Source organism: Actinocrispum sp. NPDC049592 (genome assembly GCF_040675465.1).
GTDB lineage: Bacteria > Actinomycetota > Actinomycetes > Mycobacteriales > Pseudonocardiaceae > Kibdelosporangium.
In genome coordinates, this window is sequence record NZ_JBFAPA010000026.1 from 113558 (window position 1) to 167838 (window position 54281).

Annotated in this window: 61 protein-coding genes and 2 pseudogenes (2 of these 63 running past the window's edge); 32 read left to right on the forward strand and 31 right to left on the reverse strand. The window is 68.2% G+C overall.

All coding sequences use genetic code 11. The annotated features are described in order from the left end of the window. Positions 1-755, reverse strand: the 5' portion of a protein-coding gene (locus tag AB0J95_RS46430) for a peptidylprolyl isomerase (RefSeq protein WP_364772614.1). The gene continues 88 nt to the left of window position 1, outside the view; 755 of the gene's 843 nt are visible here — the first part of the coding sequence; its start codon is at positions 753-755; its stop codon lies beyond the left edge, outside the window. 39 nt (positions 756-794) lie between these two features. Between AB0J95_RS46430 and AB0J95_RS46435 the strand changes: the two genes are divergently transcribed. From AB0J95_RS46435 to AB0J95_RS46445, 3 genes are all read left to right on the forward strand, one after another. Continuing rightward, positions 795-1394 carry an alcohol dehydrogenase catalytic domain-containing protein gene (locus AB0J95_RS46435; RefSeq protein ID WP_364772615.1) on the forward strand — a complete coding sequence of 200 codons (600 nt, stop codon included), beginning with the start codon at positions 795-797 and terminating at the stop codon, positions 1392-1394. After that, a complete protein-coding gene (locus AB0J95_RS46440) occupies positions 1289-1621 on the forward strand; it encodes a zinc-binding dehydrogenase (protein ID WP_364772617.1) in 333 nt (110 codons plus the stop codon). The genes AB0J95_RS46435 and AB0J95_RS46440 overlap by 106 nt, the downstream gene beginning before the upstream one ends. Positions 1622-1718: 97 nt before the next feature. Beyond that, on the forward strand, positions 1719-3098 hold the full coding sequence (locus AB0J95_RS46445) for an alpha/beta hydrolase (protein ID WP_364772618.1): 1380 nt from the start codon (positions 1719-1721) through the stop codon (positions 3096-3098). 16 nt (positions 3099-3114) lie between these two features. On the opposite strand, the gene AB0J95_RS46450 is transcribed toward AB0J95_RS46445, so the two are convergent. Then, positions 3115-3588 (reverse strand): Lrp/AsnC family transcriptional regulator, encoded by a 474-nt coding sequence (locus AB0J95_RS46450; RefSeq protein WP_364772619.1) that lies wholly within the window; start codon positions 3586-3588, stop codon positions 3115-3117. A gap of 85 nt (positions 3589-3673) precedes the next feature. Here AB0J95_RS46450 and AB0J95_RS46455 point away from each other — a divergent pair, with 85 nt between their 5' ends. Together AB0J95_RS46455 and AB0J95_RS46460 are read left to right on the forward strand one after the other, a co-directional pair. Next, entirely contained in the window at positions 3674-4336 is a 663-nt protein-coding gene (locus tag AB0J95_RS46455; protein WP_364772621.1) for a hypothetical protein, read from the forward strand. Positions 4337-4360: 24 nt separating this feature from the next. Continuing rightward, complete coding sequence (locus AB0J95_RS46460) at positions 4361-4942, forward strand: hypothetical protein (protein ID WP_364772623.1); 582 nt, start codon at positions 4361-4363, stop codon at positions 4940-4942. Here the strand turns inward: AB0J95_RS46460 and AB0J95_RS46465 are convergent. Further along, entirely contained in the window at positions 4931-7639 is a 2709-nt protein-coding gene (locus AB0J95_RS46465) for an AAA family ATPase (RefSeq protein ID WP_364772625.1), read from the reverse strand. The two genes, AB0J95_RS46460 and AB0J95_RS46465, sit on opposite strands and share 12 nt — an antisense overlap. A 152-nt stretch (positions 7640-7791) precedes the next feature. On the opposite strand from AB0J95_RS46465, the gene AB0J95_RS46470 reads away from it, so the two are divergent. The 3 genes from AB0J95_RS46470 to AB0J95_RS46480 all read left to right on the forward strand — a co-directional run bounded on the left by AB0J95_RS46470 (position 7792) and on the right by AB0J95_RS46480 (position 8758). Beyond that, positions 7792-8235, forward strand: a complete 444-nt coding sequence (locus tag AB0J95_RS46470) for a VOC family protein (RefSeq protein ID WP_364772626.1) — start codon at positions 7792-7794, stop codon at positions 8233-8235. Positions 8236-8255: 20 nt separating this feature from the next. After that, positions 8256-8543 carry a hypothetical protein gene (locus AB0J95_RS46475; protein ID WP_364772628.1) on the forward strand — a complete coding sequence of 96 codons (288 nt, stop codon included), beginning with the start codon at positions 8256-8258 and terminating at the stop codon, positions 8541-8543. Between the two features lie 62 nt (positions 8544-8605). Continuing rightward, positions 8606-8758 (forward strand): hypothetical protein, encoded by a 153-nt coding sequence (locus tag AB0J95_RS46480; RefSeq protein ID WP_364772630.1) that lies wholly within the window; start codon positions 8606-8608, stop codon positions 8756-8758. Here AB0J95_RS46480 and AB0J95_RS46485 read toward each other — a convergent pair. Beyond that, complete coding sequence (locus tag AB0J95_RS46485) at positions 8755-9180, reverse strand: Rid family hydrolase (protein ID WP_364772631.1); 426 nt, start codon at positions 9178-9180, stop codon at positions 8755-8757. The two genes, AB0J95_RS46480 and AB0J95_RS46485, sit on opposite strands and share 4 nt — an antisense overlap. Positions 9181-9286: 106 nt before the next feature. Between AB0J95_RS46485 and AB0J95_RS46490 the strand changes: the two genes are divergently transcribed. Further along, the gene (locus AB0J95_RS46490) at positions 9287-10147 is read left to right on the forward strand and encodes a helix-turn-helix domain-containing protein (RefSeq protein ID WP_364772632.1); all 861 of its coding nucleotides are present in this window, start codon (positions 9287-9289) and stop codon (positions 10145-10147) included. A 210-nt stretch (positions 10148-10357) separates the two neighbouring features. After that, complete coding sequence (locus AB0J95_RS46495) at positions 10358-11089, forward strand: maleylpyruvate isomerase family mycothiol-dependent enzyme (protein WP_364772633.1); 732 nt, start codon at positions 10358-10360, stop codon at positions 11087-11089. Here the strand turns inward: AB0J95_RS46495 and AB0J95_RS46500 are convergent. Continuing rightward, positions 11086-11766, reverse strand: a complete 681-nt coding sequence (locus AB0J95_RS46500; RefSeq protein WP_364772635.1) for a LysR family substrate-binding domain-containing protein — start codon at positions 11764-11766, stop codon at positions 11086-11088. The genes AB0J95_RS46495 and AB0J95_RS46500 overlap by 4 nt on opposite strands. A gap of 42 nt (positions 11767-11808) precedes the next feature. On the opposite strand from AB0J95_RS46500, the gene AB0J95_RS46505 reads away from it, so the two are divergent. Next, entirely contained in the window at positions 11809-12186 is a 378-nt protein-coding gene (locus tag AB0J95_RS46505; RefSeq protein ID WP_364772637.1) for a DUF5997 family protein, read from the forward strand. A gap of 17 nt (positions 12187-12203) precedes the next feature. Here the strand turns inward: AB0J95_RS46505 and AB0J95_RS46510 are convergent, their stop codons facing one another. Next, positions 12204-13055, reverse strand: a complete 852-nt coding sequence (locus AB0J95_RS46510) for a haloalkane dehalogenase (RefSeq protein ID WP_364772638.1) — start codon at positions 13053-13055, stop codon at positions 12204-12206. A gap of 74 nt (positions 13056-13129) precedes the next feature. On the opposite strand from AB0J95_RS46510, the gene AB0J95_RS46515 reads away from it, so the two are divergent. Continuing rightward, positions 13130-13570, forward strand: a complete 441-nt coding sequence (locus AB0J95_RS46515; RefSeq protein WP_364772639.1) for a MarR family transcriptional regulator — start codon at positions 13130-13132, stop codon at positions 13568-13570. On the opposite strand, the gene AB0J95_RS46520 is transcribed toward AB0J95_RS46515, so the two are convergent. Together AB0J95_RS46520 and AB0J95_RS46525 are read right to left on the reverse strand one after the other, a co-directional pair. Continuing rightward, complete coding sequence (locus AB0J95_RS46520; protein ID WP_364772640.1) at positions 13567-14466, reverse strand: trypsin-like serine protease; 900 nt, start codon at positions 14464-14466, stop codon at positions 13567-13569. The genes AB0J95_RS46515 and AB0J95_RS46520 overlap by 4 nt on opposite strands. A 94-nt stretch (positions 14467-14560) precedes the next feature. Then, positions 14561-15001: a GtrA family protein gene (locus tag AB0J95_RS46525; protein ID WP_364772642.1), complete on the reverse strand. Its 441-nt coding sequence runs from the start codon at positions 14999-15001 to the stop codon at positions 14561-14563. Positions 15002-15163: 162 nt separating this feature from the next. On the opposite strand from AB0J95_RS46525, the gene AB0J95_RS46530 reads away from it, so the two are divergent. After that, on the forward strand, positions 15164-16870 hold the full coding sequence (locus tag AB0J95_RS46530; protein WP_364772643.1) for a hypothetical protein: 1707 nt from the start codon (positions 15164-15166) through the stop codon (positions 16868-16870). Here the strand turns inward: AB0J95_RS46530 and AB0J95_RS46535 are convergent. After that, positions 16867-17712 (reverse strand): hypothetical protein, encoded by an 846-nt coding sequence (locus tag AB0J95_RS46535; protein WP_364772645.1) that lies wholly within the window; start codon positions 17710-17712, stop codon positions 16867-16869. The two genes, AB0J95_RS46530 and AB0J95_RS46535, sit on opposite strands and share 4 nt — an antisense overlap. Positions 17713-17893: 181 nt before the next feature. On the opposite strand from AB0J95_RS46535, the gene AB0J95_RS46540 reads away from it, so the two are divergent. Continuing rightward, positions 17894-18235, forward strand: a complete 342-nt coding sequence (locus AB0J95_RS46540) for a YciI family protein (RefSeq protein ID WP_364772647.1) — start codon at positions 17894-17896, stop codon at positions 18233-18235. A 54-nt stretch (positions 18236-18289) separates the two neighbouring features. Here the strand turns inward: AB0J95_RS46540 and AB0J95_RS46545 are convergent, their stop codons facing one another. Both AB0J95_RS46545 and AB0J95_RS46550 read right to left on the reverse strand, forming a co-directional pair. Further along, on the reverse strand, positions 18290-19087 hold the full coding sequence (locus AB0J95_RS46545) for a polysaccharide deacetylase family protein (protein ID WP_364772648.1): 798 nt from the start codon (positions 19085-19087) through the stop codon (positions 18290-18292). A 125-nt stretch (positions 19088-19212) separates the two neighbouring features. Then, positions 19213-19884 (reverse strand): nitroreductase family protein, encoded by a 672-nt coding sequence (locus AB0J95_RS46550; protein ID WP_364772649.1) that lies wholly within the window; start codon positions 19882-19884, stop codon positions 19213-19215. 71 nt (positions 19885-19955) lie between these two features. Here AB0J95_RS46550 and AB0J95_RS46555 point away from each other — a divergent pair, with 71 nt between their 5' ends. Further along, a complete protein-coding gene (locus tag AB0J95_RS46555) occupies positions 19956-20864 on the forward strand; it encodes a LysR family transcriptional regulator (RefSeq protein ID WP_364772650.1) in 909 nt (302 codons plus the stop codon). A 57-nt stretch (positions 20865-20921) separates the two neighbouring features. On the opposite strand, the gene AB0J95_RS46560 is transcribed toward AB0J95_RS46555, so the two are convergent. The 3 genes from AB0J95_RS46560 to AB0J95_RS46570 form a co-directional block, all read right to left on the reverse strand. Beyond that, the gene (locus AB0J95_RS46560) at positions 20922-21974 is read right to left on the reverse strand and encodes a right-handed parallel beta-helix repeat-containing protein (protein WP_364772651.1); all 1053 of its coding nucleotides are present in this window, start codon (positions 21972-21974) and stop codon (positions 20922-20924) included. Next, positions 21974-23911, reverse strand: a complete 1938-nt coding sequence (locus AB0J95_RS46565; RefSeq protein ID WP_364772653.1) for a hypothetical protein — start codon at positions 23909-23911, stop codon at positions 21974-21976. Before AB0J95_RS46565 ends, AB0J95_RS46560 begins: the two co-directional genes overlap by 1 nt. An 86-nt stretch (positions 23912-23997) precedes the next feature. Next, positions 23998-25218 (reverse strand): glycosyl hydrolase family 8, encoded by a 1221-nt coding sequence (locus AB0J95_RS46570; protein ID WP_364772654.1) that lies wholly within the window; start codon positions 25216-25218, stop codon positions 23998-24000. A 365-nt stretch (positions 25219-25583) separates the two neighbouring features. On the opposite strand from AB0J95_RS46570, the gene AB0J95_RS46575 reads away from it, so the two are divergent. Both AB0J95_RS46575 and AB0J95_RS46580 read left to right on the forward strand, forming a co-directional pair. Beyond that, entirely contained in the window at positions 25584-25967 is a 384-nt protein-coding gene (locus AB0J95_RS46575; protein WP_364772779.1) for a MarR family transcriptional regulator, read from the forward strand. 57 nt (positions 25968-26024) lie between these two features. Then, positions 26025-26930: an LLM class flavin-dependent oxidoreductase gene (locus AB0J95_RS46580; protein WP_364772656.1), complete on the forward strand. Its 906-nt coding sequence runs from the start codon at positions 26025-26027 to the stop codon at positions 26928-26930. 34 nt (positions 26931-26964) lie between these two features. Here AB0J95_RS46580 and AB0J95_RS46585 read toward each other — a convergent pair whose 3' ends face one another. Continuing rightward, positions 26965-27183, reverse strand: a complete 219-nt coding sequence (locus tag AB0J95_RS46585; protein WP_364772657.1) for a hypothetical protein — start codon at positions 27181-27183, stop codon at positions 26965-26967. A gap of 308 nt (positions 27184-27491) precedes the next feature. Continuing rightward, positions 27492-27686, reverse strand: coding sequence for a hypothetical protein (locus AB0J95_RS46590; protein WP_364772787.1), 195 nt, complete (start codon positions 27684-27686; stop codon positions 27492-27494). Between AB0J95_RS46590 and AB0J95_RS46595 the strand changes: the two genes are divergently transcribed. Continuing rightward, a complete protein-coding gene (locus tag AB0J95_RS46595) occupies positions 27613-28254 on the forward strand; it encodes a hypothetical protein (protein ID WP_364772781.1) in 642 nt (213 codons plus the stop codon). The two genes, AB0J95_RS46590 and AB0J95_RS46595, sit on opposite strands and share 74 nt — an antisense overlap. A gap of 73 nt (positions 28255-28327) precedes the next feature. On the opposite strand, the gene AB0J95_RS46600 is transcribed toward AB0J95_RS46595, so the two are convergent. After that, entirely contained in the window at positions 28328-29467 is a 1140-nt protein-coding gene (locus AB0J95_RS46600; RefSeq protein ID WP_364772658.1) for a nucleotide disphospho-sugar-binding domain-containing protein, read from the reverse strand. Positions 29468-29595: 128 nt separating this feature from the next. On the opposite strand from AB0J95_RS46600, the gene AB0J95_RS46605 reads away from it, so the two are divergent. The 4 genes and pseudogenes from AB0J95_RS46605 to AB0J95_RS46620 all read left to right on the forward strand — a co-directional run bounded on the left by AB0J95_RS46605 (position 29596) and on the right by AB0J95_RS46620 (position 31803). Then, positions 29596-30039, forward strand: a complete 444-nt coding sequence (locus tag AB0J95_RS46605) for a hypothetical protein (protein WP_364772660.1) — start codon at positions 29596-29598, stop codon at positions 30037-30039. Positions 30040-30458: 419 nt separating this feature from the next. Further along, positions 30459-30524: pseudogene (locus tag AB0J95_RS46610) on the forward strand (hypothetical protein); the annotation flags it as partial. Positions 30525-30646: 122 nt separating this feature from the next. Beyond that, positions 30647-30991, forward strand: a complete 345-nt coding sequence (locus tag AB0J95_RS46615) for an ATP-binding protein (RefSeq protein ID WP_364772661.1) — start codon at positions 30647-30649, stop codon at positions 30989-30991. Further along, a complete protein-coding gene (locus tag AB0J95_RS46620) occupies positions 30979-31803 on the forward strand; it encodes an NAD(P)H-binding protein (RefSeq protein WP_364772663.1) in 825 nt (274 codons plus the stop codon). Before AB0J95_RS46615 ends, AB0J95_RS46620 begins: the two co-directional genes overlap by 13 nt. Here AB0J95_RS46620 and AB0J95_RS46625 read toward each other — a convergent pair. The 5 genes from AB0J95_RS46625 to AB0J95_RS46645 all read right to left on the reverse strand — a co-directional run bounded on the left by AB0J95_RS46625 (position 31790) and on the right by AB0J95_RS46645 (position 36250). Next, a complete protein-coding gene (locus AB0J95_RS46625; protein WP_364772665.1) occupies positions 31790-33019 on the reverse strand; it encodes an FAD-binding oxidoreductase in 1230 nt (409 codons plus the stop codon). The genes AB0J95_RS46620 and AB0J95_RS46625 overlap by 14 nt on opposite strands. 85 nt (positions 33020-33104) lie before the next feature. Continuing rightward, positions 33105-34712: an AMP-binding protein gene (locus AB0J95_RS46630; RefSeq protein ID WP_364772666.1), complete on the reverse strand. Its 1608-nt coding sequence runs from the start codon at positions 34710-34712 to the stop codon at positions 33105-33107. Between the two features lie 2 nt (positions 34713-34714). After that, complete coding sequence (locus AB0J95_RS46635; RefSeq protein ID WP_364772668.1) at positions 34715-35572, reverse strand: crotonase/enoyl-CoA hydratase family protein; 858 nt, start codon at positions 35570-35572, stop codon at positions 34715-34717. 130 nt (positions 35573-35702) lie between these two features. Then, complete coding sequence (locus tag AB0J95_RS46640; RefSeq protein WP_364772783.1) at positions 35703-35903, reverse strand: helix-turn-helix domain-containing protein; 201 nt, start codon at positions 35901-35903, stop codon at positions 35703-35705. Beyond that, positions 35879-36250, reverse strand: coding sequence for a hypothetical protein (locus tag AB0J95_RS46645; protein ID WP_364772789.1), 372 nt, complete (start codon positions 36248-36250; stop codon positions 35879-35881). The genes AB0J95_RS46640 and AB0J95_RS46645 overlap by 25 nt, the downstream gene beginning before the upstream one ends. On the opposite strand from AB0J95_RS46645, the gene AB0J95_RS46650 reads away from it, so the two are divergent. Beyond that, the gene (locus AB0J95_RS46650; protein WP_364772670.1) at positions 36162-36437 is read left to right on the forward strand and encodes a hypothetical protein; all 276 of its coding nucleotides are present in this window, start codon (positions 36162-36164) and stop codon (positions 36435-36437) included. The two genes, AB0J95_RS46645 and AB0J95_RS46650, sit on opposite strands and share 89 nt — an antisense overlap. Before the next feature lie 1210 nt (positions 36438-37647). Here AB0J95_RS46650 and AB0J95_RS46655 read toward each other — a convergent pair. From AB0J95_RS46655 to AB0J95_RS46675, 5 genes are all read right to left on the reverse strand, one after another. After that, on the reverse strand, positions 37648-38079 hold the full coding sequence (locus tag AB0J95_RS46655; RefSeq protein ID WP_364772672.1) for a VOC family protein: 432 nt from the start codon (positions 38077-38079) through the stop codon (positions 37648-37650). A gap of 159 nt (positions 38080-38238) precedes the next feature. Next, positions 38239-38493, reverse strand: a complete 255-nt coding sequence (locus tag AB0J95_RS46660; protein WP_364772674.1) for an SDR family oxidoreductase — start codon at positions 38491-38493, stop codon at positions 38239-38241. Further along, entirely contained in the window at positions 38490-38954 is a 465-nt protein-coding gene (locus tag AB0J95_RS46665) for an SDR family NAD(P)-dependent oxidoreductase (RefSeq protein ID WP_364772675.1), read from the reverse strand. Before AB0J95_RS46665 ends, AB0J95_RS46660 begins: the two co-directional genes overlap by 4 nt. 4 nt (positions 38955-38958) lie before the next feature. Then, a complete protein-coding gene (locus tag AB0J95_RS46670; RefSeq protein ID WP_364772677.1) occupies positions 38959-39831 on the reverse strand; it encodes a DUF427 domain-containing protein in 873 nt (290 codons plus the stop codon). Between the two features lie 18 nt (positions 39832-39849). Continuing rightward, on the reverse strand, positions 39850-40719 hold the full coding sequence (locus tag AB0J95_RS46675; protein WP_364772678.1) for an alpha/beta fold hydrolase: 870 nt from the start codon (positions 40717-40719) through the stop codon (positions 39850-39852). Between the two features lie 86 nt (positions 40720-40805). Between AB0J95_RS46675 and AB0J95_RS46680 the strand changes: the two genes are divergently transcribed. The 3 genes and pseudogenes from AB0J95_RS46680 to AB0J95_RS46690 form a co-directional block, all read left to right on the forward strand. Continuing rightward, positions 40806-41327 (forward strand): CGNR zinc finger domain-containing protein, encoded by a 522-nt coding sequence (locus tag AB0J95_RS46680; protein WP_364772679.1) that lies wholly within the window; start codon positions 40806-40808, stop codon positions 41325-41327. Continuing rightward, entirely contained in the window at positions 41327-43003 is a 1677-nt protein-coding gene (locus tag AB0J95_RS46685) for an MOSC and FAD-binding oxidoreductase domain-containing protein (protein ID WP_364772681.1), read from the forward strand. The genes AB0J95_RS46680 and AB0J95_RS46685 overlap by 1 nt, the downstream gene beginning before the upstream one ends. 214 nt (positions 43004-43217) lie before the next feature. Continuing rightward, a pseudogene (locus tag AB0J95_RS46690) lies at positions 43218-43846 on the forward strand (IS5 family transposase); the annotation flags it as partial. 105 nt (positions 43847-43951) lie between these two features. On the opposite strand, the gene AB0J95_RS46695 reads toward AB0J95_RS46690, so the two are convergent. Then, positions 43952-44875, reverse strand: a complete 924-nt coding sequence (locus AB0J95_RS46695; protein ID WP_364772682.1) for an AraC family transcriptional regulator — start codon at positions 44873-44875, stop codon at positions 43952-43954. 70 nt (positions 44876-44945) lie between these two features. Here AB0J95_RS46695 and AB0J95_RS46700 point away from each other — a divergent pair, with 70 nt between their 5' ends. Both AB0J95_RS46700 and AB0J95_RS46705 read left to right on the forward strand, forming a co-directional pair. Further along, positions 44946-45593: a class I SAM-dependent methyltransferase gene (locus AB0J95_RS46700; protein ID WP_364772684.1), complete on the forward strand. Its 648-nt coding sequence runs from the start codon at positions 44946-44948 to the stop codon at positions 45591-45593. A 66-nt stretch (positions 45594-45659) separates the two neighbouring features. Further along, positions 45660-46616 carry a hypothetical protein gene (locus AB0J95_RS46705; RefSeq protein ID WP_364772686.1) on the forward strand — a complete coding sequence of 319 codons (957 nt, stop codon included), beginning with the start codon at positions 45660-45662 and terminating at the stop codon, positions 46614-46616. Positions 46617-46841: 225 nt separating this feature from the next. Here AB0J95_RS46705 and trxA read toward each other — a convergent pair whose 3' ends face one another. Together trxA and AB0J95_RS46715 are read right to left on the reverse strand one after the other, a co-directional pair. Then, positions 46842-47207 (reverse strand): thioredoxin, encoded by a 366-nt coding sequence (gene trxA / locus AB0J95_RS46710; protein WP_364772688.1) that lies wholly within the window; start codon positions 47205-47207, stop codon positions 46842-46844. Between the two features lie 63 nt (positions 47208-47270). After that, positions 47271-47861 (reverse strand): DUF6000 family protein, encoded by a 591-nt coding sequence (locus AB0J95_RS46715; RefSeq protein ID WP_364772690.1) that lies wholly within the window; start codon positions 47859-47861, stop codon positions 47271-47273. 115 nt (positions 47862-47976) lie between these two features. Between AB0J95_RS46715 and AB0J95_RS46720 the strand changes: the two genes are divergently transcribed. Together AB0J95_RS46720 and AB0J95_RS46725 are read left to right on the forward strand one after the other, a co-directional pair. Continuing rightward, entirely contained in the window at positions 47977-48468 is a 492-nt protein-coding gene (locus tag AB0J95_RS46720) for a YbaB/EbfC family nucleoid-associated protein (protein WP_364772691.1), read from the forward strand. Positions 48469-48520: 52 nt separating this feature from the next. Beyond that, entirely contained in the window at positions 48521-49381 is an 861-nt protein-coding gene (locus tag AB0J95_RS46725) for a hypothetical protein (protein WP_364772693.1), read from the forward strand. A 40-nt stretch (positions 49382-49421) separates the two neighbouring features. Here AB0J95_RS46725 and AB0J95_RS46730 read toward each other — a convergent pair whose 3' ends face one another. After that, positions 49422-49787 carry a hypothetical protein gene (locus AB0J95_RS46730; protein WP_364772694.1) on the reverse strand — a complete coding sequence of 122 codons (366 nt, stop codon included), beginning with the start codon at positions 49785-49787 and terminating at the stop codon, positions 49422-49424. A gap of 1333 nt (positions 49788-51120) precedes the next feature. Between AB0J95_RS46730 and AB0J95_RS46735 the strand changes: the two genes are divergently transcribed. Together AB0J95_RS46735 and AB0J95_RS46740 are read left to right on the forward strand one after the other, a co-directional pair. After that, complete coding sequence (locus AB0J95_RS46735) at positions 51121-53664, forward strand: hypothetical protein (RefSeq protein WP_364772696.1); 2544 nt, start codon at positions 51121-51123, stop codon at positions 53662-53664. Then, positions 53661-54281 carry the 5' portion of a hypothetical protein gene (locus AB0J95_RS46740; RefSeq protein ID WP_364772697.1) on the forward strand. The gene runs 525 nt beyond the window's last position, so the window shows 621 of its 1146 coding nt (coding positions 1-621); its start codon is at positions 53661-53663; its stop codon lies beyond the right edge, outside the window. Before AB0J95_RS46735 ends, AB0J95_RS46740 begins: the two co-directional genes overlap by 4 nt.

Below are 54281 nucleotides of genomic sequence, written 5' to 3' on the forward strand. Positions count from 1 at the left end.
CCCGCGGCGATCTTGTCGAGGGTGGCCTGGCCCGGGTCGGTGTAGGTGCCGAAGACGGTGTAGTTCGGCGGGATGAACGTGTCGCCGTAGACCAGGAAGAACTGGCTGCCGTTGGTGTTCGGGCCGGAGTTGGCCATCGCGATGACGCCCTTGGGGTAGACGGACGCCTGCTCGGGGCCGCCGGTTCCCTGGGCGGGCTTGAGGTCCGTCGGCAGCTCGTCGTCGAACTTGTACCCGGGCCCGCCACGGCCGGTGCCGCCCGGGTCGCCGCACTGCAGCACCTTGAAGTTGGGGATGACCGTCAACCGGTGGCAGGGTGTGCCGTCGTAGTACTTCTTGCCCGCCAGGAACACCATGCTCTGCACGGTGCACGGCGCTTTCGCGCGGTCCAGCTTCAGCGGGATGTCGCCCTGGTCGGTCTTCAGCGTGATCTGCACGAACCCGGTCGCCGGTACTTCCTCGGCGTTGTCCGGCATCCCGACGTTCTTGGCGACCTCCGCGTCCGACGAACGCGTGTACTCACACGGGGTCCTTGCGCCCGATGGCTTCGCCGACGAGGGCACCTGGGCGCCGGACGCCAGCGGCCCGGCCGACGGCTCCTGGTTCTTCGACGCGGGCCACAACACCCACACCAAGACGGCCACGGCGACGACCACGACGCCGAGAATAACCCAGACGATCGGTCCGGTCCTGGGCCGTTGCTGCTGCTGCGGTGGGTTGTACACGCTCGCCCCCTCGTAGTACGTCCCAGGCATCGTACGGGTGGCACAGAACGGTCTGGCTACCGTGGGGGTATGCGTCGAGTCGTGTTGCGTGAACACGGTGGTCCGGGAGCACTGCAGGTCGAGGAGGCGCCACGGCCCGAACCAGGTGCCGGGCAAGTACTCCTTGAGGTCGCCGCGATCGGGGTCACACTGCCGGTGGTCCGGTTGGTTCACGGCGAGCCGGAGGTGCCGCATCTACCCGGCGGTGAGGTGGCCGGCCGGGTGGTGGCGATCGGGTCCGGGGTGACTGGCTGGCAAGTGGGTCAACGTGCGGTGGGGATCGCCTTCACCGGCGGCTATGCCGAGTTCGCCGTCGTCCCGGCTCCTTTCCTGACACCGATCCCGGACGCGGCCGACGACGCGGCGGCCGTCGCGCTGGTGCGCAGCGGGCAAGTGGCGCTGGGTGCGTTGCGGGCCGCGAACCCGCAGCCGGGCGAGAGCGTGCTCGTCACCGGGGCCGCGGGCGGTGTCGGGCATCTGGCTGTTCAGCTGGCGAGGGAGCTGGGCCCGGCCCGGTCGACATCGTGCTCGACGGGATCGGCGGCGATGTCCAGACCACCGCGCTGGAGGTGCTGGCGCCGTTCGGACGGCTCGTGTCCTACAACGCCAACGGTGCCATGGTCGACGTGAACCAGTTGCGGCTGCACGCGAAGACGGTCATCGGGTTCGCCATGGCCCCGTTCGCGAGGCTCCGGCCGGACGTCTACGCCCGCCACCACCGCGAACTGTGGGACATGCACCTCGCGGGCACGTTGCGTCCCGCGATTCACGCCACGCTGCCGTTGGACCAGGCCGGGCGGGCGCACGAGATCATTCTCGGCCGCGCGAGCCTGGGCAAGGTCGTTCTCGTTCCCTGAGGCGAGGTTCAGGGTCGATCCGAGGGGCATCCCGGAGGCGGGCGCACCCCGATCGGTGGTCAGATTCGGGTCTGTTCGCCGACACTGGGGAGTAGGGATGGGCCGGATCGCGGTCGCGTTGGTGTCCACTGTGGTCTGTTCGGTGCTGGTCGCGCCGGCGGCGCAGGCTTCTTCGTTGGCGTGGAAGGAGAACTGCGCGCCGGATGTGGACTGTGCGAAGCTGAGTGTGCCGGTGGACTGGGCGCATGGCGGCGCCACGATGGAGGTCTCGCTGGCCCGGCGGAAGGCGAGCGGGAACCGGATCGGCACGATCGTGTACATCCCGGGCGGCCCGGGAGATCCCGGCGCCGGTCAGGTCATGACCGAGCCGCGGGTCTCACCGGTGGCCGCGGCCCGGTTCGACGTGATCGGCATCAATCTGCGCGGCACCAACGACAGCAACCCGGTCAAGTGCGACGCGAACCTGATGAACGCGATGCCGGACCTCAACCCGGATACCGGGGCCCGGTACGCGGATGTCCTGGCATACGACCGGAAACTCGGCGAGAGTTGCCGGACGGAAAGCGGCGAGATCGTCGATCACCTGGACAGCCGGAACGTCGCACGGGATGTTGAGGCGTTGCGGATCGCGCTCGGCGAACCGCAGATCACCATCTACAGCCGCTCCTACGGCACTCTGGCCGCGCAGATGTACGCCGAGATGTACCCGGGGCGGGTCCGGGCGTTGGTCCTGGACAGCGTTTTCGACCATACCCAGGACACATGGGAGCTGCTGTCGAGTTCGGTGCGGACCGTCGAGGACTCGTTCGACCAGTTCGCACGGTGGTGCGACGCCAATGCCGACTGCGTTCTGCACGGACAGGACGTGAAAGCGTTGTTCGACAAGCTGTATGGGCGCGCGGAACGCGGCGAGCTTGCCGATCCGGCCGATCCGGCCAAGAAGATCAGCCCGACCGCGCTGTCGTGGGGCATCATGCGCGGCTACATGTACACCCCGGACTGGCCTGGGCTCGCCAAGCGACTCGCCGTGCTCGACGGCCGGCCGTCGTTGACGTTCGCGGTGGAAACCGTGCAGGTGAAGAACTTCCCGTTCGCGGTGGCCTGCGCCGACCATCGGCTGGGCTTCCGGTCCGAACAGGACTGGGCAACGACATGGCAGCGGCTCAAGCGGATCGCGCCGACCATGCGCACACACATGGCCTGGCAGCTGGTTTCCTTCTGCGCCGGCTGGCCGTTGCCGATCACCAACCCGCAAAGCCGCCCGGCGATCCACATTCCGGTGCTGCTGCTGAACTCCCGGCACGACCCGGCCAGCAGCTTCGAGTGGGCCCAGCACCTGAACCGGATGTTCCCGCGCAGTGCCCTGGTGGCGCGGCGCGCGGCGGGTCACGGCGTCTACAACCGGCCGGAATGCCAGGCCGTGACCGACCGGTACCTCGTGGACAAGATCCTCCCGGCGCCCGGAACGGAGTGCTAGTGCCCCGCGCGGGGCACTAGGAGAGGATGCGGGCGGCGGGCATCGGGATGTCGTGCAGGATCAGCCGGCTGCGGACCTCGCGGACCCCGTGCTGTCCTTTGAGGATGGACAGGATCTGTTCGAACTCGGCGGTTCCCGTGCAGGCCAGGCGGATCTGGTAGTCGTACTCGCCGGTGACCCGGAACGCCTCGATGATCTGCGGGATGCCGGCCAGGTTGCGGTGGAACTCGGCGTTGTCGTAGCCCTCGCGCAACCGCAGGTCGCTGACCAGCAGCAGCGGCCGGCCGATCGCGTTGTGGTCCAAAGTGGCGTGATAGCCGCTGATCACCCCGGACGACCGCAGCCGCCGCACCCGGTCGGCGGTGGTGTTCGCGGACAGCCGGACCGCTCGCCCGAGCTCCTGGTAGGTCATCCGGGCGTCCTCGACCAGCAGCGCCACCAGCTGCCGGTCGATGGCGTCCATCGAGATTTTCTCGGCCGAGACGTTCATGATCCGACAATACCTCGGCCTCAATGGCACTTGCAGCGGGTTTTCCTAACCAAAGTCGGCGCGGTCCCGACGAGGATCAGAACATGTGAAACCGCTGCTCACGACCCTGCTCCTGACTCCCAGCCTGGTCCTGATCGTCTCCCTCGCCGGCCGTCGCTGGGGACCGGCGATCGGCGGGAAACTCGCTGCCCTCCCGCTCACCAGCGGCCCGTTGGTCCTGGTCACCGCGTTCAGCGGGAACGTCGGCGTGGCGCGGTCGATGGCCCACGGAGTCCTCGCGGGCATGCCAGCGGTGGTCGTTTTTTGCGCGGGCTACCGCTATGTCGCGAAAAGATGCTCCTGGCAGGCGTCCCTCACCATCGCGGGATCCGCGACTGCCTTCGTGGCAGCCCTGCTCAGCCTCATGCCGCCACCACTGTGGCTGACCGCCGCCGTGATCTGCACCGCCGCAACCACCGCCATGGCCCACCCAACACCCCTCACCGACGGCCCACCAGCCACGCCCACCTGGGAACTGTTGCTGCGCATGGCCTTCGCCACCACCCTCGTCCTGGCCTTGTCCACGTTGTCGCACCTCGCCGACCCCCGCCTGGCCGGCGTGCTGGCCACGTTTCCCGCGCTGATGTTCGTCCTCGCGCCCATGGCCCACCGCCGGGACGGCGCGACCGCCGCGATCCAGATGATGCACGGCCTGATCGCCGGACTCCTGCCGACACTGTTGTTCTACGTCGTTGTCGCCGCGTTCTGATGGACATCCGCCTAGCCTGGACGAGTGACGGACGCGAACGAACGCTATGGGCCGCGGTGGGGTGAGCGGATTTACTCGGCGCGGTGGGAGGCTTGGCTTTACGAGTTGCACTCGGCCGAGGAGCTGCGGCGGTGGGCGCGGAGGTTGGGGTGGTTCCGGTATTGCCGGGCGGTGGGTGGGCATGCGAATGATGGGGATGCGTTGCGGGTGGCGGTTCGGGTGGGGGAGCGTGCGGATCTTCTTGCGGTGATGGGGAGTCTGAGGATCAGGCCGAGGTTCGTGCCGCCGGATGTGCCGCAGCCGGTGGCGGGGGTGGCGTACGCGCCCGCGGAGTTCGAGGCGTTTCCCAGCCTGATCCCGGGCTTTCCTGGGTTGGCTCAACCCGGGCACGTCGAGATCAACGGCGAGAAAGCCTTAGTGTGGGTCCGTTCTGACCGGCTGGAACTGTCCATTGCGGACCCCGGGCAGATGTTCGACGTGACCGAGCGGGCGGTGCAGGCGGCGGTGGCGATCGAGCCGTTGCTCGACGGACACGCGATCATCGATCCGCCCGTGGACGACCCGCATTGTGTCTGCCCGAAGTACTACCCGGGGCTATGGCGTTAGGGCAGCGTCGCGGAGCTGGCGGCGGGAGGTGATGTTGAGCTTGGCGAAGATCTTGCGGAGGTGCCATTCGACCGTGCGGGGGCTGAGGTACAGGCGGGTGCCGATCTCGGGGTTGGACAGGCCCTCGCGGGCCAGGCGTGCGATCTGGAACTCCTGGGCGGTCAGCTCGTCGGTCTCGGGCGCGGTCCGTTTGCGCACGGTCTCACCGGTGGCGAGCAGTTCCCGGCGGGCCCGGTCGGCGAACGCCTCCAGGCCCATCGAGGCCAGCATGTCGTTGGCGGTACGCAGCTGTTCGCGCGCGTCGACTCGATGTCCCGCACGCCGCAACCATTCCCCGAACAACAGGTGGCTACGGGCCACATCCACGCGCAGCCCGGCCGCCGCCAGCCGCGCGATCGACTCGCGATACAAAGCGGCGACATCCCCGGAACCGCTCAACGCCCGCACCCGGGCGTCGATGCCCAACGCCCAGTCGGTACGCATCGCCAACGCCCGCTCCGCGGAACGGGCGACGGCGGCCGAAAGGTCAGCGCCCGTGCGGGAAGCGGCCTCGGCGAACTCGGCGGTGATCAGTCCCTGGAACCCGACATCGTCCCGCGCGAAAACCTCCTGCGCGGCGGCCAAAGCCGCGTCGTGCCGTCCGAGTCCATTGTGGAACACCGCGCTCGCGTAGTCCGCCAACGCGATCAGCCGCCACTGACCCCGCGCAGTCGCCTCGCGCACGGTCGAGGCGATCAACTCCGCCGCCCCCGAACCCCGATGCGCCGCGACGAGCACAGCGGCGTACCCGACCGGCGGGTTCCCGGTGACGTCGCCGATCAGCCGGTCCTCCTCGGCCAGCGCCGCCGCCTCGGTCACCTCCCCGGCCAGCAGCTCGGTGATCGCCTGGAAGTTCAGCCCGAACTGCAGCTGCACCAACGCCCCGCTCGACCGCGCGAGCCGGACCTGGCGCCGGGCAAGGGAACGCGTGGCCTCGAAGTCCCAGGCCTCGGTGGCGACGGTGCCGGCGGCCCGGTTGCCCATCAGCCACAACATCCGCCCCACATCGAAAGCGCCGTCCTCCAACGCGAGAACCGCCGACAGTGCAGCGGGAAGCAATGACGAAGCCGCCGTATAGCCTTGCGTGAACCGGATCGCGAGCGCGTCCAGCACCAGATCGACCGCGCGAGGCGGTGAGGGAGCGGGCGGCGCCTCGACGGCAGCGGAAGCCGCCTCCGAAACGCTGCCCGCCCACAGCCCGGCCCCCACCGCCTCCAAGTACGTCTCCCTGGCACGCAAGGCATCCAGCGGCGCGAGCCGCCGGGCCGCACGCAGCAACAACCCAGCTGCGTCCCCGCTCCGCCGTTGGTCGAACGCGATCTGCCCGCGCAGGTGCTCAGCCTCGGCGCCCCGCAACGCGTCCGCTGGTCCGGCCTCGACCGCGGTCAGCAGCTCCAACGCCGAACCCAACGCCCCCGCATCCCGCTTCGCCCGAGCCGCGGCGAGTTCGCGCTGGGCTCGCCGTGCGGGCTCGGGTGTGAGCAAGGCCGCCTGTTCGAGGAAAGCGGCCGCCGCGACCAACCCGCCCCGTGCCTGAGCGCGGCCGGCGGACCGTTCGAGGTCGGCCGCCACGTCCTCGACAGGCGCGACGGTGGCTTGGGCGAGGTGCCAGGCGCGGCGGTCCGGATCGATTGCGGGGTCGGTGACCTCGGCGAGCGCCCGGTGCGCCTCCTGGCGGTCGCGCGCCGACGCGGATCGGTAGACCGCCGAACGAACCAGGGGATGCCGGAACCGCACCCGCCGGCCGAACTCGATCAGCCCGGTCGCTTCGGCCGCGGCGGCCGGGTCGGCACCGAGCCCGAGCACCCCGGCAGCCCGCCAGAGCAGGGTGGCGTCACCCAGTGGCTCGGCGGCCGCGGTGAGCAGCAACCGCCGGGTGTCGTCCGGCAGCCCGGCCAGCTGGCGGACGAAGCACTCCTCGATCCGCCCGGTCAACGCCTCGCCGTCGGGCCGGCCGAACCCATCGGCCAGTTCGGCCGCAGTCAACGAGCGGGGGAGCTCCAACAGAGCGAGGGGGTTGCCGTGGGTCTCGGCGACGATCCGGTCGCGGACCCGGCCGTCGACCGGCCCCCTGACCACCGAGTCCAGCAGCGTGTGCGCCTCCGCGTCGCTCAGCCCGCGCACCACCAGCTCCGGCAGGCCGGACAGGTCGGGGTCGGCCTCGCGCACGGCGAACACCAGGACGATCCGCTCCGCCAGCAGCCGCCGGGCCACAAACGCGAGCGTCTGCGCGGAGACCCGGTCCAGCCATTGGGCGTCGTCGATTAGGCACACCAACGGTTGCTGCTCGGCCGTGTCGGCCAGCAGGTTCAGCACCGCCAGGCCCACCATGAACCGGTCCGGTGGGTCGCCCGCACTCAGGCCGAATGCCGTGCCGAGGGCATCCCGCTGCGGAACGGGCAGACGGTCGAGCCGGTCCAGGCAGTGCCCGCAGAGCTGGTGCAACCCGGCGTAGGCCAGCTCACGCTCGGACTCCACGCCCGACGCCCGCAGGATCCGGCAGCTCGTGGCGCGCGCCTGCAGGTACTCCAGCAGCGCGGTCTTGCCGATCCCGGCCTCGCCGCGCAGGACCAGCACCTGGCTCTGCCCGGTGCCCGCGGCCGTGAGCAGCCGGTCCAGGGTCTCGCTCTCCGTGCGCCGACCTAGCAACCCCGCCATGAGCACCGCCTTCGCGCCAGCCCCGGCACCCTATCGCGCACACGGGTCCCGTGCCGGGGTGTCGGCCAGGGTGTTCCACGGGCGCGAACGAGCACCCCCTGGAGCCACTCTTACGTCGTGGCAAAAGCCACCAGGAACAAGGAGTTCGGATCATGGACATGAAACTTGAGGTCGTCGTCCTGCCGGTGTCGGATGTGGACCGGGCCCTGCACTTCTACACGACGCTCGGGTGGCGGCTGGATGCCGAGTTCACCGGCGAGAACGGCTTCCGGCTGGCCCAGCTGACCCCGCCCGGGTCGCAGGCGTCGATCATCTTCGGCCACGGCGTCACCACCGCCGAACCGGGCTCGTCCCAAGGCCTGCTACTGGCCGTCGAGGATGTTGAGAAGGCTCGCGCCGACCTGGTCGAGCGCGGCGTGAACGTCAGCGAGGTCTACCACGACGCGGGCGGCGTGTTCTACCACTCCGGCACCGACTACCGGGTCCCCGGACCGGATCCCGAGCGGCGCAGCTACTCGTCGTTCGCCTCGTTCACCGACCCGGACGGCAACGGATGGGTCCTCCAGGAACTCACCACGCGGCTCCCGGGCCGCTGAGCCAGAAAGAAGCAGAAGCCATGAGGGTGACTTACGAGTCCGCGCAGGAGCTGGCCCAGGCCATGCGGCGGGCCGCCGAAGCCCACGGACGGTACGAAGCGGAGATCGGGCGCGAGGACGCCGACTGGCCGGACTGGTACTCCCGGTTCATGGAGCGGGAACAGCGGTTCCTGCACCTTCCCGGCCGCGTCGACCCGGACGGCACCACGGCGACCCACCCGGCCGCGCCGGCCGGCGGCGACCCGGAGCAGGACTTCTTCCTGCGCTACGGCGCCGCGGGCGCGGAGTGGGATTTGTCGGACGACTGACGAGGCGAGCGCGCGGGCCAGCAGCCGCGGCCCGCGCTCACCATCCCGGAGAGGACAAGAAGATGATCTTCTACCCAGACCAGATCCCGGCCGCCCCGATCCCATGGCACGAGCTGCGCACGACGGTCGTGCACCTCGCGTCCCGCCTGGAAGACCGGCATCCGCACCGGCACCGCAGACATGCTCCGGTCCCGGCCGGCAGGACAGGCCACTAGAGTTTCGCGACGAACTTGATCTCGATCAGCTGCTCCGGGAGGGCCAGCCGGGGTGTGGTCAGGATCGTGCTCGCGACCTGGGGTTGTTCCTGGCCGTAGGCCGCCTTGCGGACTGGTCCGGCGGCCGCGAAGGCCGAGTCCATGTCCAGCACGTACAGCACCTCCTCGACCACGTTGGCCAGTGAGGCGCCGAACCGGCCCAGCAGCTCCTGGGCGTTGGTGTAGGTCTGCCGCATCTGCTCGCCCATGTTCGAGAAGTCGGTGACTTTGCCGTTCTCGTCGACTGGGGCCGGCGCCACGAGATCGCTGCCCTGGTGCGACAGCTGGCCGGACAGGTAGATCGTGTCCCCGTGCCGGACGGCCTGCACGTAGCCGTACGCGTTCTCCCAGGGGACATCTAAGTTCTCGACCTTGACCGTCATGGCAGCTCACTCCGCATCGAAAGTTGAAAGTTGAACTGGAATGATGCGACGCAGGCCGAGGTGCCGCCAGTAGCGGCCGTGCCACGTTGGACAAGGATGGTGCCAGATGGGCGAGCGGATCACAGTGGCGATCCTCGTTGTGCCGCGGGTGATCGCCCTCGACTACAGCATCCCGGCGCACATCCTCGGCGGGTGCGAGGGATATCGCCTGTCCGACGACCCCACACAAGCGGACATCGTGGTCGTTCCCGGCTTCGAGGAACCGGAAAAGCCGCTGCCGGCCACCGATCTGGACGTGATCCGGCAGAGCGCGGACCGGGGCGCCCGGATCGTGGGCATCTGCACCGGGACGTTCGGGCTCGCCGCCAGCGGTGTCCTGAATGGACGGTCCGCGACCACGCATTGGCAGTATGTGGCCCAGTTGCGGGAGCTGTACCCGAAGGTGCTCGTCCTGGAGAACCGGCTTTTCGTGGAGGACGGCAAGATTCTCACCTCGGCCGGGGCCGGTGCGGGGATCGACGCGTGCCTGCACATGATCAGGTCGGATTTCGGCGAAGCGGCCGCGCACGACGCGGGCAAGGGTGTCGTTGCCGCGCCGGCCCGTACGGGTGATCAACTGCAGTACGTTGACGTGCTAACGCCGCCCCGCGCAACCCTTGCGGCCACGAGGGCGTGGGTGATGGAGAACATCGGCGAGCCGATCACCGTGCAGCGCATGGCCATGCACAGCAACCTGCCGCGCCGCACGTTCATCCGGCACTTCGAGAACGAGACCGGCATGCCGCCGATGCGCTGGGTCGTGCTGCAGCGCATCCTCAGCGCCCGCCGCCTGCTGGAACGCTCCGACTGGTCGATCGAGCGGATCGCCGCGGCCACTGGTTTCGGTACGGCTACGAACTTTCGCACGGTGTTCCGCCGTGAGGTCGGCAGCACGCCCAGCGCCTACCGCAAGGCGATTCAGGATTAGGCAAACGGGTGCGCGACCCGCGTTGACCGCGATCGCGGCCGACGCCTTGGGGTTGATCCCGAACGGTTCCGGATCTCGGACAGCGATCTGGGGCGCGGGGTGGTTCGCGGGGAACGACTTCGTGGACGTGGGCGATCACCGCCACCGGCCGTCGGCACCGGAGTTTGCCGCTGCGGCTGGACCGTGTGGTGGAAGCGGTAACGTGCACGGGTGGAGATCTTCGACGATCTTGAGGCCGAGTACGACCGGCTGGACGACATCTTCTCGGGCCTGTCCGCCGCCGAATGGGCGACGCCGTCGCTGGCGGCGGGGTGGACGGCGGTCGACGTGCTGTTGCACCTGGCGCAGACCGAGGAGATGGTCGTCACCACGCTGACCGGCGCGCCCAGCACGTTCAGCCTGGACCGCGGCCCGGTCAGCGTGGACGAGGCGATGGACCAGTGGGTCGCCGCCGAACGCAGCGGACCCGAGGTCGTCTATCCCCGTTGGCAGGCCGCGCGCAAGCAGTCGGTCGCCGCCCTGCGCGCCGCCGACCCGAACCGGACGTCGGCGTGGGCTTCCGCACCGTTGCGCCCGGCGACGCATGCGACCACGCGCCTCGCCGAACATTGGGCGCACGCCTTGGACATCACCGAACCGCTGGCCATCCCGTACCCGGATACCGCGCGGCTGCGCCACATCGCCCGCCTCGCGCACCGGACCCTGCCGTACGCCTTCGGCCTGGTGGGCGAACCACCGGCGCCGATCCGCGCCGAACTCACCGGTCCCGCCGACGAGACTTGGACGTTCGGCCCGGACGACACCGACTCGGTGATCCGGGGTTCGCTCGGCGCTTTCTGCCGCGTCGGCGCCCAACGCCTCAGCCCTGAGGCCTCGGGTCTCACCACCACCGACAGCCACGCCGAGACGGCTCTGCGCGTCCTGCGGAACTACGCCGCCTAACGACGACCGCGGCGTGGCTTGCTTCGCGGCGGGGCGCTGCGGCGTTTCGGTTGCGGGGCTTGCTTTGGCTGCTGTTGCTGTTGACGGCCGCGGGTGCTGTTCACGGTCCGGCCGCGGACGATGCCGATGAACTGTTCCATCAGGTCGGTCGTCTCGTGGTCCAGCCAGGACAGCGCGACCCGGGACTCCGGCGCGTCCGTGACCGGCCGGTAGATCAGGTCGCGGCGGTGGTGCAGCCGCGCGAGGGACTGGGGGACGACGAGAACGCCGATCCCGGCCGCCACCAGTTCGATCGCGTCGGCAGTGGTGGCCGGGCGTTCGAGGGCGGGCTTGCCGGGCAGCGTCTCCCAGTCGAGGGTGTCGTCCTGGGGATGCAGGACGATCTCGTCGGCGAGGTCCTCCGTGGACACTTCGTCGGCAGCCGCGATGACGTGGTCCTTGGGGATTACGACCACCGACGTCTCGGTGTAGAGCGGGATGGCGTGCAGGCCGGTGCGGTCGATCGGCAGCCGCAGCAGCGCCGCGTCGACCCCACCCTCGCGCACCAGGTCCGCAGCCTCGGCGGCGGACACGGTGACCAGGTCCAACGGCACGTCCGGCTCTCGTTCGCCCCAGATCCGCGCCCATTTGCCGGGCGTCGCGCCCGGGACGTAGCCGAGCCGGAACGAGCCTGTCACCAGGCCAGACTACCGGGCGTACCGGCTCGCTACCCTTGGCCCATGACGTCGCACAAGACCTCGCAGACCATGAAGCCCGCCACCGCGGCCAAGAAACTGGGCGTCTACCTGCAAGCCACCCCCGCGGAGTTCCAGGAGGGGGTCGTGTCCCGCGACGAGCTGAACGCCCTGCAGGCCAACCCGCCGGAGTGGCTGCGCGAGCTGCGCCGCAACGGCCCGCACCCGCGCCAGGTGGTCGCCGCCCGCCTCGGCATCTCGATCGGCGGCCTGACCCGCGCCGGCCTCACCGAAGCGCTGACCACCGACGAGATCCAGGCGATCAAGGCGGAGCACCCGGACTGGCTGCAGCGCGAACGCGACATCCAGGCCGAGGTCCGCCGCGAGGCCGAACGCCAGCGCGAGAAGAAGGCAAAGCGCTGAACCCCTCGTAAGTGGTTCTAACGACCGAAACCATTCCCGAGCGGAGCGGCCCAGGTGGTGAGGGCTTTGGCGATGGCTTCGGGCTGGTCTTCAGGGGCGTGGTGACCGGCGGGGCCGCAGTGCTGGGTCTCCAGGGCGGCGATGTTCTGCTGGCACCACGCGGCCATGTCCGGGCCGATCAACAGGGTCGGTGAGGAGTCGAAGGTCAGCAGGAGTTTGGGCACGTCGACGCTGGTAGCCAGCCACTTCCCGTACTCCTCGACGCGCGTGGCGACATCGGCCGGTGAACCGTCGAGCGGCAGCGACCGCGCCCACTCCAGCACAGGTCGGCGGCTCTCCGGCGTCGGGTAGGGCGCCAGGTAGGCGGCCATGTCCTCGGCGGTCACCGGGTTCAGCACGCCGCCGGTGAACGCCGACTCGACGAAGTTCTGCACGAGTCGTTCGCCCTCGGGCCCTCGCATGGCCTCGGCGCGGGCGCGGGGCGCGTCGCCCAGTTCGGCCCAGGACATCGGCCGCACGATGGTCTCGAGGAACGCCACTCCGCGGACCCGGTCCGGGTGCCGGGCCGCCCAGTCGAACGCGAGCGCCCCGCCCCAGTCGTGCCCGACGAGCACCACCGGACCGAGGTCGTCGAGCCACGCGTCGAGGTAGCGGGCGTGGTCGGCGAACCGGTAGGGGATATCGGGCTTGCCGGACCGGCCCATGCCGATCAAGTCGGGCGCGAGCAGCCGGGCGGGCATATTCATGGCGGCGAGAACCTTCCGCCACAGGTGCGACGAACCGGGGTTTCCGTGCAGGAACACCACGGGCGTGCCATCGCCGATCTCCTCGTAGTACATCGTCGAGTCCAGAACCGGAACCGAAGGCATGGCCAACTCCAATCGTTAGTGTCACTAACAACGTAGGTCGTTAGTGTGACTAACGCAAGAGGTAGGATCCCAGCGTGAGCGAGAGCACGTCAGAGGCAAGGCGGCTGCGTACCCTGCCCACCCGGTTGCTGTCCCTGGCCGCGACCTACGCCGACCGGCGGGTGAACGAGGCGCTCGGCGGGGTGGGCGCGCGCAAGTGGCACTACGCCGTGCTCGCCACGCTGGACGAGTTCGGCTCGGCCAGTCAGGCAGAGCTGAGCGACCGGACCCGGATCTACCGCAGCGACCTGGTCGCGGTGATCAACGAGCTGACCGAACGGCGGTTCGTCGAACGCTCACCCGACCCGGCCGACCGCCGGCGCAATGTCGTCAGCATGACCGCCGCGGGCCGCCATCACCTGGGCCAGCTCGACAGGCTGCTCACCGAGGTCCAGGACGACGTGCTCGCGCCGTTGACCAGCCAGGACCGCGAGCAGCTGACCCGCCTGCTAGCGGCGCTGGTGCGCGAACACTAGGACTTGATGCCGGTCTGCTGCGCGATCCAGGATGCGACGACGTCGACGCGGGCGATGGTCTCGCGCCCGGGCTGCGGGCAGGACGGGCCGTCGTTCACGATGGCCACCAGGGTGCCGGTGCGGTCGTCGTCGGTGGTGAAGAAGGGGCCGCCGGAGTCGTCGGGGCACGGGCTGTTCTCCACCGTGCGCGGCACGAGCGACTCGGCCTCGAGCACCGTCGAGGTGACCTTGGCGACCCTGAACTGGCCCCGCTTGAGGTGGTCGGACTGGACGATGACCTTCGCGGACAACGAGCCCCACCCGGCGAACTGCAGCTTCTGGCCGACGGCCGGTTTGCGGGCCGAGACCTTCAGCGGGGTGATGTCGGTGATCGCGGTGTCCAGCCTGACCAGGGCTAAGTCGTTGATCGGGGACTGCTTGACGTCCACGACGTTGGCCACGTAGCCGCCGGCGTCGCTGTCCTTGAGCTTCCCGATCGCCACGGTCACGTGGTACGGGGGAGCGCCCTCGACCCGGTTGTTGTTCAGGTCGTGGAAGCAGTGCCCGGCGCTGACGACCCAGTCGGGCGCCACGAGTGAACCGCTGCACCCGCCGGTGCGCACCCCGCCGCCCGCGACCGGGATGTCCTTGGACGAGAGCTTCGCGTTGAACGGCAGGACCGAGCTGGGCGCCGCCTTGGTGCTGGGCGAGGCGGGCGCCGCAGGGGTGGTGACAACGCCGTGGTTGGCGCTGTTGGCGAGCGCGCTCTCCCTGGGCGCGGGGGCCTCGCTGGCCTGCGCGGCGGCCTTCTGGTCGCGGGTCACGACGTACGCACACGCGCCGCCTGCTCCCACGACGACAGCGGCTGTCAACGCCCAGAACCGCAGGCGCGAGCGTTTCCCCGTTTTGGCACTCACGTTCTTCTGTACGTACGAGACGCCCAAATGGTTGACTCCCCCGCCCGACGTACGCTTTCGCCCACGAATTCGTTCCCGGAACGCCCCCGGGGCATCACCGGGACTGATGGGCCTCGGCGAAAACCCAGTACCGCAACAGAACAAACCGTACTGCCCCCGCCACCATACTTGCCAGGACCAGCACAGTGAGCTCACTCAGCTCACCCTGTCCCACAGCGATTGTGGTAATAGCGCCAGAGGTGATGGCGATTCCGAGTCCGGTGACCGCGAAACTCTTGACATGGTGGCTGAGTCTGATATGGCCGCTGATGCCGAACGTCATCTTACCGTTGAGCCGAGTTCCGGCCACCGTTGTCAGGATTGTCGACAGCGCATTGGCGATTGTGGCTGAGGCCACAATCCGGAATGTCAGATAAATGCCAAGGAACAAAACCGTGTTCAGCACGCCGACGGCGAGGAACCGGGCGAACTGCCGCGTGAGCGCGCCGCTGGGGGCGGCGGCGGGAGCCGGGGCCGGCGGCGCGATCACGGTCATGACATCAGCGTGATCCGCCAAGCTGGGGCGTTGCTGTGCCGCTGCTGTCGAGTTCCTATGTGACCGCTGTTACCCGTGACCCGATCGAGACCGGCGATCAAGAGGGCCGGTGCTCTACTGGGATGGCCGGGCCCGACTTGGCTCCTGGGGAGGATCAACGCCATGCGACTGCGCGCGCTGCTCGCTGCTGCCGGTGCTCTGCTCATGGTCCTGCCAACGACTTCCGCGGTCGCGGACGACCGTGGCCGGGACTGTGACTGGACCCAATGGGGTCAGAGTGCCGCTCACAACGGTGTGGCTTGTGTCCGTGCCCAGCGGGACCTGCGGCTGCTGGCCCGCATCGTGGTGGATCCGTTCGCGGAACAGGAGGACACCGAGGGCGGCGGCATTCCCGTGCACTACCCGGTGCCGCTGGTCGACAACGACGGGAACGTGTTCGCGCTCAAGAAAGGCGGCTCGTTCGTCAGCTGTGACCCGCCCGGCTCCGGCGAACCCGCGCCGTGCGGGCTGGACCCGGCGAACCTCAACCGGATGACGTGGTCGGTCCAGGCGCTGCGCTGGCGGCACGGCCAGCTCGCTCCACAGTGGACGTTCACCACCGACTGGAAGCCCACCCAGCGGTTCTTCGAAGCCATGGTCCAGTCCGCGATGACCGGCGACTCGATCTACGTGCCCGGCGCGGGTGGCACGGTGTTCCAGCTGTCCAAACGCGACGGACGGGTGCTGCGCCGGATCAACCCGCTGGGCACGACTGTCGACCCCGACGCGTTCGTCGCGGGCAGCCTCACTCTGGACTCACACGGAACCTTGTTCTACAACGTCATCAAGGGCGAGGACAGCTGGCTGGTCCGCGTCGACCGCAACCGGATCAGCAAAGTCGCCTACGGCTCCCTGATTCCCGGCGCGCCCAGCCCCAATGACCTGTGCTACACCAACTTCCAGGTCTCCGGCGCCGAACGGCCGTACCCACCACCGCCGCAACCCGACGGCTCGCCGACCCTGCCGCGGCAGACGAGGTGCGGGCCCCAGCGCGCCGCGATGAACGCCGCCCCGGCGGTCGGCCCGGACGGCACGATCGTCACCCTGTCGCGCCCCACCGGGCCGAGTACGGAGAACTACAGCTACCTCGTCGCGTTCAACCCCGACTTGACCCTGAAGTGGGCCAGCTCGTTGCGTCTCCCGTTGAACGACGGCTGCGGAGTCCTTGTGCCGTACGGCACCGGGTTCTACGACTGTCGGCCGGGAGCTGCTTTGGGCGTCGACCCGAACACGAACCTGGCGCCGGTCGCCTCGGTGCTCGAACAGGGCTCGGCGGCGCCAGTGATCCTGCCCGACGGCAACATCGTCTACGGCGCCCGCACCTCGTACAACGGCTTCCGCGGGCACCTGCTGAAGTTCGACAACCGGGGCCGCTACCTGGCCAGCTACGACTTCGGCTGGGACATCACGCCCGGCGTGCTCCGGCACGACGGCACGTATTCGTTGCTCATCAAGGACAACCACTACCTGACTGGCGGCCCGTTCGGCCTGACGCTGCTGAACGCCGACCTCAAGAAGGAATGGTCGTTCACCAACACCGAGACCAAGACCTGCCAACGCGACCCGGACGGCTCGATCACGTGCACCGACGACGGCCAGCACCCCAACGGGTTCGAGTGGTGCGTCGCCGCCCCGGTGATCGACCGTGACGGCACCATCTTCGGCCTGTCCGAGGACGGGAACCTTTACGTCATCGACAAACAGGGCAAGTTGCGGCAGCGCGTGTTCCTGTCCAAGACCGTGGCATCGGCGTACACCCCGCTGTCACTCGACTCCCGTGGCCGGGTCTATGCGCAGAACAACGGCGAGATGTACGTCCTGGGTCACTAGCGGGCTTTCGCGTAGTCGTTGATGAGCCCGGCGGCCTGCTCGGGGTCGTCGACGGTCACGATGAAGCGTTTGTCGTTGCGCAGCAGCAGTTCCAGGGCCGGGCCGCGGCGGATCACCACCGCCGTGCGGCCCGGCCGGCGCCGCCAGCCCCAGCCGCCGTACGCCAATGGGGCCACGGTGATGACGTGGGCCTCCTCGATCTCGGCGAGCGGGATGATCCGGCGCGGCCACTTCAACAGTCCGATCTGGACGACAACGGCCGCCGGGCCCACGACCACTTCGACGGTGGCGAACGCGATCACCACCCCGACCGTCAGAATCACGACCGTCGCCAGCGGGCTTCCGGTGACGAACAACGCGACCAGCACGGCGATCGGCGGGATGACCAGCATCCACCGGTTGTGCGCCCGCCCTGTCCAGACCGACGGGCCGGGGTTCGGCGCGGGTCCGGGACCTGCCAGCCAGGCGCCGATGAGGGCGGCGATCAGGCCGATGACGAGCACGGCCGGGATGGTGATCCAGGCGGTGGGCAGGTTCGCCTCCTGCCAGCCGCGCTTTCCGGCGTTCACGATCAGCCCGGCCGTGTTCCCGGCCACGAGCAGGCCACCGAGCGCGTAGATCGAGGCGGTGCTGTCGCGCCCGTGGCTCGCCGTGAGCGCCGCCCACGCCACGATCCAGCCGACTGCCAGCGCCGTCGTGACCAGCCCCCACGGCGCGTGCGAGTTCGGGTGGCCGTCGAGTCCCCAGTGGATCGCGATGTCGGCGGGCAGGTTCAGCAGCAGCGGCGGGATCACCAGCCCGGCCAGGATCAGGGCCGGGATCACGGTCCGGTGCACGCTCATGACAGCTCCTCGACCATCGCCATCTGCCTCGTCACCCCAAGCCTGCGCGCCTCGCCGCCGATCCGCCGTACGAGTCACCCCGATTTTCTTTGGCGGAAATGTCGAGTGGTGTGGGTGGCCGATCGACGTGGGGGTGTCGGCCGGTCAGAGTGGCTGGTCCGGGACGGAAGTGGAGACGGTCATGCGGTTCTTGATGATGCACCGGTTGCCCGAGAGCGCCGCCGAGGCGTGGAACCCCAGCCCCGAGTTCGTGGAGCGGATGGGCGGGATGATCCAGGACTGGGTCGGCAGGGGGATCCTGATCACCGCGGAGGGCGTGCACACCTCAGAGCGCGGGGCGCGGGTGCGCAAGACGGAGGACGGCGTCACGTCGGCCGACGGGCCGTTCGGCGGCGAGGTGATCGGCGGGTTCGCGCTGATCAACGCCAAGGACCGGGCCGAGGCCGTGGCTCTCGCGGAGCAGTACGCGGCGATGTTCGACCGCGTCGAGGTGGAGATCCGCGAGATCCACGAGTTCGAGTGACACCTGGCTCGTCCCGAGAGGTCGCTGGAAGAGCGGCGAACCGGGACAAGCCACTTACGCCGGGAGGTCGAACTGGTAGCCCTGGGCCGCCAGCCACGGCAGCGCCGACCTCAGGGCGGCGACGGTTTGCGAACGGTCGCCGCCCGCGTCGTGCAACAGCACCACGTCGTGGTCGCCCGCCCGCTTGATCGCGGTGAGGATGGCGTCGGTGCCGGGCTTGGTCCAGTCCAGCGTGTCGATGGACCAGGCCAGGCACTGCATGCCGAGGCTCGCGGCGATCCGCTGCACCGAGTCGGGCTCGGCGGCCTTGCCGAACGCGCCCGCTGGGGCGCGGAAGTACGGCACGCTGGCGTCCGGTGCCGCGGCCAGGATCGCCTGCAGGCCACCCTCGATCTCCTTGTGCCGCACCGAAGCGTCCCGGTTCGGCAGGTGCTCGTCGTGCGTCATCGAGTGGTCGCACAGGGCGTGCCCACCGGCGACGATCTTGCGGACCAGTGCCGGGTAGGCCTTGGCGTTCCTGCCGACGAGACAGAACGTGGCCTTGACGTGGTACTGCGCCAGCAGATCGAGCACCTGGGGAGTCCAGGTGGGGTCCGGGCCGTCGTCGAAGCTCAGGGCGATGTGCTTGCCCGGCGCGGGAGTCGTGTGCCCAATCACCTCGGCGTGGGTGGCAGGCGCGGTCTTCGGCGTGGTCGTCGGCGAGGAACGCACCGGGGTCGCGTCGTCCTGCGGTGGCGGCGGAACGGTCACCGTCACGGTGGCGGGACCGACGGGCACCCCCGTGGTCTGGACCGCGCCACACGCGGAGAGCAGACCGACCGACACGAGCAGAGCAGCGATCTTCGTACGCATTCCCCGAACCTCCCCTGTGAACTCCTGCACCCTGGGAGACGCCTTGCGTGGCAAGGGGTTCGCCGGTTCGGGGAAATCTTGTTACAAAGCAACCCGCCAGGCGGTCATGCGTCCATAGGACAGTTTCAGACCACGATCAGGGCCTCGGACAAGGGCTTGCGATCGAGGAGGGGAACCTCGCAGTCGTCCGCCGGATAGCCGACGGGGAACAGAATGTACGGCCGTTCGCTCGACGGGCGGCCGAACAGCTTGGCCAGGAACGACATCGGGTTGGGGGTGTGGGTGAGCGTGGCCAGGCCCATGGTGTGCAGGGCGGCGATGAAGAACCCGCAGGCGATCCCGATGCTCTCGGACACGTAGTAGTTCTTGCGCAGCGACCCATCCGGCTGCGGGGTGCTCTTCTGCGCGAAGGCCACCACGAGCCAGGGCGCGGTCTCCAGGAACTCCTTGTGCTCATCGGTTTCCAGCCGCGCGAGGGCCGCATGCCAGTCGGGTGCGCTGCGGTCGCGGTAGAACCGGCGCTCCTCGGCCTCGGCGGCCTCGCGGATCCGGCGCTTGAGCGTGGGATCCTGGGTGGCGACGAACGTCCACGGCTGATGGTGGGCCCCGCTGGGCGCGGTGTTGGCGACCCGCACGGCGGTCTCGATCGCCGCCAGCGGCACGGGATCCGGCGAGAACCAGCGCACCGACCGGCGCGCGGACATGTGCCGGTAAATGTCATTGCCCCGGCTCAAGCCATCGGGCAACCGCGGCGGTGTGTACGGGACGAACGGGTGCGTGTGAGTGCGTAGCGGCATGTCCCGACCCTGACACGGGTCGCGCTCATCGGTCCAGCTCGGAAAACTCGGCAATCCCATAAACTGACCTCATGAGTCTCCCGCCCGTCTCACTGCGGCAGCTCGAGTACCTGGTGGCCGTCGCGGACACCGGCGGGATGACCGCGGCCGCAGCTCAGTGCCATGTTTCGCAGTCGGCGATCTCGCTGGCGGTGGCGGATCTGGAGCGTCTGCTGGACGTCCGGCTGGTGATCCGGGGACCCCGCCGCGGCACCTCGCTGACCGACGCGGGACGACAGGTGGTGGCCGAAGCTCGCCACGTCCTCGGCGCGGTGGCCGACCTGAGCACCGGCGCCCAACGGCTCGGCCGCGACCTCGCGGGCAGGCTCCGGATCGGCTGCTACAGCCCGATCGCCCCGCTGCACCTGCCGCCCGCGATGGCCGGGTTCCGCGCCGGGCACCCCGAGGTGGAGATCGAGTTCATCGAGGGCACCCTGCCCGACCTGCAGGCGCGGCTGCTGGACGGCACCTGCGAGCTTGCCTTCCTGTACCAGCAGGACATCGTGCCGGGTATCGACACGACCATCCTGTACGACCAGCAACCGAGCGTCCTGCTCTCCGCGAAGCACCGCCTGGCCAAGCGAAAAGCCGTCTCCCTCAAGGACCTCGCCGGGGAACCGTTGATCCTGCTGGATGTCCCACCCAGCGCCCACTACTTCCAGGCGGTGTTCGACGCCGTAGGCCAGCCCATGCACGTTGCCCACCGCGCCAGCAGTTTCGACCTGGCTCGCGCGATGGTCGCCCGCGGTCTCGGCTATTCCCTTGCTGTGCAACGACCTCAAGCGAACGTCTCGCTGGAAGGCCTGCCGCTCAAGTCAATCCCACTCCGCGACACCGTACCCACCACGCCGGTCGTCCTCGGCTGGGCCGCGGGTGGTCGCCTGACCAGAAGGGCCGAGGTCTTCCTGCGCTTCTGCGGCACGCTCTTTCCGTTACCGTGAAGCGCGGACGGCGCCTGGATCCCCGCCGGATCCAGGCGCCGTCCGGTGATCGGCGGTCTAGGGCGTGACTGGGACGTTCGTCAGGCCCTTCTTCGCCTTGGTGACGGTGTTCGATGCGTACACCACGTTGGGCTTGTTCTTGCACTGCGACACGGTGGTGATGTTGATGGCGTATTGGCCGACCCCGCCGAGGTCGGACTTGTTGTTACGCCACTTGGTGCCACAACCGCTGGGGAACGAGGGGCTGGTGCTGATGTTGTGCGTCTCGTACCCGTTGGCCAGGGTGCCCGGTTTGCTGAACGTGCCGGTGTTGTCCTCGATGGTGTAGTCGGTTCCCTTGACGTCCACCCAGGAGTCGGCCGAGTGCTCGCCGGTGATCCCCTTGCCGTTGAACGTGTTGCCGCGGACGACCCCGTTGAGGGTGCCCTCCTTGATGTCCAGGGACTCGGCGGTCACGTTCGGGCCGATGGTGTTGCCCAGCACCTGGACCCGGTCGGACTTGTCCACCCCGCCGGAGTTGCCGTGGCAGCCCCAGTTGGAGACCGCGGATCCGATGTAGACACCTTCGCCGTAGCCCTTCTGCACCAGGCCGGTGTCGGTGACCTTCGAGTCGCGGATGATGCTGTCCGCCGAGGACTTCCGGAAGTGCACGCCCTCCTCGTCGACGTGGTGCACGTACACCCCGTCGATCACCGTGTGCTGCGAGTTGTCCGCGACAATGCCCTTTTTGGACTCCGCGACGGTGAACCCGGTGAGGTTCCAGTAGGGCGCGTTGTACAGCCAGAGACCGTAACCGGAGTCGAAGCCGGACGTGGGCGCTGGGCAGTCCGGAGGGTCACCGGCCGGTCCGTCGTTGATCAGGACCGCGTTCGCGGGCCCGGTCAACGTGATCGGTTTGGCCGACGTGCCGGCCTTCTGCGCCACGAAGGAACCGTGGTACGTACCGGCCGCCAGCTTGATCGTCTGGCCGGGGGCCGCCTTGGCCAGCGCGGCCCGCAGCTGGGCGGCGGTGCTGACGTTGACGGTGTCCGCCGGAGCCGCGGCCGTGGCCGGCAGCGCAGCGAGCATCAGCGTCAGCACACCGGAAACGATGAGCGCTTGGCGTTTCATCACTTGCTCGCCACGGACTTCAGGAACAGCGACTTCCCGTTGTCGGTCCGGGTGTCCAGGACACCGTGCCCGCCGGAGTAGTTCTGCTGCTCGTTGTGCGCCCAGTCGGCGATCGGCGTGCCGCCGACGTCGAGGTGGTGGAACGCGCCGGTGGCGTCGACGCCGAACTGGTAGATCTTCTTGTGGTCGGCGTAGTAGTCGGCGTACGGGCCACCCTGCACCAGCTGCTTGGACATGGTGTTGTTGAAGAACACGTTGTCCGGGCCGGACGAACCGGACCACTTCACGGCCTTCTTGCCCGCGGCCCACCAGATCGGGAACCAGTTCGAGTCGTCGGGGCCGCCGCCGCCCTCCTCACCGCAGTTGGACGTGCAGTTGGCCGAGCGGTGCTCCCACGGAACCTTGGAGGTGTTGAGCTCGAAGAGGTTGTTGCGCTCCCAGCCGCCGTGCAGGTTCATGTCCGAGTCGAAGTCGTTGCCGATGGCCACGTTGCCCGAAGCCGACCACTGGAACGTGAAGTGCCGCAGGTTGCGGGTGGTGTTGCCGGCGTACAGCGAGTCCCACACGCGCGAGCCACGGAAGTACCCGTTGCCGCCCTTGCCCTTGTTCCAGGAACCGTCCAGGTAGTTGTTGACGATCTGCAGGTTCTTGGCCTCCTCGGTGACGATCGGGTGCGACCCGGTCATCTCCGCCTTCACGCCGCGCACCCAGTCGTTGACCGCCCACTTGAACACGATCCCGTGCATCTCTGCGGCCGGGTCCATGTTGCCGTAGTTGTGGATCGCCTTGTTCTTGTCCAGGTTCGGCATGTCCTGGGTGAAACCGAAGTTCTCGAAGCCCACACCGACAACGGGGTCGACCAGCGGCGCGGCCTTGGAGTCGTACACCGCGCCGTCGATGGCGGGCGAACCGTCCGAAGTGGAGTTCACCGGGACGTCGTACTCCAGCGGCTTGTCCAGCGTCAGCGTGCGCTTGGCGGTGTCCACCGACACGATGGTGAAGATCTGCTGGCGCATGTGCATGTTCAGCATCGGCCACTCGGTGCCGGTCGCCTGCTGCTGCTGGTAGAACTTCTGCGAGTTGGCCGCGCGGATGTTCACGTAGCCGCCCGGTTTGAGCGCGGTGAGCGTGCCGCTGGCCAGGTAGACCACCTTGTCACCGGTGCGGGCGGCGAAGCCCTTGTCACCCGGCTTGGCGGCCAGCTTGACGCCGGACTTCCAGTGCACGTTCACGGTGCCCTCGAAGATGTCCTTGCGGTTGGCCGGCGCGGACTTGTAGTCGCTGGCGTAGCTGGAGTGCACCTCACGGGACTGCACCCGGAACAGACCGCGGCCGGGCCACAGCCAGCCGCCTTTGCCCTGCCCGTAAGGCATTCCGTCCTCGTCCCAGTCCGAGCCGTCCGGGGTGATGGCGTCGTACAGGGTGTTCTTGTCCGGCCGGTACACGATCTTGGTCGCGTCTATGCCCTGGCCGCGGATGATCAGGTAGTCGGCGTCGGTCTTCAGCTCGTGGGTCACGATCAGCTGGCCCGCGGGCAGTTCGATCAGGCTGAGCTTGGTGTAGCTGGCCGACGGGGAGCAGCCTGACCGGATGTCGTCGATGGCCTTCTGCAGACCGGCGGTGTCGTCGGTGGTGTCGTTCGGCGTCACCTTGTACTGGCCGGCCAGTTCCGCTGGGGTGATCTGGCACTTGGCCGCGGGGTTGATGTCGCCGTTGCCGGGCAGGGGCATGCCGCCCCGGTAACCGGCCTTCGACCAGTCGTAGACGCCGTTGATGGGTGCGCGGCGGTTGCCGGCGGAAAGGTCCAGGTTGGTCAGTGCGGCGCTGGCCGGGGCGGCCTGGGCGGCCTGGATCCCTTGGGACATACCGGCACCGACCAGGATCGCGGCAGCGCCGAGGACCAGTGCCTTGGACACCGCGGACACACGTGTGGACATGGGGAAACCTCCAAAGCAGGGCGGCGGTATGGGGGTCTCGGAGAGCGGGGGAAGTCCCGCCGCCGGGCGAACGGCGGGACCTGCCGCTACGGTGCGATGAACTTGCCGGACAGGATCAACAGCACCTGCAGGGTGATGCCGGTCCCGTAGTAGTCCGTCTTGTCCGGGCTGAACTTGTCGATCTGGTTGAACAGCTTGTCCAGCCAGGCCTGGCTGCCCGGGTCGGTCATCGCCGCGACCGCGAAGGGCGCGGTGAAGCAGGGGTGTTCGCCCGACTCGGTCTTCTTGCCTGCCAAGGTGTACCCGGAGCTGATCTTGGCCGGGTCGCCCCCGGTCGCGCTCTGGATCCAGGTGTTCATCTTGCGCACCTGGGCCAGCGCCGCACTGCCCTGGATCGTGATCGCGTCGGCACCGAGCCGCCAAGGGTCACGGCAGGCGTTCCAGCTGTAGGCGCCGTCGTACTGGCCCTCGAGGAAGTTGGCCGGCGCCGGCTTGGGGGTGCTGTTGGTGTTCACGACGAAGTCCGGCAGCAGGCCGGTGTTCGGCGCGTTCTTCGACTGCAGGTTGCTCACGGCCTGTTCGTGCTTGGTCCGGATCTGGCCCCACGTGGAGTCCCCGGTGGCCTTCTCGAACGCCCGGAAGTGCCCCGGCATCCAGTCGGACGAGCGCGAGCTGTTCTTGTACTCCGCGTCGTTGCCCCAGTCGCCCAGCAGCATGAACTTGGTGCTGGAGCTGACTTCGCTCTTCTTGATGGCGTTGATGATCCGGACGGCCTCGGCCTTGTAGTTGACCGAACCCGAGGAACCCCAGACCTTGTCGGCGATCAGCAGACCGTAGGCGATCTCCAGGTCGCCATCGGTCGCCGAGTCGCTTCCGTTGACACTCTTGCAGTTCGCGTTCTGTTCCGCGGCGTGCAGGTCCTTGTTGTTCACCGAAGGGTGGGCTTTGACGAACTTCAGGATCCCGTCGAAGATCGCCTTCGCCTGGCTGTCCTTGTCGGCCATCATCGCGGCGATGGTCATCCCGTAGCCCTCGCCCTCGGCCACATAAGCGTGGTCGGCGTCCTTGGACAGCACGGCATACGTGCCCGAGCCACACTTGGTCGACAGGAAGTTGGCCTTCCAGAAGTTCCAGTACTTCATCACCGCGGCGTCTTGGGTTGCCTGGGACACCGATGGTCTGATCGTTCCGGGGACGTAGCCGGCCGCCGTGACTTGCAGGGCGACCTGCGCGGTGGCCGGGGCGGCTGTGCCGAGACCGGCGATCAACCCGGTCACGACAGCCAGGATTCGCAGGGGTTTACGCATGCTCTCCCTCGCTCGTCGATGACAACTCTCGGTGGCGGCGAGTGTGGAGAGCGTGACACGCGAGCCGAAACCTGGTCAATACTGTTAGGAAAGTTTCCTAACTAAACCGAGGAAGATGTGGTCTTTGTGTTCACGCTGCTGAACCCCTCGGTTCGGTAACGGGGTCTTGGGTTGAACGCCGGGCGTGCTTGGCCGCTTTTGGTACGTCCATACTGGACAGTCGCTGGATCTTCTTGTGTTCCATCGTGTTTCATGGACAAATCCGGCAGGACGGTCATGGGTGTTACCGTGGCGGTGTGGGTACTGATGAGGGGTCGATCGGGGTGGTCGCCGCTTTGGTGCGGGCGTCCTTCTTGGTCAATGCCATGTACACGGAGTCGGCGCGGGAATATGGCCTGACTCCGCAGCAGGGGCAGTTGTTGTGCGTATTGATGGCGCAGCCGTATGGCATGGGGGAGCTGAGCTCGATGCTGGGGCTGGCCAAGTCGAGCCTCTCGGGTCTGGTGGATCGCTGTGAACGCAATGGTCTTGTCCGGCGGGAGACCTCGGCGCAGGACACCCGGGCGGTCAAGGTCGCGTTGACCCCGGAGGGGGACCGCTTGGCGGGGGAGTTCTACGCGGAGACGTGCCGGCGGGTCGACATGTTGCCCGCGGGGTTGTCCGCTGCGGAGCGGGATGCGTTGGCTGTCTTGCTGGGGCGGGTCGTCGCGGACAACAAGGTGCCGGTGGTGTTCCTGGAGACGAGTTGAAGTTCGTAGTGCGAACTATTATAGTTCGTAGTACGAACTAGCTCCCTGGGGGAAATCTTGGACGTCATCTTCGGTTTTGGCGCGCCCAACGAGGCCGAGGCGAGCCCGTCGCTGTTGAGCCTTGTGCAGCAAGCGGACCGCGACGGGCTGGACCTGTTCTCGTTGTCGGATCACCCGTATCTCGGCGCGCACCTCGATGCCTACTCGGCCATCGGGTTCCTGCTTGGCCGGACCTCACACATCGCCGGTCTCGCCAACGTCACCAACCTCCCGACTCGGCCGGCGCCGATGCTCGCCCGGGCCGTGACCTCCTTGTCGGCGTTGTCCGGCGGGCGGATCGTGCTCGGGATGGGCGCGGGTGGGCGGTTGAACCGGATCGCCGACATGGGCGCACCTTCGTTGTCCCCGGGTGACGCGGTCGACGCGTTCGAGGAGGCGATTGTGCTGGTCCGCAAGCTGTCCGGCGGCGGACCGGCGATCACCCACGAAGGCCGCCACTATCGCGTACACAACATCGAGCCGGCCGCGGTGCCCGCCCCACAGATCTGGACGGGTTCCAACGGGCCCAAGTCGTTGGCCGCCACCGGTCGCGTCGCCGACGGCTGGATCCCCGGCCACGCCGCGGACTGGCTGAGCCCCCGCTACCGCGAGTCGCGCCCGATCATCGACGAGGCCGCGGCATCCGCGGGCCGCGACCCCAGCGCCATCCGCACCATCTTCAACTTCCCAGGCCGCATAACCGAACGGGACCTCCCCGCCACCCGCGACGACACCGGCCGCTGGATCGGCGGCTCCCCAGCCCAATGGATCGACGAACTCACCACCGCGATCCTCACCCACAACGCCGCCGGCTTCATCCTGTTCTCCCCGCAAGGCGGCCCACCCGACCCCACCACCCTCGCCCACTGGTCCCAGCACATCGCCCCCGCCCTCCGCGAGACCATCACCAAAGAACGCGGCTAATCAAGAACGAACTTCGGCTCGGCCCGGGCACCTATCACCCCAATCTCCACCCACCGTCCACCCGGGTCATGTAGTCGATGTTGCCCAAGTCGACCTCCCCAGTCGCCGGTGCCGACGATCCAGTGAGGCTGGGCAGGGTAGGGGCCGCGAGCAGGGCGATCAGGGGCAGCACGCAGGCCGGGATGGGCCCGCGCGGGGAGTCGAAGGTCGGCACCGCCAAAGCGGGGACGACCAGGACAAATGCCGGCTTCACGGTCCCAGCCTGCCGGGTCAAAACGGATTTTTCGCCCCCGAGGTTGAGGAGGAGGCGTTCAACTCCGGCTCACGGTTCTTCGTGCCGGTGGCCGTGATCTTCGTGGATTGCCTCGTTCTCTACCCGGTCCGCAGTTGTTGGTGGGTGTTGATCTTTACGCTGCCGCTCATGAGGACTGCTCATGAGCCTGGTGGCTGGGTTGTATTCCGGTATGACTTGGAGCGTCCGCAGGGGACGGTGGACGATCCGCTGTTGGTGGCCCACCCGGGGTTGTTGGCCGGGTTGGCGGGGCGGGGGCGTCGGCATGGTCAGCCGTTCCTGATCGGTCCTGGTGGGCGTCCGGATGGGCGGGTGAACGCGTTCTTCGCGTCGCCGCGGATGTTGAGCCGCTCGCCGTTGACGTGGAAGAAGTACGCGCAGTCGCTGGGGATGTGGCTGAACTTCCTGTTGGCGCTGGGCCGTCGCTGGGACGAGGCGACTGAGGACGACGCGGAGTACTTCAAGGAGTGGCGGCTGTCGGAGCAGAGCAACCCGCGGCTGGTTGAGGCGAGCACGTTCGCGGCGAACCTGGCTGGGTTGCGGAAGTTCTATCGGTGGGCGGCGCGCCGCTACGGGGTGGCCGACCCGGTCGCCGCCATGGACGACTTCGACTTGAAGCCGCGTGGTGTCCGCGGGCAGGACGCGAAGTGGCTGGACCCGGCTGGGTATCGCCGGTGGCGTGACCTCGGCGTGCGCGGTCTGGGCCTGGGAAACACCCCGACCTCCGCGACCACTTCCAACAACTCGCGCACCACGCCCGCCGCACGGCGGCCGAGTTCCGGGACAACCACGACCCATACACCCAGCTGCAACGCGACCACGACACGCTCAAGAAACACTGCGCGGGCCTCGAACAGCTCATCCGCACCTACGCCCACGTCATCCACGAACTCTCCCTCGAGAACCAGACCCTCCGCGACCAGCACGCCGCAAGGCACGCCTCCGTCACACCATTCAGAACGTCTCATAAGGCTGAGGAATGATCCAAGATCAGCAAACGCAACCACGGTTGTCTGGCATACGTCCGACTGACACATTTCGGCCGCAAGGCCTACCAGCGCTCCGGCGCGCTGAGCTCGGTCGAGGCCCAGATCACCAAGCCGGATCAGCTCACCAGCGCGACGAGCTTCGACACCAGCTCCGATGGCAGGGGGCGTGCGGCGTTCTCCGCGCGGAGTCGCTCGCACGCCGCTCTGATCTCCTTGTCCTCCAACAGCTTCGTGAGATGCGAAGCGTCCACAGTGGTGTCTTCGGGCCACAGGCCGATACCAGCGTCGCGGACGAGTGTCGCGTTGTCGAACTGGTCGGCGCTGTGCGGAAGCAGCAACTGCGGCACTCCGGCGGCCAGCGAGGTGAAGGTGCTGCCGGAGCCGCCGTGGTGCACGATCGCGTCGCAGTGCTCCAACAGGGCGTTCAACGGGATCCACTCGACGAGGCGCACGTTCTCCGGCAGCTCGCCCAGTTCCGCGACGTCGGAGTCGCCGAGCGCGAAGATGAATTCCGCGTCGATCTCCTTGGCCGCCTCGACGATCTGGCCCAGCGCGCCGACGGACATCAGGCCGACCGCGGTGCCGAGGGTGACGCACACCCTCGGCCGTTCCCGCTTGGCGAGCAGCCACCCCGGCAGCACCCCGCCCGCATTGTACGCGACGTAGCGCATCGGCCACCCGATCTGCGGGGTGCCGAGCCCCTCGGTGGCGATGTCGATGATCGCGTCGGCCTCGGTCGGCCGCGTCACGCCATGCCGGTCGTAGGCGTCGGTGTACTTCGCGTACAGCGCGAGCTCGTCGGTCCCGCGCGCCGAGCCGAAGTTGTGCTGCACGGCGGGAATTCCGAGCTTCGCGGCGATGAACGGGCCCGCGGAGTCCATCTGCTCGAAGACCACCAGGTCCGGCCGCCAACCCTGGGCGGCGGCGAGCATCCCCTCGGTGAGCCGGTCGCCGAGCGCGGCGAACACCCGCGCGACGAGCTCCATCGCCCGCCGCGGGTCCTCCACGGACAGCTCGCGGAGCGAGGCGAAGTCCCCGAACCGCTCGTTCTCACGCATTGTAGTCTCGAAGAACTTCATCACGTCCAGCCCCGGCGCGGCCTCCACCGCGGGCAGCCCAGCTTGCGCGGCGCGCTCGACGACGTCGCCGGTGCTGGCGACCAGCACGTCGTGACCCCCGGTCCGCAGCGCCCAGGCGAGCGGGATCATCGGAAACAGGTGGCCAAGCCCCGGCGACGACGTGAAAAGAACTCGCACGACTTCCTCCCTAAAAGTCTGTTGGCGAATGGTGTGGGTTGGTCGTGAGCGTGTCAAGTACCGGGTTTGGTGGAGACCGGGTTAGTTGGTTTCCAGGGTTGCGGTGACCGGCTGGGTCATCGCGTGTAGTGCTTCGTACGGCCACCCTGGCGGTTGGCGAGCAGCTCACGGACACCATCGTCGTGAAGGCCGCCATCATCGCGCTGGTGACGATGGCGCTACACGAGACGGCCGCATCGATCCGTGATCGGCGCGCCGCCAGCAACCCCTACACGGTCACACGCGATGCGCTTGCTGACCTCATTGCCGAACTCGCGCACCTCACGAGCACCTCTAACACCAAGCCGGCTTACCCCCACCAGATCCCAGTCAGCCAGATCCGAATACTGGCAAAAACGTATAAGGTCCAGAAAGCCCTCATGAATATCCGATGGAAAGACGAAGCCACCTGCTGGAACATTCTCGGCGAACTCGCCGTATACCTGAACAATTCGCCAAGGATCGACGAGGACGAACTCAAAACACTGCTCTATAAACTGCGCGCAACAACGATCCCGGCTTCCCGCGACTAACCATCAATTAGTTCACCCAACGCGCCGAAGAAGTAACGACGGGCTGAGCGCGAACATTCGGTCACTGCGGTCTTCTCTCCGAAGCAACTCGGCTGGTGTGAGTGCTGGAAGCCGTGCGATACCTCGACGCGGTGAACCGGGCGGTGTCAACAACAGGTCCAAACCGGCGAGAGAATGATGGCGTGGTTCGTGACCGGCCGGACACTGCGCCCGGTCGAGGCGATCCGCCGCGAGCTGGCCGAAGTGAGCGAGAACAACCTCAATCGACGATCCCGCCATCCCGTGACGAGATCGCCAAACTCGCGCGTACCACCAACGAAACCCTTGACCGCCTGGAGGAGTTCCACATCCGCCAGTAGCAGTTCGTCGCCGACGCCAGCCACGAGCTCCGCAGCCCGCTCACGAACCTCCGTGTCGGCTTGGAAGTCGCTCTGGCACATGCCGATCGCGCGGACTGGCCCCGGATCGCCGGGCAGTCGTTGGAGGACATCGAACGTCTGCAGAACCTCACTACGGATCTGTTGCTGCTGGCCGTGAACGACAGTGGCGCCCCATCCCGTTCGGCCCCGTTGACCTCGCCGCCTTGGTTCGTTCAGCAGCACGGCCAATGGTGGAGTACGAGGTTCCCGCGCATGCTTTCGTTCACGGCAACCCCGGTCAACTCGAACGCCTGCTGCGCAACCTCATCGACAACGCCACCCGCCACGCCGCAACCAAAGTCACCGCGACCATCCGCGTCGACTCCCATGTAATCCTGGAAGTCCTCGACGACGGCCCCGGCATTCCCGTCGCCGACGTGAGCGCGTGTTCGAACGCTTCACCCGCCACCACGCCACCCTCACTCTCGAAGACACCCCACCGGCGCGCTGTTCGTCGCCCGCTTCCCGCCGCTGCGGGTGTGGTAGAACCGGGGTACTGGGCGAGACTGGGGAGTGGTGCATGTTTCTTGTGACGGGTGCGACCGGCAACGTGGGGTCGGAGCTGGTCAAGGCATTGGTAGCGGCCGAGGCGCCGGTGCGGGTACTGGCGCGGCGGGCGGATGTGGTGGTGCCGGACGGTGTTGAGGTGGCGGTCGGGGATCTGAACTCGGCGGAAAGTCTGGGCGACGCGTTGGCAGGCGTGCGGGGAATGTTCCTGATGCCCGGTTATGGCGGGATGGAAGGGATGTTGGCGCAGGCGCGGGAATCGGGCGTGCAGCGCGTTGCGTTGTTATCGGGTGGGTCGGCGGCGTTGGAGGACATGAGCAACGCGGTGTCGCGGTACATGACGTTGTCCGAGCGGGCGGTCCGCGATGCGGGGATGGAATGGACCTTCCTGCGGCCGCGGGCGTTCATGTCCAACGTGTTGCGGTGGATGCCACAGTTGGAGGCGGGCGACACCGTGCGGGCGCCGTTCCCTGATGTGCGCCTGGCGTGTGTTGACCCGCGGGACATCGCGGCCGTTGCCATGCACGCGTTGACCGAAGAGGGGCACGACGGCCGGATCTACGACCTGACCGGCCCGGAGTCCCTGTTGCCCGCTGAGCAACTCGCCGTCGTGAGCCGCGTTCTCAAGCGGGACCTGAAGTTCGTGGGGATGACCAACGAGGAAGCCCGCGCCGACATGGAAGCGAACATGCCGGTCGAGTACGTCGACGCGTTCTTCAACTTCTACGTCGACGGCGCCTTGGACGAGTCCGAGGTCCACCCGGACGTCGAGAAGGTCACCGGCCGCCCAGCGGGCACCTTCGACCAGTGGGCCAGGCGCACCTTCACGCCGGCGTGATGTTCAGGTTGCGGCTGAACAGGTTGGTGGGGTCGTAGACCGTCTTGATGTCCCGCAGACGCTGGTAGTCGGCGGCGGTGTAGGCGGTCTCGACGGCGTCAGGGTCATGCAGGAAGTTCAGGAACGAGCCGCCGGTCGCGTACGGCCACAGCCGCTCCGGCTCGGGACCGTCGACGGTGATGGAGAACGGGACGGTGCGGTGGCCGGCGGGGCTGGTGCCGCGGGCGATCGCGCCGCCCCAGTACCGGACCTCGACGGCGTTGCTCTCGCGGGCAACGTCCAGCACGACGGACGAGTCGGGCAGCGCTGCGAACAGGTCGAAGTTGCGCGGCGCCGTGCCGGGCACGCTGGCCCGCGCGTACGGAACCGAAGCGAAGGTGTCCTCAACCGGCGTGTCGATCCACAGTGGACGGAGAGCCCGCTGGGCAGCGTCGGCGTCACCGGCGTACATCGCCCGCACGGCAACGGTCGAACCAACCAGAGCGATGGTGCACGTCAACTCCGACGGCATGACCGGCGCGTAGTCCCGGTACCGCTCCAGCAGCTCTGCGGCGTGCGAGATCGGGAACAGCGCCTGACCCGCGTACACCGACGCCACGGGGTGCAGGCGGATCTCCAGCGACGTAGTCACGCCGAAGTTGCCGCCACCTCCGCGCACCGCCCAGAACAGCTCCGGGTTGCGGTCCGGCGTCGCGGTGACCGGCACGCCATCGGCGGTGATCACGCTGACCTTCAGCAGGTTGTCCGCGCCGAGCCCGTACTTGCGGGACAGCGGTCCCAGCCCGCCACCCATCGTGAACCCGGCCACCCCGACCGTCGGCGAAGACCCGGTCACCGGCGCCAACCCGAACGGCGCGGCAGCCGCGACCACATCGGCCCACACCGCACCGGCGCCGACCTTGGCGATCCGCCGGTCCGGGTCCACCAGCACACCCGTCATCCGTGACGTCTTCAGCAGCACCCCGCCGTCCGACGCGACGTGAGTACCGTGCCCGGTCGCCTGCACGGCCAGCGCCAGCCCGCGCGCTCGAGCCCACGTCACGGCAGCCGCCACGTCCGCGGGGCGGCTGGCCGAGACGACGACCTCCGGCCGCGCGTCGAACGCCGGGTTCAGCGAGGCCCGCTCCCGGTCGTACCCGGGGTCACCCGGCCGGAGCACCTCCCCGCGCAGCTCGGAGCCGGTCCACGAACGCTGGGTGGCGAGGTGCTGGGTCATCGGACTGCCTTCCGCTAGGAGCTGCTTCACCCCTGCGTCGGACACACCGGACGCACATCGACAAAGTCGTCCAGGATTTTTCGCGTCAGGTGAGCTGGGCGAGCGCGCCCTCCTCGATCTGCGACCGGAGCCGGAACTTCTGGATCTTCCCGGACCCGGTGAGCGGCAGGTCAGCGGCCTGGAACCAGCGAGTGGGGGTCTTGTGCGGGGCCAGGTGGACGCGGCAGAAGTCGTGCAGCTCCTGTGCCGAAGGAGCCTGGTCGACGGGCACGACCACGGCGGCGACGATCTCGCCCCAGGTGGCGTCCGGCAGGCCGAGGACGGTGACGTCGCGGACACCCGGGTGGGTGAACAGCACCTGCTCGATCTCGGTGGCGTAGATGTTCTCGCCGCCACGGATGATCATGTCCTTGAGCCGGCCGGTGACCTTGAGATAGCCACGCTCGTCGAGAACGCCCAGGTCACCGGTATGCAGCCAGCCCTTGGCGTCGATCGTCTCGGCCGTGCGTTCGGGCATGTCGAAGTAGCCGAGCATGGCCGAGTAGCCGCGCGCACAGATCTCGCCGGTCTCACCGAACCCCACCGTCTCCTGCGTGACCGGGTCGAGAATGGCCAGCTCGAGCTGCGGAAGCGTCCGTCCGGCGGTGTTCGCCTTGTCGTCCGGCGAGTCGTCCGGAAGGGTCTGCGTGACCACCGGCGACAATTCGGTCTGCCCGTACACGGCGGTGAACTTCGCGCCGAACCGGTCCTCCACCCGGCGGACCAGCTCGGGCGGGATGGGACTGCCGCCGGACAGGATCCGCGACACCGACGACAGGTCGAACGAGTCGAACTCCGGATGCGCGAGCATCGCGATCAACATGGTCGGCACGCCACCCACAACGTCCGCGCGGTGTTCCTGCGCGGCGGTCAGCACGAGCGTCGGGTCGAACAACTGGACCAGGCCGAGCGCGGCGCGTTGATGCGCGCACCCAAGCACGCCCATCGCGCACCCGGCGGTGTGGAACAGCGGCATCGGCGAGACCTGAGTCCCGCCAACGGGAAGCCCGACCCGCTCGGCCATGAACTTGGCGTTGGTGACCAGGCCGCGGTGATGCAGCAACGCGCCCTTGGGGAACCCGGTCGTGCCGGAGGTGTAGTGGATCTGCGCCGGATCCCCAGGCTGAACGTCAGGCAGCGAACCAGGAGACGCGCGGAACGTGGCCCAGTCCTCGAACGAGAAAACCCGCAGCCCGGAGATTCCCGAGATCGCCTCCTGCGCGATCGCGGTCATGTCGCTGCCCCGGAACGCGGAAGCGTGGAACAGCCCCGAGGAACGCGATTGCTCCAGCACGTAACGCAGTTCGGTCGCGCGCAGGGCGGGGTTGGCCGTGACGATGACCAGCCCGGCCAACGCGGCGCCGTACTGCAGGATGATCCACTCGGGAATGTTGGGCGCCCACACCGTGATCCGGTCACCCGGCGCGAACTGGGTCAGCAGCCAGTGCGCGCACTGCTCGGACTCGTCGAGCAGCTGCTGGAACGTCCACTTGCGACTCGTGCTGTCCGCACCGGACAACGAGGGCGAGCCCGGTGGCACGATCTCGATGATCGCGGTCTGGTCCGGCGCGTCGGCGGCCGCCGCGCGCAACAGGTCTCCGGTCGTCAGCTCCAGCACGGATTCGCTGGTGTCGGCGGGCCAGTAGGCGCTCATGGTCACTCCTCGTCGAGCGTGGGGATGGGGCCGCCGCCGTCCGGGATCGGCCTGCCGGAGTCGCGCCACTTCACCGCGGCCGGGAACCCGTGCTGGGCGGCGAACTCCTGGAACCATCGGCCTTCGGGGGAGTGGCGGGTGATCCCGTCGAACAGGGTGGCCAGGATCTGGGTGCCGTGCAGGCCCATGTTGTCGTACGCCTGGTTGATCATCAGCTTCTGCATGACGAGCTGGTTGACCGGCACTCCGGCGATGCGGTCGGCGAGCTTCTCCACCGCACTGTCCAGGTCGGACGCCGGAACCGCCTCGACCACCAGACCCCAAGCCGCGGCGGTGGTCCCATCGATGGTGTCGCCAGTGAGCAGCATCCGTTTCGCCCGTTCGGCGCCGAGCCGGTAGACCCACATCGCGGTGGTTGGGCATCCCCACACCCGCGCGGGCATGTAGCCGATCCGCGCGTCCTCGGCCATCACGACGAGATCGCAGGACAACGCGATGTCGCTGCCTCCCGCGACCGCGTAGCCCTGGACCTTGGCGATGGTCGGCTTGAGCGAGCGCCACAGGCTGAAGAAGTCGTCGGTGTTGCGTTTCATGTGCTGGTAGTCGCGGATCGGGTCCCACACCGGCGGCTGCGTGAAGTCGCCCTCTTCGGCGTACTGCTTGAGGTCGTAGCCCGCGCTGAACGCCCGGCCCGCGCCCTGCAGCACGATCACGTGCACCTCAGGGTCCTCGTTGGCCCGGTCGACCTGCTCGTGCAGCCGGCGGGCCACCTCGGCGGTGATCGCGTTCAACCGGTCCGGCCGGTTCAGCGTCAGATAGGCCTTCCGGTCCCGCACCTCGTACGTGACGACATCACCCACGAACCGCTCCTTCCTACGGGGTTGCCAGCCAGTATGGCCGTCACCGCGGCAGCAGGGAGACCTGGTAGTGATCGATCTGCCAGCCGACAGGGGTAGATGCCCCGGCTTGGCTGCCCGTCGACGACGCGTATCAGCCGAGCAGATCGGCGACGCAGGCCAGGTAGAGCTTGAACGCGAACCGGGCGTCGCGAGTGTCCCGCCCGGTGAGGTCCTCGATCTTGGCCAGCCGGTAGACCAGGGTGTTGCGGTGGATCTGCAGGTCGGCGGCGGCGCGGACGAGGCTGAACCCGGACTCGCACCAGGCGATCAGGGTGGACGCGGCACCGGCCAGCCGGCCTGGTCCGAAAGGGAGCTGAGCAGCCCCCGAACGAACTGCGCACGAGTGTGTTCCGCGCTCGACGCGACCAACTCCTGCACGCGAACGTCGTCGATGTGCACGACACGGCCGATCCCGGGAAGCCGGGCGGCCATGCACAACGCGGTCGAAGCGTCCTGATAGGAATCGCGCAGCGAGGCCACGCTCGCCGCGACAGCGCCGATTCCGGCGACGCAGTCCGGTCCGAAGCCGAGCTGCAGGACCTTCTTTTCCTTGCCCAGCACGACGAACCGGCCCGCACCGGTGCTGCCGATGATGTCCTGCGGGTCGTCGTCGAACACCTTCCGCAGCGCCCGGATCATCCGCGCGGGGCTCGACGGACGCCTCCACCACGACGGCGACTCGCCCTACCAGCAAGTCGTAGCCGAGTTCCGAGGCGCGACGCAGCACCAGGGAGGACTCGGCGGTCTCCCGGTCGTAGTGGGCGATGTCCCGGTCGGCGGCTGTCCGCTCACCGCCAAGAAGGACACCGTCAACGCTGTGTCATGAACTGATGCTGCCTGCCCCCGTTCAATGGGCTCGGATAGTGGGTGAGAAAGGGTCGGCGACCTCGTTGAAGAAGATCGCCGGTCGTGCCGACGCCTTGTCCAGCGGCGACGTGCCCCGAACGCGGTCGCGTCCGGCCGGTCGATTCCCGGCCGTCAGCCCCGTCGGGCATCGCGTACCTGGCCGCGTGCGGCCGGTCGATACTCGACCCGACCACCCCATGGCCGTGGTGTACCTGGTTGCGTACGGACGGTCGATTCTCGGCCCGACCACCCCCGTCGGCCATTCTGTACCTGGTCGCGTCCGACCGGTCGGTACTCGGCCTGAGCAGCCCCGTGGGCCATCGTGTGCCAGATCGCGTGCGGTTTGCTCGGTCCGGCCAGCCCCGTGGGCCGTCGTGTATCTGGTCGCGTGCGGGCGGTCGGTGCTTGGGCTGGGCCAGCATCGCCGGGGGATTGCTGACCTGTCCGCAGCCCTTGTCGGACTGGTGCTATCCCGGCTCGGTTCGCAAGCAGCCAGCGACCGACCGGAAGCGTGCTCTTCGACGATCCCGGCTGCACCGGTGGCAGCAGCGAGACCATGGTCGACAGCTCAACGCGCCCTTCCCTGCGCCTTCCCGGCCCCATGGCGTACTCGGCGATAGTGGCCGCCGGTCGTCGGACGGCTGTGATCGACCGGCGAGTGGTATCGCCAGTCCCGAGGCGGTCGAGTCGGCCGCGCCCCGGTCTGGGCCCGAACCTTCACCTCCGGAGTAGACGCCCATGCTGGTCCCGGCGATCGCCTAGGGCACCGATTGTCAGCTCCTTGTCGTGGCCAGCACGGCTTCCATTCCTCGCCCTTGACCTTGCCCGCCTGGATCACCGAGTCGGAGAACGAGGTCAAGCCCTTACCCGCGTCCGCGGCTGTCGAGCGGGTGTCCCAAGTTCGGTGTGGTAGCCGAAGAGGTGGTCGAGGTTTGTGTTCACGCACTGCGGAATGTCTCGATGGGGTGACCCGCCCGGCTGCCCTCGGCCGCTCACTGCATAACACCAACGATTTCGCCGCCGACACTGACGATCTTGTCGCCGGCATTGACGAGCTCGTCGCGGACACCCGGACCGCGCTCGCCGCGATCGCTTGGCCACTGTCCACTTCGGACGTCGCCGTGAATGAGGCTCGCCGCCCGCCCAGGGGTATGGCGTGGTTGGTCGTGGTGAATGTGGGTTGCTGGAGGTTACGGGGTGGGGTGGTCACGTTCCTGGATGGTCCAGGTGTTTCCGTCAGGGTCGGTGAAGTCGAGGAAACTGGCGTAGTCGCGGTGGGTGGGGTCGGTTCCCGGAAGATAGTCGCCCTGCCAGGTGTCCGGGGACTTCTTGTGGCGGATGGGGGTGGTGGAGAGGCCGCGTGCGGTGAGTTCGCGGTGTGCGGCCTCGATGTCCGGGACGACCAGGTAGGTGGTGCAGGCCGAGCCGGGTTCGGCGTCGGTGAGACCGATGCCGAACTGAATCGAGCAGGCAGAGCCCGGTGGGGTGAGCTGAACAACGCGGAAGTCCTTGGTGGGGTGGTAATCGACGTCGAGCGTGAAGCCGGCCTGTGTGGTGTAGAACTCGAGCGCGCGGTCGACGTCGGTGACGGGCAGGGTGATGACCTCGATGCGGTAGTCCATCACGCACCGCCCCTGTGTCGAAGGGCGTTGATTGCCTTGTGCCACAGGGAAGGCGTGGGGCTGTAGCGTCGCGGGACGTAGATGGCGGGGATGGGGCCGAGGGCCGGGCTCACCGCCCCGATGGAGTCGGTTCGCTGCGAATTCATGACTGTCTCCAAGTCAGACAAGGGGTTCGCCGCCGTCGACGTTGAGCGAGACGCCGGTGAGGAAGGTACTGGTCAAGGCGAACACAGCGGCCTCGGCGATATCCGAGGGCTGTCCGATGCGTCGCGTGGGACTGGTGGCCTCGCGGGTGGCGAACAGTTCCGCCTTCTTCTGCTCGCCGAGAGCGTCGTATGCGCCGGTGTCGATGGTGCCCGGCGAGATGGCGTTGACCCGGATGGGCGCGACCTCGACTGCGAGCGTCCGGGTCACCACGTCGACGCCCCGTTGGTCGCCCCGACGGCGAGCATGCCGGCAGTGGGCTTGCGTGCGGACGACCCCGAGAAGAAGACGAACGAGCCGTCCCCGGGCATTCGCGGCGCGAAGTGCTTGGCCAGGAACATCGGGCCGACCACCTTGACGTTGAACGACATCAGCACGCTGTCGTGGTCGAGGTCGCCCACTGCGCCTCGCGCCCGCGCCGAAGCGGTGGACACGACGTGGTCGACCTGCCCCAGCCGCTCGGCCAGAGCCGCGATGCTGGCCTCGTCCGTGAGGTCGATCTCCTCGGCGGTGATGCCGGGATCGTCGTACGCCGCCGCGAGCGCCTCCTTGTCGCGCCCCGCCACGACAACGGTGCCGCCGGCCTCGCGGATGGACAGTGCGATCGCGTGGGCGATCCCGCTGCCCCGGCCGATGACCAGGACGGTGCGGTCCTTCAGCGATGCGGTCACGATGTCACTCCGTTCCGGCGCGGGCAGGCATCTCGCTGGGGTCCAGGCCTCGGTCGATGCCATGTGGGGTCACGGTCTGTCCCGGTTCCAGGGCGAGCTTGCGATCGTCGAGGTACACGTCGACGATGTCCGGTTCGAACGACACCAGCCCGGACACGCGCGCCACCTCGGGCCAGGCATCGAGGTACGACCAGGCGCCGCGCTTGCTGTCGCCGATGTCGTAGTAGGAGGCCAAGCCCTTGTACGGGCAGAAGGTCTGTCCGTCCACCGGCGCCAGCGCGGACTGGTCGACGTCGTCACGCGGGACGTACCAGCGGGGCGCGAACCCCGACTCGTACAGCACGACCGGCCGCCGCGTGTCGGCGACGATCCGATCCCCGTCCCGTACCACGAGATGCCGAGAGGTCTGCCGAATGTCGTTGCGGTGGTACAGATCCGCCGCGTGCCCGACGATGCGCTCATCCTCCTCGTAGAACGCATCCATTGCTCGCCAAGCGAACGCAACGCGATCCCGCAGGATGTCGGCGTACTCGGGCAGGTCCGTGTACTGCCACGCCGCCCGCGGCACCTGCTTGTCCCCGGACCGCGCGGTGAACCACTTGGTCCGGCCGAACTCGCGGTGGTTCGTCGCCTTGGCCTCGGGCACGAGCAACCCATCCCGGACGTCGGCGATGGGGAAATACGCGACCGGGTAGTGGTTCGGCTCGTGCAGCAGGACGACGTCCTCGCTGTCAGCCACCCACGCCCCGTCGAATCGCACCCGCATCCGCCGCCACAACGGCTCGGCGAACAGCACCCGGTCCGGTAACGGTTGCGCCGTCAGGAACTGCCCGACCGCGCGGGTCGACAGCGGTCCTTGTTGCCATGCCAGTCCCATTGCCCTCTCTCCTCTCGATCACTCGGCCGTCACGCGGGCCATGAAGTCACGGATCAGCGCGGCGACCTCGTCGCCGGCGCTCTCCAGCAGGAAGTGCCCGCCGTCGAGCAGGTGGATCTCGGCGTCCGGCACGTCCTGCGCGAACGCGCGGGCGCCGTCCGGGCCGAAGATCGGATCGCCCTTGCCCCAGACCGCCAGCACCGGCGGGCGGTGCTCCCGCAGGTACTCGTGCAGCGCCGGGTAGAGCGGCGGGTTGGTCGCGTAGTCACGGAATAACGTGACCTGGACGTCGTCGTTGCCGGGCCGGGACACCATCGCGAAATCGTGGGTCCAGGTATCCGGGCTGACCAGGGACTCGTCCGGGACACCGGTGAGGTACTGCCACTTGATCGCATCCAGGGTCAGCGCCTCGCGAACGCCTGCCTCGGTCTCAGGGGTGTGCTCGCCGTGGAACTCCCAGACGGGCTTCCAGAAGGAGTCGATGAACCCGGCGTCGTACCCGTTGCCGTTCTGCGTGATGATCGCGGTGATGGCCTTCGGGTCGGCCAGCGCCAGACGCCACCCGATCGGGGCACCGTAATCCTGGACGTACATCGCGTAGCGTGTGACACCGAGTTGCTTCAGCAGCCCGGCGGTCAGGCCGGCCAGCGCATCGAAGCTGTAGCCGAACTCATCGGCCGCGGGCGCGTCCGAGAACCCGAACCCGAGGTGGTCCGGCGCTATCACGTGATAGCGGCCGGCGAGTGCGGGGATCAGGTCCCTGAACATGAACGAGCTGGTCGGGAACCCGTGCAGCAGCACGATCACGGGCGCCTCGGCCGGGCCTGCCTCGCGGTAGAACAGCCGCCGGCCCTGCACGGTCGCGTAGCGGTGGTGTACGGTCGCCATGTCTAACTCCTTAAAGCTCGCTTACTGGTTAGACAGTCAACCGGACGATGCTGTAACCTGTCAAGGGCCGGTTTGGAGGTTAGGCGATGACGATGATCGAGACGGACGAGAAGCTGCTGCTCGACCTGCTGAACACCACGCCCGTGGTGAACGGGACGCAGCAGGACGAGCTCTCCGGTGTGGAGGAGGGCTTGCGGTGGCTCGCCGCGCACGGTCAGCCCGCGTCGGCGGACGAGTGGCGTGCGTTGCTCGACGTTCGCACCGTGCTGCAGGACATCGTGCGGGGGGAAGAGGAGCCGGCGGCGGCCGCACCTTTCGTCCTGGACGTCAGCTCGCGGGCGTTGTTCATGGACGGCGTGATCGTGTGGGAGCCCGAGCTGCCGGCCGGGCGCAGCGCCGCGGCCCGGGCCGTGCTCGCCTGGAACGAGCTGTCCCAGTCCAGCCCCGGGCGGTTGCGCGCGTGTGCGAACCCCGAGTGCCGGCTGTTCTTGATCGACCACAGCAAGCCCAACAGTGCGCGCTGGTGCTCGATGGCGGTCTGCGGCAACCGCATGAAGGCCCGGCGGCACTACCAACGCACCCGTCCGACCCAAGGAGACCGAGCGTGATGGCGCGCCTGCTGTCGTTGAACGTGGGAAAACCCAAGGACGTGCCCTGGCAGGGCCGGACCGTCCACACTGGGATCTTCAAGTCGCCGGTCGGCGGGCCGGTGATGGTGCGCAGGCTGAACATCGACGGGGACGGGCAGGGCGACCTGAACGGCCACGGCGGTGAGCAGCGTGCTGTGCTCGTCTACCAACGGCAGTCCTATGAGTACTGGCGGGACCAGCTGGGCCGGGACGACCTCGAATACGGCCAGTTCGGCGAGAACTTCACGGTGGACGGGCTGGCCGACGACGAGGTGCACATCGGCGACCGGTACCGGATCGGCGAGGCCGAGTTCGAGGTCACGCAGCCGCGGGTGACGTGCTTCCGGGTCGGGATGCGGCTGGGCGAGCCCGAGATGCCGTCGCTGCTGGTCGCGCACCACCGGCCGGGGTTCTATCTCCGCGTCATCACCGAAGGCCTGGTCGAGGCCGGGGACGAGATCGTCCGCACCCGGACCGGCCCGCACGAGATGAGCGTCGCGGACATCGACGCGTTGCTGTACCTGCCCGGCCGGTCGAGGGACGATCTTCGCAGGGCGGTCGACATCCCCGCGCTGAGCCCGGGATGGCAGGGTTCGTTCCGGGACCTGCTCGCGGAGACGTCGATAGAACCTTCGGGCTGGCAAGGGTTCCGTCCGTTGCGGGTCGCGCGGGTCGTGCCGGAGAGTGCCTCGGTGACATCGATCTACCTGTCCACTCCGGATGGTTCGGCATTGCCGCGACCCAAACCCGGTCAGTACCTGACGCTGCGGGTTCCGGCGGCTGATCCCGCGCCGGTGCGGAACTACTCGTTGTCCGCCGCGCCTGGGGAGACCGAGTACAGGATCAGCGTCAAACGTGAGTCCCATGGCGTTGTCAGCACGTACTTGCATACCCAGCTGGGGGTCGGCGTCGATGTGGAGGTCGCTGCTCCGCGTGGTGACTTCGTCCTGTCGCAGGAAGAGACGCCGGTTGTGCTGTTGTCCGCTGGGATCGGCGTGACGCCGGTGCTGGCGATGTTGCACGCGCTCGCGGACTCCGGCAGTACGCGGGAGGTCTGGTGGGTGCACACCGCCCGTTCCGTCGCTGAGCAGGCCTTCGCCCAGGAAGCCCGTGACGTGCTGAGGGACCTTCCACATGCCCGCGAACGCATCTTCTATACGTCGGACACCGGCCGCCTCACTCAGGAGTCCCTTGCCGCGCTGGGACTTCCCGTGGATGCGACGGCATACATGTGCGGACCAGACGGATTCATGGCCGATATGCGCGAGGCGCTCATCCACATCGGACTTTCGCCGGATCGCATCCACAGTGAACTGTTCGGGTCGTTGTCTCCGATCAACCCTGGACTCACCGATACGTCCCACACACCGCCGCATCCGCCCGCCGGTCCCGTCGGCACCGGTCCCACCATCACGTTCACCCGCAGCGGTCTGACCGTGCCCTGGAGCGATTCCTACAGCAACGTGCTCGAACTCGCCGAAGCCTGCGACGTTCCCACTCGCTGGTCCTGTCGCACGGGTGTGTGCCACACCTGCCAGACCCCGCTTCTGGCCGGCGCGGTCCGCTATACGCCGAACCCGCTGGAACCGCCATCCTTAGGCACAACACTCGTTTGCTGCTCCCAACCCATGAGTGATCTGGTCCTGGATCTGTGACAAGTGGGGTCGACCCATTTGACGGACAGGATGGTTAGGAGAGTGTGGTCGGCTACCTCGGTGCGGGCCTCGTATGCGGCGGGGCTGGGGTAGCGAGGCTGGAGTGTCGGCGGGTGTTGGACCAGCCTTAAGGTCCTTCACAGAATGGATCTTGGAATAGGTTGATCAACATCGGTTTGAGCTGGGTGTGCGTAAGGGTCAGCAGCCGCCGTGGATTGTGTCGGACGAGTTGTGGGCACGCATCCAGCTGCTGCTGCCGGTGGTACCGCGCCGGGCGGATCACCCGGGCCGTAGGCGGCTGGATGACCGCAAGGCCTTGTGCGGCGTCCTGTTCGTGCTCTACGCGGGCATCCGTGGGAGTTCCTGCCACAAGAGCTGGGCTTCGGCTCCGGAATGACCTGCTGGCGACGGTTGCGTGACTGGAACGAGGCCGGGGTCTGGCAACGCCTGCACGAGGGCTTGCTGGCCGACCTGCACGCCGCGGGCGGACTGGACTTGTCCAAGGGCGGTGGTCGCCGGGTCCCGCGTGCGGGCATTGAAGGGCGGCCCAAAACTGGACCGAGCCCGGTCGACCGTGCCCGCACCGGCTCGAAACACCATCTGATTACCGAGGCGCACGGCATCTCGCTGGCTGTCATCCTGACTGGCGGCAATCGCAACGACGGCACCCAGTTGCTGCCGTTGATTGAGGCGATCCCGCTGGTCCGTGGCCGACGCGGGCGTCCCCGGCGGCGGCCGGACAGGGTCTATGCCGATCGCGCCTACGACCACGACAAGTACCGCAGGATGGTCCGAGAGAAAGGCATCACGTCGTTGTTCGCTCGCCGCGGCGTCGAGCACGGCGACCAGATCCGGCCGCGGATGATCGGCGGTGGCCCAGCCGACCACCCGCTGGGAGTCCAAATCGATCACGGTGGCCAGATGCAGCCACCCTTCCCAGTAGGTATTTCACGGTCCTTTGACGGTTCCGGCCTGGCGCCACTGGGTGGGCGTTGTGCCGTGGGCCTTGGTGAAGGTGCGGGTGAAGTAACCGGGGTCGGCGAAACCCACCTCCCGGGCGATGTCGCCGATCGGCAGGCCGGTCGCGGCGAGCAGCCTGCGGGCCTGGACCATTCGCCGTTCGGTGATCCACTCCTGCACCGTGCGGCCGGTGCGCCGGCGCACCGTCGAGGTGAGGTGACCGGGGGAGATGTTCACCGCGGCGGCCACGTCACGCAGGGAAAGTGGCTCCGGGTAACGCTTTTCGATGACTTCGAAGACGTCGGCGAGCAGCGGTTCACTGTTCTCCCGCAGGTCGCCGACCACATCCGCGGCCAGCCGGGAGACGTCCACCAGCAGCAGCACCAGGTGCGCCAGCACGGCCTCGCGGTAGCCGTCGCGGCGCTGCGCGAGTTCGTTGTGCATCGCCCGCATCCGGGCGATCCACTCAGGACGGTCCGGTTCGGGCACGCGCAGCCGCAGCGCGCCGATCGCTCCGCCGCGCACGAACGGGAACAGCAGCGGATGCGTTCGCCAGGCCAGTTGCGCGCCGGGGACGTCCGGGCCGAGTGCGTCGGCCGTGAAGAACACGCCCCAGCCTTGGACCTCCGCCAGGTCGTCGGGGGCGATGTGGCCCATCATGTCGCCCGGCGCGACCACGAACAGGTCACCAGCCTCGATCGGCCACACCCGCCTGCCGGTGCGCAGCCGCCCGCCGCTGGCGTGGAAGTACGCAACACCCGGGAAGTCGTGCGCGTGCTCCTCGAACGAGCTCGTCGCGTTCCAGCCGTGCTTCTCCAGCTGCCAGGTCATCACCGGCAGCTCGCCGGGGGCCAGCTGCAGCGAGTAGGTCGCCGGCCGGTCCCGGCCCGGTGCCGTCCGTACGGTCCGCACCGTCAAATCATCCCACTCAAACCGCAGATCGGTACAGAACCCCAGCTCAAGGCCGGGACAGAATGGTCGCATGACCGAAAGAACGTCTCAGCCGATCACCGAGCGGGACTACATCCCGGGTATGGGCAAGCACTACCTGCTGCCGCTCTACGACATCGCGCATCACGTGTTCGGGCTGCGCCGGATCCACCAGGAGATGATCACGCTCGCCGGGCTGCGGGACGGGCACAAGGTGCTCGATGTCGGCTGCGGCACCGGGAACCTGTTGCGGCTGACCGGAAAGCTGCATCCGGGCGTCGAGTTGTCCGGCCTGGACCCGGATCCGAAGATGCTGGTCCGGGCGCGGCGGAAGGTCCGCGGGGCACGGTTGGACCGCGGGTTCGCGCAGGAACTGCCCTACGCCGATGGCTCGTTCGACCGCGTGTTCTCCAGCCTGATGCTGCACCACCTGGACAGCGCCTCGAAGGACGAGCTGCTCGCCGAGGTGCGCCGGGTGCTGCGGCCGGACGGTCTGCTGGTCCTGGCCGACGCGGTGTTCGACAAGCACAACCACGGCCGTCCCCGCCGGATGTCGGAACTGGTCCGCGACAACATCGGTGACGGTGTTGCGCGACGGATCGCCGCAGCTGGGTTCACTGTCCAGCCGACCCGCATGAAGGCCATGCGGATCGGCGGAAACGTTGGTATAGAACTGGCTCGCCCGGCACCGCGTGAATAATCGTGCGACGCGGGCGAGTCGCATGAGGACAATGCCCGCATGCAAGAGGTATTCGATGTTCCGGGTATGAGGACGTTGGTCTGGCAGGGCGGGGAGCTGTACGACGTTTCCGTTGGCTGGTACCGGATTGATGACGGCGAGCACAGCCGGAGGTCCGCTGGCTATGGTTCACGGTTCGACGCCGTGACGGTGTCGCCGCGCGGGGATGTCGTCGCGTTGACGGACACTCTCGGCACGAAGGCGTTGCTGGTGAGTGCGGACGGCAATGTGATCCGTGAGTTCGACCGCAGCTACTACTACGCCGACAGGTACCGGTATCCGTTGGCATTGTTCACTTTGCCGGATGGACGCACCGGGTTGGCGCACTGCCCCGATGACTACAACCGGCTGGAGATCGAGGTCGCCGAGACCGGCGAGCGGCTCACCGAAGGTGCCGGCCGCAAGCCGGCCGACTTCTTCCACTCGCGGCTGGCGGTCTCGGCCAGCGGCCGGTACCTGCTCAGTGCGGGCTGGATCTGGCACCCGTTGGACACCTTGGCGGTGTTCGACCTGCATCACGCCCTGGCCGAACCGGAGTCGCTGGACGTTTCGGGCGGACTGTTCAAGATCAGGGTCGAGACGGAGATCGCGGGCGCGTGCTTTGTCGGCGACGAGATCGTGGTCAGCACGCCCGACGAGCCCTATGACGACGAACTCGAGGAGCAGCTGGAACTCGAGCCGAACATGCTCGCGGGCTGGTCACCGGTGACCGGCGAGTACACCTGGCGCAAGCAGCTCGACCTGGCCGCGGGCGACCTGGTCCCGTTGGGCGGCAACGTTTTGGCGCTGTACGACCATCCACGGCTGTTCGGCCCGGCCGGTGAGCTGATCCAGGAATGGCCTGACCTCGCGACCGGCACCGCGCAGAGTTCGATCGTGGCGGCCAATGCGGCGTTCTCCGGTCCGGCGCGCATCGCGATCGGCGAGGACCGGTTCGCCGTGACCGACGGCGAACGCGTCACCGTCGTCCATCTCGAGCGCTAGTCCCGGAACGACCCGTCCTCGCGATATCGGTGCCGTCGCAGCACATGCCCGCACTGCGGGCAATTGCGCATGAACAGCTTCGGTAGCCACACCCACCAGACCAGTAGCAGACCCCGAAAGCCGCGGAAGATCACCGACATCGTGCATGTCCTGCAGTCACGACAGCCTGCCACGCCTCGCCCCCGTTCGACTTCACCCTGATGTCGAACATAGCGCGTCGGGTTACTACTGCTGCTCCTGCGCGGCGATGGTGGCGCGCACCTCGTCCATGTCGAGCTCTCGCACCTTGCCGATCAGCTCTTCCAGCGCCGGCGCGGGCAACGCGCCCGGCCGCGCGTACACCACGACGCCGTCGCGAGCGACCATCAACGTGGGGATCGACGAGATCCCGAACGCCTGCGCCAGCTCGACCTGCGCCTCGGTGTCCACGGTGCCGAAGGTCATGTCCGCGTGCTCCTCGGACGCCTTCTCGTAGACCGGGGCGAACATCCGGCACGGACCGCACCACGACGCCCAGAAGTCGACCAGAACCACACCTTCACTGCTCACGACCTCGTTGAAGTTCTCGGTCGTCAGTTCGACGGTCGCCACAACTCTCCTTCGCTCGTGGTTACCCCATTGACAACCACGGCAGCCCTGGTTCTGTTCCGGCGGCTACTGGGTGTGCATGCACTCCTCGGCGAACACAGCAGCGTCGGTAGTGATGGTCAGGGCGATGCTGGGTTCCATCGGCGGATCGTCGCCGGCCCAGCGCTGCCACGGCCCGCCCTCGGCCAGGAACCGGGCGGACTCCTGCGCGCCGAGCCAGTTGTCCAGGTACATCAGCGCGGCCAGCGCCCACACCTGGTCGTACTTGAGCTCCGGCCGGGCCAGGTAGCGGTCGAGGTACTCGGTGAGCAGCCCGATGTCCTGGCGGGTGCCGAACCGGACCAGCGCGAAGCAGAACGCCTGCCCGGCGAAGGTCAGCCGGCTGGCCAGCAGGAGTTCGCCGAGACGGTCGCGGTAGCCGATACGGTGCGTCAGGCCGATCAGCCAGGCGGCGACCACCTGGGAACGCCAGTTGTTGTCGTCGAGCAGCAGGTCGAGTTCACTGTCGGTGACCCGCCGGGCGTCGGCGGCCAGCGCCCGGCCGAACTCGCCGCGTTCGTCCGGTTTCAGGCTCATCATGCTGCCGTTCAACAGCCTGCGGGGGCGCGCGTCGGGCAGCACGTAGCGCTCGTGAAGTGCGGGCAGGTCGTCCGGCATGGTCACATCCTGCTCGTGGCTTATCCGTTCTGTCCCGGATTCGGCCGACGCGGACGTGTGGTCTGTGACATCCTCTGGTCGTTCGGTGAAGACGGGGTACAGGCGGTAGCAGCACGTGAAGACGCCCGACGAGTGGATGCGGGAGTTCGAGACCAAGATCGCGGACGCGCAGGCCAAGGCGGCCGCGGTCCAGCAGGGGCTCGCCAGCGCGTCAGGCAGCGCGTCGTCCAAGGACGGCGCCGTGTCGGTGTCGGTGTCGCCGACCGGGGCGTTGACCGAACTGCGGCTGACCCCTGAGGCCATGGACAAGTCGCACACGCAGCTCGCGGCCGAGATCGTCGCCGTGGCGCGTAAGGCCCAGCGGGCGGCCGCGGTGCAGGTGGCGGAGACGTTCGAGCAGGTCGGCGGGGCCGGTTCGGAGACCTACCAGATGATCACGCAGTATCTTCCGGCTCCCGAGGAGGACGAGGAAGAGGAGTCGTCGCAACCCTGGTACGGCTACGAGCAGGAGGCCGTAGAGGAGGCGCCGGTGCGTCCGAACCGTCCGATGCCGAGGCCCGACGAGGAGGACGACTTCGGCGGCGGGTCGATCTTCCGGAACCCGTAGCCTGCCGGAGGCGTCGAAGATCGTGATGGCTACCGTTTGACCTGGGGGAACAGTGACCGAGTGGTACGAAGGCGCGGGTGTCGTCGAGAGCGTCGCCGGGTTCGTCGACACGTTGACCGGTGAGTCCGAGGGTGAGGGCGTCGACGTCGTCGACGCGGCCATCGGCGGTGCGGGCATGGTCGTCGACCTGGTCGGGTCCGCGGCGAACCCGTTGGCCGCCGTGTTCTCGGCCGGCGTGGGGTGGCTGCTGGAGCACATCAGCTTCATTCGCGAACCGCTCGATGCGCTGCTCGGCAACCCCGACGAGATCAACGCCAACACCCACGAGCTCAAGTCGGCCGCCCTCGAGATGAAGATGATCGCCCAGGAGCACCGGCAGGACGTGGACGCGATGGGGGCGTCCTGGTCGGGCGAGTCCAACGAGGCTTTCCGGCAGGCCCAGACGCAGATGGCCGACCAGTACGAGGCGCTCGGCAAGTCGATGGACGGCACGGCCGCGATCTACGCGCTGTCCGGGGCGCTGGTCTGCGAGCTGCGGGCGATGATCTTCGACTGGATCTCCGACCTGATCGGTGAGCTGATCGCCGGGGCGCTGATCGCCGCCGCCTCCGCGGTGCCGACCGCGGGCGGGTCGATCGTCGCGTACACCGGATACGCGGGCACCCGTGCGAGCATGCTGGCCACCAAGATGGCCGGCCGGCTGGCCAAGCTGATCAAGGCGATGGAACGGTTCGGCGGGCGGATCGCCAAGCTGTCGGAGAAGATGTCGGGCCTGATGAAGGGCCTGGAGAAGTTCGCCGACTACGGCGACTATGCCAAGACGGCGTACGACGCCGTCAAGCCGTACGACATGCCGCAGTCCGAGCCGGAGACCCCGGGCGTCAACCCGGGCCGGGCCCACTCGACCGTATGAGCCGCAAAGACCACGGGTCGTCCGGCGGTGACGGGGGCGATCACCACAACTCGTCGACAAGCACCCACAGCGGTGGCGGATCTACCGGCGGATCCCCGTCCACCTCCGGGGGCGTCCCGGCGATGGCGCCCGGCAAGGGCACCAGCATCGACCCGGACGCCGTCGAGTCGTACGGCGGGCGGTTCGGCGATCGCGGCAACCAGATCCGCAACGGCGTCGGCAACCGGCTGAACATCGGCGCGTCCGCCGACAGCGCCGGCGTGTTCGGCCAGTTCGCGATGGGCAAGGCCGACGAGGCCATCAAGACGGCGAAGGACGGCGCCGAACGCGCGGCGGTGGCCGCGGAGAACACCGGGCAGAAGGTCAAAACCACGGCGCAGGCGATCCGCACCACTGACCAGACCAACGCCACCAATGTGCGTCAGTCGGGGACGGGTCTCGACGCTGCGCGTTCCCAGACTCCTGCGGGTGGTGGTGGTTCGCTCCGGGGTGGGGGTGGTGCTGGGGCTCCTCGTGGGGATGCGCGGTTTAACGCGCCTGCGGGTGGTGATGGTTCGCCTCGGGATGGGGGTGGTGCTGGGGGTCCTCGTGGGGATGCGCGGTTCAATGCGCCTGCGGGTGGTGATGGTTCGCCTCGGGATGGGGGTGGTGCTGGGGGTCCTCGTGGGGATGCGCGCTTCAACGCACCTCCAGGTGGCGACGGCTCGACCCGGCCGGACGCTGCAGGTCGGTCCGACGCTTCGCCTCGGTCTGACGCTTCGCCTCGGCCCGGTGGCGGTCCGCCGACTGGTGGAGGTGGTTCGCCTCGGCCCGTTGGTGGCGGGGATGGTTCGCCGCGGCCCAGCGGTGCTCGGCCTGATGCTTCGCCGCGGGCCGGTGGCAACGCCGATGGTTCACCGCGAACCGGCGGCAACCCTGCGGGTTCGCCCCGGCCGGGTGGCACCCCGCCGACCTCCGGTCAGACTGCGCGCCCCGGTCCTCAGCCTTCGCGTTCACCTGCTCCTGGCCAGTCCGGTTCGCCTGCTGTTGACCACTCAGCCCGGCCTGCTGGTGGTCCGTCGAACTCGGGGCCGCCCGTGCGGCCCGGCCAGGCCGCTCCGGGGCCGCAGGGCGCTGCGCGTCCGGGCACACCTGGTCCAGGTCGGCCGTACGCCGCCGCCCAGTCCGGCCAGCCCGGAGCTCCGGCGCCCCGATCCGGTCCGCCCGCTGGTCCGATGCCGAGGTCGGCGCCGTCTGGGGCGGCTCCGCGGTCCACTCCGCCCGACGGTCCGTACAACGGCCAAGGCCCGCGTCCGAACCAGCCAGGTGGGCAGCGTCCGCCTGGTGGTCCGGTGCCTGGGCGTCCGCAGCAGAACGGGCCGTGGCAGGGTGGGTCGCCGGGTGGGCAGCGGCCGGTTTATGGGCCGCCGCCGGGAAATGCTCCTTATGGGCAGCAGGCTCGGCCGGGTGGGTTCGATTCGCGGCCGAGGGATCAGTACGGCCGGCCGGTGCAGGGGCCGCCGCCCGGGTATGGGCCGCGTCCTGGGGGACCTCCGCCGGGATATGGGCCGCGGCCTGGCGGTCCCCCACCGGGGTATGAGCAGCGGCCTGGCGGTCCTCCGCCGGGGTATGGGCCGCGGCCTGGCGGTCCCCCACCGGGGTATGGCCCGAGTCCTGGGGATCCGCCGCCGCAGCGTGGTCCGGTTCCGGACCAGCAGCAGCCCGGGCCGCAGCAGGGTGGTCGGCCGCCGGTCGCGCTGATGGGTGTCGATACGTCGCAGTATGGGGTCGACACCGTGGAGCACCGCGATGTGCCGGACTGGGACCGCGACGAGAACTCGATCTTCCGCGGCGACTCGCGGCCGCCGGAGGAGATCCGTGCCGATGGCGGGTTCCGTCCGCCGTACACCAGCCGGCCGGACTGGCAGAGCCACCCGGAACGGCAGGTCGCGGACATCGCCCAGCACACGGGCGGCGGCACCAACGCCTTCGTCTCGACCTCCACCGACCGTGCGGTGGCCGAGGACTTCGCGGTCGGCCGGTACACCTACGTGATCAACGCGCCGGGCGGCATCTACACCGACCCGACGCTGCAGCAGAAGACCGGCAAGGAAAGCCACGGCGAGCGGGAGGTGCTGTTCCCCGGCGGGATCGACTGGAGGTACGTCCAGGGTTGGCACAAGATGCAGTACGACCCGGGCATCCACGACTACGTCGCGGGCGAGTTCGTGCCCAACCCGGACTACATCGGCGACAAAGTCGGCCCCAACAGCACCCCGCAACCCGATCAGCGACCCGCGCAGCCGACCGGACCACCCAACCAGCAGGCCGCCGCGCCCACCCGGCCGGATCAGGCTGGACCGCCAGCTGATCAGTACGGCAGCCCCACGGCCGACCCGATCCAGCAGCGCACCGAACCGCGGCACCAGGCGGATCCGCCGGCCCAGCGCCAAGATTTCGCCAGCCGCCTGAACCCACAAACGGATGGGCAGCCCGCGGCAGCGCCCGGCGAGCGGCATCAGCACGATCGGGCGGGTCGGCCTGGTCAGCAGGCGGGCGGTGTGGGTGAGCAGGGGCGGCATGCGGCTGAGCCTGGCGAGCGGCATCAGCAGGTGGCGGGCCGGCAGGACCGCTCACACTGGCCCAGTCAGCAAGCTGATCAACGCTCGCAGCCTGGGCAACCCGCCCGGAATGCGGATGGGTTGGGGCAGCGGCATGACCAGCCGGGTCAGGCCGTCGATCAGCATGAACGGCCCGGCCCGTCCCCGAACGGCGCTGAGCACGACGCGGGTCGGCACCAGAACACCGATCAGCAAGCACAGCACGACGATCAGCAAGCCCAGCACAACGATCGGCAAGCCCGGCACGACGATCAGCAGGGTCAGCACGGCGCGCCGGAAGCTCAGCGTGCTGGTCGGCCGGATGGCTACGGTCCCTCCACTCAGGACGCTTCACGCACCTCCGACCACAGTGGACAGACGTCGCTCATCGCTCAGCGCCTGAGCGGTGAGCCGCCGCCCGGTCTTGGTGACCGGATGGGCCGGTTGGCGGACCCGCGGCTAGATGCGCTGCGGCCGTATCTGCGGTCCACTGAGGGTGGGATGTCCGCGTTCGCTCCGCCGCGCAGTGAGAGTGGGCAGTGGGCACATCGGAATGAGATGTACACGGCGCGGCAGGTGCCCAGGATTCCCGGGCAGTTCGTGGTCGACATGCATGGTTCGCCGGATGGGATGCGGATCGGTGAGACCCGGCTGTCCGAAAAGGATGTTGCCGACCTCATTCGTGCCAATCCTGACTGGGATGGCGGGCCGGTCACGTTGTTCGGGTGCAAGACCGGGGACGGGTTCGCCGCGCGGGTGTCGCAGGAGCTCGGGGTGCCGGTCACCGCGCCGAACAGCGATGCGTGGGTCGACCACAACGGCAACGTGTTCGCGTCGAGCCAGGAGTTCAACCCCGACCGGAGCAAACCCGCCAAACCCTCCTGGCCGCCCAACGGCGTCTGGACCACCCACACCCCCCATGGTGAACCGACCGTCCACTCAGGACCGTTCCCGCCCGGTCACACCCCCGACTGGGGCAACGGCACCCCATCGCGCCCCGCGGGCACGGCCGCCCACCGAGGCGACGAAACAGGGCCCGGCGATGCCCCGGCGAGCCGCGATGACGGAGTGACGCCGGACCACTGGGACTCGGACGACCCGGCCGACGTCATGCAGCAGATGGTCGACGAGAAACTGACTGCCACCTGGGCGAATTTCCAGTACCAGGAACGGGAGTTCCAGGACTGGTGTGAGTCGCCGGTCGACCGTCCGCTTCCGGAGATCCGCCCGGAGACCAGGATCAACTGCTGGGAGATGACGATGTACGCCGCCGTCGTCTCGGGTCAGCTCAGTCACGCGGACTGTCATCGAATTTACCAAGTCGCCGACACCGAGGACGGCAGGGGCGAATGGTTCGATGCACTGCCGGACCGGTTGGCGCCAGAACGTGCCGGATACGATCCGGGCGGGCCATCGCCGGAACGGGGCCAGCTCGTGTTCTGGAACGGTGCCAGCCATGTGGCGATGGCCACTGGGAGAATGGTGAATGTCGATCCGAATGATCCGGAGTCGCCGCTCTCGCCGGAGGTCTACACTTTCTGGCCACCTCCCGACAAGGAGTTCACCAGAACACCGGAAGGGCTTGCCACCCAGGACAAGGTGAAGACCTCCACCATCCAAGGACTGGTCGCTGCCATGGCCAGGATGAAGATAAGCCCGGTGGATGTGACGGTCGGCACGCCGGTGTGGGCAGGTGAACCGTGACAAGGGAAGACGCGATTGTCGAGCTCGTCGGCTTCGTCGCTTGGGGGCCGGAGGGCGGGCTTTCCGAGGCGCAGGAGCCCGCGTGGCTGCCGACGAGCACTGACACCTACATGCAACCTCCGACGTACGCGGCGTCGAAACTCCGTGTTCTGCCGGATGGTTCCCCGCAATTGACCTTGCGGAACTCCGCTGGGGCGCGTGTGGTCCGGCTCGGTTCCCCGCCGGTGCAGGTGGCTGGCGAGTTCGTGCGTGATGCGGTGATGACTCCGGACGGGAACGTCGTACTTCTCGACCAACTCGATATTTACCGGTTTGACATTCGATGTGTGACCGCGGATGGCACTGTTCTGTGGGGGCACGCGCATGTGAGAAAGCCGAGTGACCACGGTGGAGTGCGGTACGACTCCAGGTTGCTGATCGATTCGCTGGGGCGCGTGTTCGTGGCCATCAGTGGTTCTCTGATCCAGGTCGATGAGTCGGCGAGTACCGTTGTCGCCCACTATCCGGGTGGCCATGCCGTGATGTGCCCGGATGGCCGGATCGGCTACGCGCGGGCTCAGGCGAACCAAACCGGCTATTGGGTGGTTCGCGACATCGGCACCGCTGAGGAGACGGCG

What these genes read in the sequence shown, in the direction of transcription:
- AB0J95_RS46470 (WP_364772626.1), top strand. Translation starts at nt 7,792, where the DNA reads ATGGACATGAAACTTGAGGTCGTCGTCCTGCCGGTGTCGGATGTGGAC.
- AB0J95_RS46540 (WP_364772647.1), top strand. Translation starts at nt 17,894, where the DNA reads ATGCGGTTCTTGATGATGCACCGGTTGCCCGAGAGCGCCGCCGAGGCG.
- AB0J95_RS46525 (WP_364772642.1), bottom strand. Translation starts at nt 15,001, where the DNA reads ATGACCGTGATCGCGCCGCCGGCCCCGGCTCCCGCCGCCGCCCCCAGC.
- AB0J95_RS46595 (WP_364772781.1), top strand. Translation starts at nt 27,613, where the DNA reads ATGTGGCTGAACTTCCTGTTGGCGCTGGGCCGTCGCTGGGACGAGGCG.
- AB0J95_RS46510 (WP_364772638.1), bottom strand. Translation starts at nt 13,055, where the DNA reads ATGCCTTCGGTTCCGGTTCTGGACTCGACGATGTACTACGAGGAGATC.
- AB0J95_RS46620 (WP_364772663.1), top strand. Translation starts at nt 30,979, where the DNA reads ATGTTTCTTGTGACGGGTGCGACCGGCAACGTGGGGTCGGAGCTGGTC.
- AB0J95_RS46555 (WP_364772650.1), top strand. Translation starts at nt 19,956, where the DNA reads ATGAGTCTCCCGCCCGTCTCACTGCGGCAGCTCGAGTACCTGGTGGCC.
- AB0J95_RS46570 (WP_364772654.1), bottom strand. Translation starts at nt 25,218, where the DNA reads ATGCGTAAACCCCTGCGAATCCTGGCTGTCGTGACCGGGTTGATCGCC.
- AB0J95_RS46680 (WP_364772679.1), top strand. Translation starts at nt 40,806, where the DNA reads ATGACGATGATCGAGACGGACGAGAAGCTGCTGCTCGACCTGCTGAAC.
- AB0J95_RS46655 (WP_364772672.1), bottom strand. Translation starts at nt 38,079, where the DNA reads ATGGACTACCGCATCGAGGTCATCACCCTGCCCGTCACCGACGTCGAC.
- AB0J95_RS46435 (WP_364772615.1), top strand. Translation starts at nt 795, where the DNA reads ATGCGTCGAGTCGTGTTGCGTGAACACGGTGGTCCGGGAGCACTGCAG.
- AB0J95_RS46560 (WP_364772651.1), bottom strand. Translation starts at nt 21,974, where the DNA reads ATGAAACGCCAAGCGCTCATCGTTTCCGGTGTGCTGACGCTGATGCTC.
- AB0J95_RS46685 (WP_364772681.1), top strand. Translation starts at nt 41,327, where the DNA reads ATGGCGCGCCTGCTGTCGTTGAACGTGGGAAAACCCAAGGACGTGCCC.
- AB0J95_RS46485 (WP_364772631.1), bottom strand. Translation starts at nt 9,180, where the DNA reads ATGACGGTCAAGGTCGAGAACTTAGATGTCCCCTGGGAGAACGCGTAC.
- AB0J95_RS46530 (WP_364772643.1), top strand. Translation starts at nt 15,164, where the DNA reads ATGCGACTGCGCGCGCTGCTCGCTGCTGCCGGTGCTCTGCTCATGGTC.
- AB0J95_RS46630 (WP_364772666.1), bottom strand. Translation starts at nt 34,712, where the DNA reads ATGAGCGCCTACTGGCCCGCCGACACCAGCGAATCCGTGCTGGAGCTG.
- AB0J95_RS46490 (WP_364772632.1), top strand. Translation starts at nt 9,287, where the DNA reads ATGGGCGAGCGGATCACAGTGGCGATCCTCGTTGTGCCGCGGGTGATC.
- AB0J95_RS46670 (WP_364772677.1), bottom strand. Translation starts at nt 39,831, where the DNA reads ATGGGACTGGCATGGCAACAAGGACCGCTGTCGACCCGCGCGGTCGGG.
- AB0J95_RS46705 (WP_364772686.1), top strand. Translation starts at nt 45,660, where the DNA reads ATGAGGACGTTGGTCTGGCAGGGCGGGGAGCTGTACGACGTTTCCGTT.
- AB0J95_RS46675 (WP_364772678.1), bottom strand. Translation starts at nt 40,719, where the DNA reads ATGGCGACCGTACACCACCGCTACGCGACCGTGCAGGGCCGGCGGCTG.
- AB0J95_RS46445 (WP_364772618.1), top strand. Translation starts at nt 1,719, where the DNA reads ATGGGCCGGATCGCGGTCGCGTTGGTGTCCACTGTGGTCTGTTCGGTG.
- AB0J95_RS46545 (WP_364772648.1), bottom strand. Translation starts at nt 19,087, where the DNA reads ATGCGTACGAAGATCGCTGCTCTGCTCGTGTCGGTCGGTCTGCTCTCC.
- AB0J95_RS46450 (WP_364772619.1), bottom strand. Translation starts at nt 3,588, where the DNA reads ATGAACGTCTCGGCCGAGAAAATCTCGATGGACGCCATCGACCGGCAG.
- AB0J95_RS46465 (WP_364772625.1), bottom strand. Translation starts at nt 7,639, where the DNA reads ATGGCGGGGTTGCTAGGTCGGCGCACGGAGAGCGAGACCCTGGACCGG.
- AB0J95_RS46475 (WP_364772628.1), top strand. Translation starts at nt 8,256, where the DNA reads ATGAGGGTGACTTACGAGTCCGCGCAGGAGCTGGCCCAGGCCATGCGG.
- AB0J95_RS46735 (WP_364772696.1), top strand. Translation starts at nt 51,121, where the DNA reads ATGGGTGTCGATACGTCGCAGTATGGGGTCGACACCGTGGAGCACCGC.
- AB0J95_RS46625 (WP_364772665.1), bottom strand. Translation starts at nt 33,019, where the DNA reads ATGACCCAGCACCTCGCCACCCAGCGTTCGTGGACCGGCTCCGAGCTG.
- AB0J95_RS46615 (WP_364772661.1), top strand. Translation starts at nt 30,647, where the DNA reads ATGGTGGAGTACGAGGTTCCCGCGCATGCTTTCGTTCACGGCAACCCC.
- AB0J95_RS46575 (WP_364772779.1), top strand. Translation starts at nt 25,584, where the DNA reads ATGTACACGGAGTCGGCGCGGGAATATGGCCTGACTCCGCAGCAGGGG.
- AB0J95_RS46505 (WP_364772637.1), top strand. Translation starts at nt 11,809, where the DNA reads ATGACGTCGCACAAGACCTCGCAGACCATGAAGCCCGCCACCGCGGCC.
- AB0J95_RS46565 (WP_364772653.1), bottom strand. Translation starts at nt 23,911, where the DNA reads ATGTCCACACGTGTGTCCGCGGTGTCCAAGGCACTGGTCCTCGGCGCT.
- AB0J95_RS46480 (WP_364772630.1), top strand. Translation starts at nt 8,606, where the DNA reads ATGATCTTCTACCCAGACCAGATCCCGGCCGCCCCGATCCCATGGCAC.
- AB0J95_RS46700 (WP_364772684.1), top strand. Translation starts at nt 44,946, where the DNA reads ATGACCGAAAGAACGTCTCAGCCGATCACCGAGCGGGACTACATCCCG.
- AB0J95_RS46535 (WP_364772645.1), bottom strand. Translation starts at nt 17,712, where the DNA reads ATGAGCGTGCACCGGACCGTGATCCCGGCCCTGATCCTGGCCGGGCTG.
- AB0J95_RS46645 (WP_364772789.1), bottom strand. Translation starts at nt 36,250, where the DNA reads ATGATCCGGGCGCTGCGGAAGGTGTTCGACGACGACCCGCAGGACATC.
- AB0J95_RS46550 (WP_364772649.1), bottom strand. Translation starts at nt 19,884, where the DNA reads ATGCCGCTACGCACTCACACGCACCCGTTCGTCCCGTACACACCGCCG.
- AB0J95_RS46715 (WP_364772690.1), bottom strand. Translation starts at nt 47,861, where the DNA reads ATGCCGGACGACCTGCCCGCACTTCACGAGCGCTACGTGCTGCCCGAC.